Below are 57,671 nucleotides of genomic sequence, written 5' to 3'. Positions count from 1 at the left end.
TCCCGGCGGCATCCGCCACCAGCTGCAGTCCTCCGCCAATCCGCGCGAGGAAGATGCGATCCGCGCGCCGGATACCTGGATGCTGTGCGGCGAGCTGGAATTCATCACCGGCAGCCACAACCCCATCTTCCAGGCGTTGCCCACCTGGTTCGTCATCCGCGCCGCCGAAAGCAGCGCCGGCTTCCGCGAACTGGCGGACATGCTGGCCATCGCCAGCCGCGACCGCGGCTGGGGGCGCCGGCTGATCCAGAACAAGCTGGCCGACTCGCTGTTCACCATGGCGATCTGCGAGTACGTGCGCCGCGCCGCGCAGCCGCAAGGCCTGTTGGCGGCCCTGGCCGATGCGCGCCTCTCGCGCGTACTGGCCGAAGTCCACCGGCAGCCGGGGCAGGAGTGGACGCTGGCCACGATGGCGCAGCTGGCGGGCATGTCGCGCACCGCCTTCGCGGAGCTGTTCACCGCCACGGTGGGCACGCCGCCGATCCAGTACCTGGCGCACTGGCGGGCCACCGAAGCCCGCCGCCTGCTGCGCAACCGGCGCTTCTCGGTGGCTCGGGTGGCCGAGATGCTCGGCTACAGCAGCGAGGCGGCGTTTCGCCGCTTCTTCAAGCGGCTGGAGGGCGTGGGCCCGGGCAAGGTTCGCAACGGGCAGGACGCCGGCTGAACCTGCCGACGTCCGGCACGGTCGCCGCCTCGCGGGCAGCCGGTATGCTGCGCATCTTTCCTGAATTCGCGCCCCGCCCCATGACCGCCCGCCGCCTCCTGCCGCTCGCCGCCTTGTTCGCCCTGCTCGCCGGCTGCGGAGGCAGCGAAGTCGTGCGGCCGACGCCACCGGCCAGCAGCGCCCCGGTCACTTCTTCCCGCCCGGTGGCGCCGGTACGCATCGGCGTGGCGCTGGGCGGCGGCGCGGCCAAGGGCTTCGCGCACATCGGCGTGATCAAGATGCTGGAGGCCAACGGCTTCGAGCCGGTGGTCGTCTCCGGTACGAGCGCCGGCAGTGTCGTCGGCGCGCTGTATGCCAGCGGCATGGATGCCTTCCAGATGCAGGAGAAGGCCGTGGCGCTGGACCAGACCAGCATCCGCGACGTGCGGTTGTTCTCCGGCGGCCTGGTGCAGGGCCAGAAGCTGCAGGACTACGTCAACCAGCAGCTGGACAACAAGTCGATCGAACGGTTGAAGAAGCCCTTCGCCGCGGTGGCCACGCGCCTGGAAGATGGCGAACGCACCGTGTTCGTGCGCGGCAATGCGGGGCAGGCGGTGCGCGCGTCGAGCAGCATCCCGGGCGTGTTCGAGCCGGTGGCCATCGGCCAGTACCACTACGTCGATGGCGGCGTGGTCAGCCCGGTGCCGGTCGATGCGGCGCGCCAGCTCGGCGCGGAGTTCGTCATCGCCGTGGATATTTCCAGCAAGGCCAGCGGCAAGAATCCCGGCGACCTGCTCGGCACGGTTAACCAGTCCATCTCGATCATGGGCCAGCGCCTGGGCGAGGCCGAGCTGAAGCGCGCGGATATCGTGATCCGGCCGAAGGTCAACGATATCGGCGCGGCCGATTTCAACCAGCGCAACGCCGCCATCCTGGAAGGTGAGCGCGCGGCCATGGCGGTGATGCCGCAGATCCGCAGCAAGCTGGCGCAGCTGCGCCAGCAGCGCACCGATGCCGCCGACGCCGCCGTCCGCGAGGCGCAGCAGGCCGCCGAGAAATCCCGCGCGGCGTGCCTGGAGAAGCGTTCGCGCTGGGACAAGATGCGCGGCAACGAGGAAGCCTGCGCGGCGCCGCTGAAGTAAGCGGCCCGCGTCGAAAGCCCACCGCGCGGCGGATGACGCCGCGCGGTGCGCCGGATCAGTACTTCCAGCGCAGGGTGAACGCCACGAAGCGCGGCTCGCCGTAGTTGTTGTAGTCCAGGTTGGCCCAGTACTTCTCGTCGAACGCATTGCGCACGGCGAGCGTGGCGGTCCACTGGTCGGTGATGCGGTAGTTGGCGTTGAAGCTCACCAGCGCGTAGGCGTCCTGCTTCACCGTCACCGGGCCATACACCGGGTTGTCGATGTTGAAGCCCTCCACCTCGCTCTGCCACATCACGTTCGCGCCCAGGCTCAGGCGCTCCCATGCGCCGGGCAGCATCCACTGGGTGGAGAACTGCACCGTGTGGGTCGGGAAGTTCGCGTAGAGCAGGTCGGTGGACGCGCGCGTGACCTTGGCACGGGTATAGCCGGCGTTGACGCGCCAGCCCGGCAGCACGTCGGCGCCGATCTCCGCCTCCCAGCCCTTGCTCTTGGTGCCGTCCACGCCGATGTACGCCGAGCTGCCGTCCGGCAGCGAGCCCTGCGGCACGCTGGTATCGAGCATCGCGTAGTTGTCCTGGCGTGCCTCGAAGATCGCCGCGTTGGTGGTGATTCGGCCCTCCAGGAAGGCGGCCTTCAGGCCGATTTCGCGGTTGCTGCCCTGCACCGGGTCGAGCAGGTTGTCGTTCTTGTCCTTGTAGTTCTGCGGATTGAAGATCTCGGTGTAGCTGGCATAGACCGACACGTCCGGCACGATGTCGTACATCAGGCCCACGTAGGGCGTGACTTCGTCCTTCACCTTGTACGAGCCGGTGGTGGTCGTGTATTCGCCGGCGGTGTTGAAGTTGTGGGTGCGCGTGCTCCAGTTGCTCAGGCGCGCGCCGGCGATCAGCGCCAGCGGGTCGGCCAGGCGCAGACGGGTGGAGGCGTACACGCCGCTCTGCGTGGTGCGCGCCTGGCGCCAGGCGCCGGTGCGCTTGAAGGTCGGCTGGGAGATGTCGCCGTCCCACTGGTACAGGTTGGGGATGTAGTAGCAGCCGCCGAGCGGGCAGGTCGACCAGTCGGACGGGTAGGTGATCGCGATGGTCGGGGTGATGGTTTCCAGGTCTTGCCAGCTGCCGCCCACCACCACGTCGTGCTCGCGGCCGAACGCGGTGAACTTGCCGCTCAGGTAGACGTCCAGCGCATCGCGCGTGTCCTGGGTCTCGCCCTTGTTGGCCTGCAGGTAGACGCCGCTGCCGGTCTCGCGGTCCGGGAAGCCGCTGCCATACACGCGCACGCTGGTGACGTCGCCTCCGGTGCGCGCGTAGTTGACCTTCAGGTTCCAGTGCTCGCAGAAGTGCTGCTCCAGCTGCGCATACGCGGTATGCGTGTCGCGCTGCCAGCGCGTCCAGTTCGGCGCCATGTTGGTGGAACGCGGCAGGTCCGCGTCGCTGCCATCGCTGTAGAAGAACGGCACCGTGCCCCAGGTCGAACCGACCGGGTTGTTGTCCTGCATCTGGTAGCCAACGGTCAGCGTGGTCGAATCGGTGATGTCGCCTTCGAGCACGGCCATCGCCGCGGATTTCTGCTCGTGGTAGCGGTCGTAGTAGTAGTCGCGATCTTCATATGCGGCCACGGCGCGCGCACGGAAGCGGCCGTCGGCGGTCAGCGGCGCGTTGACGTCGGCCTGCATGCGGCGATAGTCCCAGCGGCCGGCGGTGGCCGAGAACGAGGCGTCGAAATCCTTGCCCGGGCGCTTGCGGAACATGTTCACCGTGGCCGACGGCACGCCGGTGCCGCTGAGCAGGCCGTTGGCGCCGCGGATGACCTCGATGCGGTCGTAGAAGGCGGTGTCGTATTCCTGGTTGGTGTTGCCGCTGTAGGTCGGCAGGCCATCGACCTGGAAATCGGTGATCTGGAAGCCGCGCGCGTAGTACAGCGGGCGCTGGGTATCGTAGAAGGAGACATTGACGCCGAGGGTGTTGCGCATGACCTCGTCGATGTCGAACAGCGACTGCTCCTGCAGCTGCTGCACGCCGATCACGCTGATCGACTGCGGCGTCTCGCGCACGCTGATCGGCAGGCGCGTGGTGCTCGACGGGTCGCGCTCCTGGCGCTCGCCGCTGACGGTGACGCGGTCCAGCGTCTTGGCATCGGTGCTGGCGGCCTCCGCCGCTTCGGCGGCCTGGGCCTGCACGGCGGAAAGGACGAGCGCGGCCCCCAGGGCCAGGACGAGCGGACGTCGGGAAGACAGCGGGCGAACAACGGCGACAGACATGGGCGACCTCGGATCGGAGGGGGAATGAGCGATCCGGAAGGCCGCGTGCGCGGCAAGGAACTGGCGGGCCCGCGGGCGGGCGGTGCTGGGCGGCTTTCCGGCTGAGGAGGCTGGCCGGAAGCGGCTGGCGATACGCCCTGACGGGCGCCGAAGGGCCGCAAATGTAGTGGATTCGCCGTGCCCGGGCAAGGTTGAATGGTCAGCGCAAGGGCAGCCCGTGTCGTTCCTTGACCGTGCGCAGCACGAAGCTGGAGTTCACATCGCCCACGCCGGCGGCATTGAGCAGGCGATCGAGCAGGAAGTGCGAGAAGTGTTCCAGGTCGCGCACCACCACGTGCAACAGGTAGTCCATGTCGCCGGTGAGCGCGTGGCAGGTCACCACTTCATCCCAGTCCTGCACGCTGTCGGCGAAGTGGGCCACGCTCTCCTGCCCGTGCTTCTGCAACTGCACGCGCACGAAGGCCTGCAGGCCCAGGCCCAATGCACGCGGATCCAGCCGCGCGCCATAACCGCTGATCACGCCAGCCGCTTCCAGCCGCTGCACCCGGCGCAGGCACGCCGAGGGCGAGAGGTTCACCTGCTGCGCCAGTTCGGAATTCGGCAGGCGGCCCTGCTGCTGCAGGAGGGCCAGCAGGCGCAGGTCCGTGCGGTCCAAGGCGATGGATTCGGACATTTGTTGCCTCGCAACATGGCATGACGCAACAAGATTGCGTCATCCGGCCGGTTCCGTGCAACTTTGCAACCCTGTTGCGCGGCGCTGTGGCTAGGATGGGGAAAACTGCTACCGAGTCCTCCCATGTCCGCCCAGCCCATTGCCCGCCGCGTCGAACACCAGCAGACCGACAAGGGCTACGTGCCGGTCTACACGACCGCCGTGGTCGAGCAGCCGTGGGACACCTACAGCGCCGACGACCACGCCACCTGGGGCACGCTGTACCGTCGCCAGCGCGAGCTGCTGGTCGGCCGCGCCTGCGAAGAATTCCTGCGGGCGCAGGACGAGATGGGCATGGGCGACCACCAGATCCCCCGCTTCGACCAGCTCAACGAAGTGCTGGGTGCGGCGACCGGGTGGACGCTGGTTGGTGTCGAAGGTTTGCTGCCGGAACTGGACTTCTTCGACCACCTCGCCCACCGCCGTTTCCCGGTGACGTGGTGGATCCGCCGCCCGGACCAGATCGACTACATCGCCGAACCCGATCTCTTCCACGACTTGTTCGGCCACGTGCCGCTGCTGATGAACCCGGTGTTCGCCGACTACATGGAAGCGTACGGCCGCGGTGGCGTGAAGGCACATGGCATCGGGCCCGAAGCGCTGCAGAACCTGACCCGGCTGTACTGGTACACGGTGGAGTTCGGGCTGATCGATACCCCGGATGGCCTGCGCATCTATGGTGCAGGCATCGTCTCCTCGAAGGGCGAATCGCTGCATTCGCTGGAATCGGCCGCGCCGAACCGCATCGGCTTCGACCTCGCGCGGATCATGCAGACCCGCTACCGCATCGACACGTTCCAGAAGACCTACTTCGTGATCGACAGCTTCGACCAGCTGATGCAGGCCACCGCGCCCGACTTCACCCCGCTCTATGCGCAGCTGCGGCAGGCGCCGCAGCACGCCGCCGGCAGCGTGCTCGACAGCGACCGGGTGCACCAGCGCGGCACCGGCGAAGGCTGGGCCACCGACGGCGACGTCTGAGCGCGCTCAGCCGAGCGCGCGGTAGCGGAAATCCCGGAATGCGGCCCGCCCGGCGCCGGCCGCGAACAGCCCGACCTTGAGGCTGAGGAAGCCGCCGAACACGTTGTGGTGAAGGCCCGACACTTCCATGCGCGTGCCGTGCAGCCGCCAGGTGCGTCCGCCGTCGAAGGAGTAGTGGAAGGTCACGACGTTTTCGTCGTTGCCGATGCGTACGCGCATCGGGCCGGCGGGACGCGGCGCGCGCGCCCACACCAGCTCCTCGGCGTACTGATAGGTGCGGATCGTGTCGGCGGTGAAACCTAGGCCCACGAAGGCCTTGTGGTTGTAGAACAACAGCAGGCCCGCCTCCGCACCGGCTTCGGGCGCCAGCGTGATTTCCACTTCGTAGGCGCGATCCGGGACACCGCAGGTGAGCGGCGCGCTGTCCACCGGCGAGGTGCCCGCCGCGGCCAACCACAGCGCGCCGTCATGGCGTTGCAGGCGCGCGGCATCGGACGGGCGCGGATCGTGGAAGCCCCATTGCACGCCGAAGCGATCACGCGAGAAATCATCCGACAGCGCCACGCCGTTGGGCCCGCGCTTGCCGCCCGCGGGCTTGGGGAGGGGTTTGGAAAGATCGCCGCCGCGCGCGCGGAACCAGCCATCGGCGGTCCACTCGATCGGCTCCAGCAAGGTCTGCCGGCCCAGCGTGCGCATGCCGTTTTCATAGGCGTGGTAGACCATCCACCAGTCGCCCGCCGGGCCTTCGACCAGCGAGGCGTGCCCGCGTGACCACCACGGCTCATCCACCGATTGCGTGCGCACCAGCGGGTTATGCGGGCAGTGCTCCCACGGCCCATGCACCGAACGCGAGCGCGCGGCGATCACCATATGCCCGGTGACTGGCCCGGCAGTGCCGCCGACCGCCGTGACGAGATAGAACCAGTCGCCGTGCCGAAGCAGTTTCGGGCCTTCAGGTGCGAAGTTCTCGGTGACCCAGTCTTCGGGATAGCGCCAGGGTTGGTAAGCCGGCGCCAGCGCGCCGTCGGTGGAGAGACCATCATCGCTGAGGCGGATGCGGCGGATGCCGTTGACGAAGAGGTAGCGACGGCCGTCTTCGCCGACGATGTGGCCGGGGTCGATGCAGCCGTCGATCTTCAGGTCGATCGGCGCGCTCCACGGGCCACGCATATCGTCGGCCCAGATGACGTAGATCTTCCAGCCCTGGTCGTCCGCGTTCGCCGGCAGCTAGATGTAATAGCGGCTGCCGACCTTGCACAGGTCCACGGCCCAGATCACGCCGATCTGTTCCCGCAGCGCCGGTCCGACCGGCGCCCAGTTGACCAGGTCGGTGGAATGCCAGATCACGATCCCGGGGTAGGACTGGAACGACGAGAACGTCATGTAGTAATCGTCGCCATCCTTGAGGATGGTCGGGTCCGGGTGGTCGCCGGCGACGATGGGATTGAGATAGGTGCCATCGCCGAGATCGGCCTGTCGCTGGCCTTCGATGCCGCGTGCCCAGCGGGGGGCAGGCGGCGTCGCGCGAGATGAGGTCGCGGCGGGCGAGGCGCCCGCTCGGCCAGCCAGCGGCATCGCCACGGCGCCTGCGGCGAGGGCTTTGAACAGGGAGCGTCGGTTCGTGTCGGGCATGGGGGAAGACACCGGCAAAGAATTGCAATCTAGAAGTTTTGTCCGCGCACCGCCAGACGACGGCACGCGGATCCCCTCAGACCGCTACGCTCACGCGCCATAGTTCCGTGTCGATGGCCGACCACTCGATCTTCACCGGCAGGAACTTCTCGATCAGCCGGGCATTGCTGACCAGGTGTTCGCTCGGCGCGGTGGTGGTGAACGTGCCGCCGGCGCCCAACGCCATCGGCAGCAGCAACTGGTCGGCCAAGTGCTCGCCCACGCTTGCGGCACTACGCAGGTAGCGATCCACCTGCGATGCCACTCTATCGGCCACTTTCTCCGCGCTGACACCGCGCTCACCGTAACCGGAGAACACTTCCACATGGTCGCTGCCACGGGCACGCACCAGCACGACGTTCCCCACGCCACCGGCCGAGGTGACGACCTGCACATGGCGCGGATGGACTTCCACGCCCAGGCGCTTGCCCAGCACGCCCAACTCCCGATACGCGATGCCCTGGGACAGGCCGGACACCAGGACGCGCGCTTCCAGCGCGACGTCGGCCGGGCGTTCGGCCCAGCTGGCGTGCGTCAGCGCCGGCGCGGGCATCACGCGGGCGGTCACCACGCCACCCCCGACCGGAAAGAAGCCGTGCTGCTCCAGCGTCACGTCGGCCTCGATGCCAAGGCGACGCAGCGCGGGCAGATAGCTGTCGACAATGAAGTCATGGTTGGGGGCCATCGGGTTGTGCGTGCCCCCCTCGATACGCAAGGTCGAAGGAGCGTCGGCACGCCACAGCGCGGGCAGTACGGTCTGGAGCACCAGCAGCGTCGAGCCGGCACTGCCGATCGCAAACGGGTAGTGCCCTGCCTCGACCTTGCCGGGCAGGAACCGCAGCGAGGTGGATCCCAATGCCGCGCCCTCTACGCAGGCATTACCCACGAAAGTCGCCGCCTGCACCGCGGTGAGGTGCTGGCGCATCAAGCCCGGGCGAGGCCTCGCGCCACGGATGTTGTGCATCGTGAAGCCGATGCCGGTGCACAGGCTCAGGCTCAAGGCACTGCGCAGCAGCTGTCCGCCTCCCTGGGCACCCTCGAGTTCGATCATTTCCATGTGCTGCTCTTCTCCTCGGGCACGCCCCGCAGGGCGTGCCACTCCCCTATCCCTTGACGCACACCACCTGGCGCAACGTATGCACGACCTCCACCAGGTCCTGCTGCGCGGTCATCACCGCCTCGATCGGCTTGTAGGCCGCCGGCGACTCGTCCACCACGTCGGCATCCTTGCGGCATTCGACATGCGCGGTGGCCTGGGCATGCTCTTCCATGCTGATGCGCTTGCGTGCCTCGGTACGGCTCATGACACGTCCCGCGCCGTGGCTGCAGCTATGAAAGCTGTCCGCATTGCCGAGTCCGCGCACGATGAAGCTCTTGGCGCCCATGCTGCCGGGGATGATGCCCAGCTCACCCTTGCGCGCGCTCACGGCGCCCTTTCGGGTCACGAAGACATCCTTGCCGAAATGATGCTCCCGGCTCACGTAGTTGTGATGGCAGTTCACCGCCTCGGCCGCCGCCTCGAACGGCTTGGTGATGACCTGCCTGGCCGCCTCGACGACGTGATGCATCATGATCGCGCGGTTGATCCGGGCATAGCGCTGCGCCCAGTCCACGGCGAACACATAGTCTCCGTAGTGCTCGCTGCCTTCCGGCAGGTAGGCCAGGTCCTGGTCCGGCAGGTTGATCATCCAGCGGCGCATGTCGCGCTTGGCCAGCTCGATGAAGTGGTTGCCGATCGCGTTGCCCACGCCGCGCGAGCCGGAGTGCAGCATGAACCACACCCGCTGCTCCTCGTCCAGGCAGACTTCCACGAAGTGGTTGCCCGTTCCCAGCGTTCCCAGGTGCGCCAGGTGGTTGGTCTTCCTCAGGCGCGGATGACGCTCGCAGATCAGGTCGAAGTCGCGGGCCAGCGTGGACCAGCCATCGATCGCGCGGGCCGGCGGCGTGCCCCAGGCGCCCTTGTCGCGCGGCCCGACCGTGCGGCCGTGTGGCACGGCGCGCTCGATCGCCGCACGCAGCCCGGAGAGGTCGTCCGGCAGGTCGCTCGCGGTCAACGTGGTTCGCGCGGCGATCATGCCGCAGCCGATATCCACGCCCACCGCCGCCGGCACGATGGCCCCGATGGTGGGCACCACCGAGCCCACGGTGGCACCTTTCCCCAGGTGCACGTCGGGCATCACCGCGATCCAGCGATGGATGAAGGGCAGCCGCGCGATGTTGCGCAGCTGCTCGCGCGCCGCGTCTTCCAGCGGGACGCCACGCGTCCACAGCTTGATCGGGGCGGCGCCCTGATCCTGGATCACATCGTAGTTGCGCTCGGTCGTGTTCATGCTCATTCCATTGTCGTCGAATAGGTGCGGTGACAAGAGGGGTGCAACAAAACACACCAGGAACCCTGGCATGCCCCGGGACTCGAACCCGTTCGCCCCGAGGGGCTTTACCCTGTAATTGCACCGGCATTCACCGCGTAGAAACGGTGCCTCGAAAGGCTGGGTAAAACCGGGGACAGCACGACAAGTGATGCGGAACGTCCCGCTCTATCCACTGAGCTACCGCCATGCGGCGGGCGGGATTCGAACCCGCGACCTGGAGCGTCAAAGGCTGTAGTTCCACTGGCATTCGTGTCTGTCCCCGACAAGGGTGGAAGGCGGCGACAACAGTGGCCTGGTGCCGGATTTGAACCGGCTGGATCCATGTAGGCCGGCATTCGCCGCATCCCATGAAGCGTTGTACGTGTCCTCCCGCCCAGCCCGGCTGGCCCCATTGCCAGCCGGGCATTCCTTCTTCAGTTCGTCGCCAGGGCGATCGACTCGATGCGATCGACCCAGCCGTTCGCCTGGCCCGCATGCGCGGCGTAGTCCGCCAGCAGCTGGAACACCGCATCGCTGAAGCCGCCGATGTGCAGCACGTCCTCGAGTTCCACCAACTGGCTGGTCCGGGTCGGCTGCAGGTCGATGCAGACCAGGCGTGCATTCGGGCAACGTTGCTTGAGGACCTGCCACTGGCGCATCGTCTCGGTCCCACCCGCCCGATGCGTGTCGCGCCAGCTCTCGTTGTCCGATACCAGCACCAGCAGGTCGACGTGCGCGCGTTCGCGGTTGAGCATGGCCAGTGGCGCGCTCACGCTGGTCCCGCCACCGCACATCGCCGCCAGCCTGTTGGCCTGCGCCAGCACGCCTTCGTCCCCGGCCAACACGACGTCGCGGACCTCGGTGTCGAACGGCATGACCCGCGCGTCGTGGTTTCCGCGCTTGATGCACGCCGCCAGCAACGCCGCCACATCCACGCAGCGCACCTTGCTTGCCCCTCCGCTGCGCGTACCGGTGACCGGCGAGGACATGGAACCGGACACGTCAACCCCCACCACCACGCGGCCCGGGAGTACGGGCACCTGCGCCGTCGCCACCTCGAGCGCCTCGTCCAGCGCACGCGCAATCGGCGCCGGCAACTGTGCCGTGGCGTTGCGCGCGGCCATCAGCTGATAAGGGAAGACCCGGGCGCGCGCGATCTCCACCGGATCGCGCAGCCGCGCAGCCACCTCCTCAACCATCGCCTCGTCCTCGAAGACTCCCTGGCGCGCCAGCGTGTTCAAGCTCATGCGCAGCGTCTGCCAGGAAACCTGCCGGGCCAGCGCCTGCCAATGCGTCACCCCAAGCTGCATCGAGGTGAAGTACTGAAACGGCATCGGCGGGAGCACGCCTTCCGGCACGCGCTTGAATGCCTCATAGGCTCGCAACAGCGCCGGCAGGGCCTCTTCCCGATACGGCTTGCCAATGACCCAGGCATACAGCGCCTCACGCTCGGCATCCACCGGCTTCGGGTGCACCATGCGGATGACGTCCGCCAATGAAGGCTGGTTGCCGACCGCCGCCTGCACGATCTGGCCCACGGACGCCCGCTCCAGCCATTGGCACACGAGCCGCTTGGGCATGGACCCCAGCGACCGGCGGCCTACCCGTCCACTGCGCAGGATCTGCACGACATTGCGCAGCATGCGGCCGTTGCCGACCACGCGCGGGAAGGCCTGCGAGAACGCCAACGGATCGCGGCTGGCCAAGGTCGACAGCAGCAATGCCGGCATGTCCTTCATGTGGCCGTGCTGGCGGGCATGGATTGCGGTGCGGGCGACGAAGCTCGCATCCACCTGCGCGCACAGCGCCATGACCTGAGCGAACTGCTCCTCTTCATCGGCGTAATAGGTGCCGTTGAGGCAGCCGGTGCACGCATACAGCGCCAACGCAGCACGCGGATCACGCGTATGGGCCAGGCCGCCAGCCTCGTTCACCGTGTCGGCCACCGGTACCTGCCGACGGAACGGAGCAAAAAGCTGGAAGTTCGCCATGGGGTTTCTCCTTGGCGGGAACGGCCCGCCTGCCCTGTACAGAGCAGGTGCCGTGCCAACTTCGACACTCCACGTGTAACCGACTGATATGTAAGTACTTATGCCAAAACGACGGCGCTAGGCAGCTGGGCTTCGGCGAGCTATTCTTCTCTTGATTGATAGGAATTTATATTCATGGATAAGCCGCGTCGCCAGGTCGTGTTCGGATTGCTCGGTACCCAGCTCGACGCAGGCAAGGGGCCCGGTCGCTGGGAGAAATGGCGACCCACCGTCTCACTCGGCATGTATGAGGACTGGGCGGTCGACCGCCTGGAACTCCTGTCCGACGCGCGCCGGCACAAGGCGCTGGCGGAGCAGGTCGAGGAAGACCTGCGCCAGGTGTCGCCGGAAACAACGGTGCACCATCAGGACACCTACCTGGCCGACCCGTGGGATTTCGAAGGCGTCTACGCAACCCTGCACGACTTCGTCTCCGGCTATCGCTTCGTGCCGGAGGAAGAGGACTACTACCTGCATATCACCACCGGCACGCACGTCGCGCAGATCTGCTGGTTCCTGCTCGCGGAAAGCCGGCACTTCCCGGGGCGCCTGCTGCAGACGTCGCCGCCATTGCGCCAGCAGGCCGGGGCAGGTGGCAGCTACTCGATCATTGATCTGGACCTGTCGCGCTATGACCGGATTGCACAGCGCTTCGCCGAGCAGCAGTTGCAGGACCAGGCGCTGCTGAAGAGTGGCATCGCCACGCGTAACGCCGCGTTCAACCGCCTGATCGCGCAGGTGGAGACTGTCGCGACGCGCTCGCGCGCGCCGATCCTGCTGATGGGCCCGACCGGCGCCGGCAAGAGCCACCTCGCCAAGCGCGTATTCGAACTGAAAAAGCTCAAGCACCAGCTTCCGGGCCGCTTCGTCGAGGTGAACTGCGCGACACTTCGCGGCGATGGCGCCATGAGCACCCTGTTCGGGCATACGAAAGGGGCCTATACGGGCGCCGTCTCCGACCGCCCCGGCCTGTTGCGCTCGGCCCACCAGGGGCTGCTGTTCCTGGATGAGATCGGCGAGTTGGGACTGGACGAGCAAGCGATGCTGTTGCGCGCCCTGGAAGAGAAGCGCTTCCTGCCCGTCGGCAGCGACCGCGAAGTGGAAAGCGATTTCCAGCTCATCGCCGGCACGAATCGGGACCTTCAGCAGGCCGTGCAGGCGGGGCGTTTCCGCGACGACCTGCTCGCCCGCCTCAACCTGTGGACCTACCACCTGCCCGGACTGGCGCAACGGCGCGAGGACGTCGAGCCGAACGTGGACTTCGAACTGGAACGCTGGTCTCGGGAGCAGCACCAGCGCGTGATGTTCAACCGCGAGGCGCGGGACCGATACCTCGCGTTCGCCACCGGGCAGGAATCGCGGTGGAGCGGCAATTTCCGCGACCTGAGCGCATCGATCATGCGCATGGCCACCCTGGCGGAGGCTGGCCGCATCCAGACCGCCGGTGTGGATGAGGAAATCGCACGCCTTCGCCGACAATGGCATGAAGCCCCGGCCGGCACCGTGCTCGACACACTGCCGGGGCTGGACATCACCACGCTGGACCGCTTCGACCGGGTACAGCTGGAAGAAGTGGTGCGGGTATGCCAGCGCGCACGCTCGCTGTCCGACGCCGGTCGCGAACTGTTCGCCGTCTCCCGCACCCAGCGCGCCAGCACCAACGATGCGGACCGGCTGCGGAAATATCTCTCGCGATTCGGCCTGGACTGGGCACAGCTGCGCGCGTCGGCGGGGGAAAGCTGAAGCGGCTCAGGGCGCTATATCGATAAAGCAATTGATCGACAACCGCCCATGCAGCGGATCCGGCGGCGGCACCCGCGCATTGTCGATGCTGCCCGAATGCAGCGAATTGCGCCGGTAGACCACCATCCGGTTGAACACCCCCTCCACCTGCCCGACGCGTTCGAACAACGACGTGCCTTCGTCGATGTAACCGCCGGTGGGCGCATCCTGTCCCTGGCTTTCCTGTTCGAGGCGACGGAAGTACGCATCGCGCCGCGCCTCGTCGATGTACTCGTAACCGGTATGCCGGTGGCGATAGAACGCCGTGCCACCCCAGTCGCCATGGAACAGGTAATGCACCGTGGCCAGTCCATCGCCGCGCACCGAATCGATGTGCGGTACGCGCTGCAGGAAGGCGAGCTGGCCCGGCGGCGTGGTCACCAGCGAGTAGTGGCACATCGGGAAGACGAAGCGGCCGTTCGGCAGGCCGAAGTACTCGGTCAGGTACGGCCGTAGCGCGGTGTCCAGGAAGTGTTCGTAGCCCAGCGGCGCGCGTGCCCGGATGCCCGGGAACATCGCGCCCTGCGGCTGGAAGTCGTGGCGGGCGGCCTTGCGCACCAGCCGCTCGGGATCGGCCACGAGCTGGTCGATCACCAGCAACGGCGCGCCTTCCTCGCCGATGCGCGAGGCGCTGATGCGGACCTGCGGATGCAGGCTGACCAGCACGGCGGCCGCCTCAGGCCGTCGCCATCGGCCTGCGGGCGCCCCAGACCTCCGGCGGCGCCTTGCAGTAGCGGTCGATGAAGCCCTGTTGCGAGGGCATCTGCGCGACGGCGCGGTCGATGGGCTGGCGCACTGCGGTGAGCAGGCGCGAAAGGTCCGCATCGGACAACGCGCCCGCCAGCGGGTGCGGCGCGCCCGGCGTGATGCCTTGGCCGAGCAACACGTGCGTCCAGGAATCGACGCGGAACAATTCATCCGTGCCCTGCCAGGCATGGGCGCGCTCGCGCCACGCGCGCAGGCGGATCGCCAGCGATTCGGGCAGCTCCATTTCGCGCGCGGCCTTCCACATCGGTTCGTCGCGCTGCGTGGCGTGGTAGTGCAGGATGATGAAGTCGCGTACGTGCTCCATCTCCTTCTGGCTGACCTCGTTGTACAGCGCGCGCAAGGATTCCTCGCCGCCATTGGACGGGAACAGCTGCAGCAGGCGCACCACGGCCGAAATGGTCAGGTGGATGCTGGTGGATTCGAGTGGCTCGATGAAGCCGCTGGCCAGGCCCAGCGCGATGACATTGTGGTTCCAGGCCTTGAGCCGACGCCCGGAACGGAAAGGCACCAGCCACGGCTCCTTGATCGCCGGCGCGCCCACGTCGCGCAGCAGCTTGGCGCGCGCTTCGTCGTCGGACATGTGGCGGCTGGAGAACACCAGCCCGCAGCCCACGCGGTGCTGCAGGGCGATGTGCCAGCGCCAGCCAGCCTCGTGCGCGATGGCGCGCGTGTACGGCACCGGCGGGCCGACGGACTCGGTCTGCACGGCGACGGCGCGGTCGCTCGGCAGCCACTGGTTCCAGTCTTCGTAGCCGGTGTGTAGGGTCTGCTCGGTGAGCAGGCCGCGGAACCCGGTGCAATCGATGAACAGGTCGCCTTCGATGCGCTGGCCATCTTCCAGCGTCAACGCGGTCACGTCGCCACTGTGCGAATCCTGGTGTACCTGCTGGATCTTGCCTTCGATGCGCACCAGCCCCTGCTTCTCGGCGCGCGCGCGCAGGAAGCGCGCATACAGCCCGGCATCGAAGTGGTACGCGTAGTTGACCTGCGGCTGCGTGCCCAGCGCGAAGCGGTCATCGCGCGAGGCCACGGTTTCCAGGCAGTAGTCGCCCAGCTCAGACTTCATGCCGCGGCGCAGGCTGTCCAGCCAGTAATGGTGGAAGTGGCACACCAGCGTGTTCTGGCCGGTCATGCCGAATGGGTGGATGTAGCGCTCGCCATGGCGGCGCCAGTTCTCGAAGGAGATCGAGAGCTTGAACGTGCCGGCCACCGCGCGCAGGAATTCCTGCTCGTCGATGTTGAGGAAGTGGTGGAACGCGCGGATCGGCGGCACGGTGGATTCGCCCACGCCAACCGTGCCGATCAGCTCGGACTCCACCAGCGTGATCTCCAGCTGGTCGCCGAACTGGTGCGACAGCGCGCAGCCGGCCAGCCAGCCCGCGGTGCCGCCCCCGGCGATCACCACCTTGCGAATGCGCCTGCTGTTGTCCACGCGATTCCCCTCTTGCCTTGTGATGGGCCGACGCGATGCGTCAGCGGTTGAGCCGGGCGATGAGCATGGCGCGCAGCTGCCGCGCCATGTCTTCGTCGATCGGCGCCAGCGCCTGCCGCGCCTGCGGCGGCAGGTGTGCGCCGGCCTGCGTGGCATCGCCGAACACGTAGTAATCGAACATCGCGCGCCACGCCTGCTTCTCGGCTTCCGGGCGATCGCGAAGGGACCACATCGCGTGGTACATCGCCGGCATCGGCGCCGGAATCCACGCGGGCATGCTGCCCCACCAGTAGTTGACCAGCACGTTGAGCGGCTCCAGCCCCTGCACGTGGTGCCACCACATGCTGGGGATGAACAGCGCATCGCCCGGCTCCAGCACCGTGGTCATGCCGTGTTCGAGCGCCTGCGCGAAACGCGGGAAGCGCGCGAGATCCGGCGCGGCCAGGTCCACCATGCTGACCGCCTGCCCGCCCGGGGTGAGCTCCAGCGGACCCGGATACAGATTGGCCACCTGCCCGGGCGGAAACAGCGTGAAGCGACGACGGCCCACCGCGCAGCAGGCGATGTTGTTCGGCACGTCGTGGTGGCAGCTGGCGATGACGCGGTTGCCGATCCAGATGCTCGGCCGCACCTGCAGGCCGTGCGCGGCGAAATCCAGGTCGTTGCCCGCGCGCAGGCCCGGCAGGCTTTCATCGACCAGCAGCGAGGCGAGGTAGTACGTCGGCGGCCGCGGGTCACCCAGGTGCGCGGCGACCTCGTCGAGCACCTGCGAGACGCTGCCACGCCGCACCTCGAAGTTCAGCGCGGTGCAGTCTTCGTTGTAATACGGTCGGCCGCCGATCTCCGGCGGCCCGTACGAATAAGGCACCTGCCGGCCGTTGTCGAAGCCGCGCAGGTAGGCCATCGCCTCGGCGACGCCTTCGTGCGCGGCCTCGACCAACCCCCATCCACGCCCTATGCCCCGCAGGACGACCGGCTCGCCGGCGGCGAGCAGCTCGTCTAGCGGCAGCTGCCCCGGGGTGCAACCGAAGCGCTCGCGGATGGGCGGCAGGCCTTGCATGTCATCAGGCGGACTGGGCAGCCGCCTCGGCCTGGCGCAGGCGATGCTGCTTCTCGCCCATCAGCCGGCGCATGTTGTGCTGCGAGGACAGCAGCAGGAAGGCGCCTTCCAGGTAGCCGGACTGGTTGAGCTTGTGCAGGGCTTCGCCGTCCAGCGCCGCCAGGCGTTCGCGCTCCACGCCGTACAGGCCGGTGAGGTTGACGCCGTTCTTCTCGTCCAGCTGCACATTGATGTTCAGCGGCTGGATCACCCCGGCCTGGTCGAGCGCGGCGAACAGCTGCTTGCCACCTTCGTGGCCGTCGCGGATGCCGCGCAGCACGGTGATGATGTGCTCCAGGTACGGGCTGTTGCCGCCCTGCGGCAGGAACACCGGCTCGCCTTCGGTGAAGCTGACGCGCGGATGGTCCAGGTCGACATGGATCACCGGCACGGTGGTGCGCTGGCCGTCCACGTCCTGCTCCTGGAAGCCGATGGCGAACGGGCCCTTGGCCACGATGCCCGGCAGGTAGGTGGCGTTCCAGCGGTCGCCTTCGAGGAACAGGTTCTCCTGCCCGTCGAAGCCCAGCAGCGCCACCGAGGTGTATTCACCCGTGGCCTCGTCCTTGCGCAGGAACAGCGGGTATTCGCGCTGCATCTCCGCGTACTCGGTCGGGAAGGCCGGCACCAGGCCGACGTTGTCGCCGAATTCGCTGCCAAAGCGCAGCGTCACGCGCAGGTCCTTGTGCGCGACATTGTTCAAGATTTCGTATCGAGCCATTTCTGATCCAACAGCAGGTAGTCGGGATCCGGTGCCGGGGCCCTTCCCCTGCGTGCCGGCCCGGCGAACATTGCAGAAATCCCCCGGGGCGGCAAGGCGCCCGTGGCGGTCTCCCTGACGACAGGGGACCGCCACCGTGGTGGCGATCCCCTGAATGGCAGGCGCCCGTCGCCGGGCGCCGCCGCGACCATCAGAAGTTGTAGCGCACGCCGATGGTGTAGCGCGGGCTCTGGTCGACCAGCTTGATGACCTGCTTGTCCGAGCGGCCGTGCCAACGCACGTCCTCGCCGGTCAGGTTGATCGCCTCGAAGCCGATGGACCAGTTGGTGTTGAACTGGTAGCCCACGCTCAGGTCGAACTGGTCATACGCCTCGACGTAGTACGGGTTGCGGTTGGAACCGTCCATGTTCGCGGCGATCAGGTACTCGTCGCGCCAGTTCCATGCCAGGCGGGCCGACCAACCGTACTTTTCGTACATCAGCATCACGTTGGCGGTGTCGCTGAGGCCGAGCAGCGCGAACTGGTCGCGGTCGATCACGTTGTTGTCGAAGCCGACGTCGCCCTGGACGATGGTGTAGTTGGCGAACACGCCGAAGCCGGTCTGGCCGAAGAAGTACTGGCCACCCAGTTCCCAGCCGTGGATCTTGGCCTTGTTCTGGTTGATCGGCTTGTTGACGTCGAACTCGTACAGCGGATCGTCCGCCTCGCCCACCAGGTCGTACGCGGTTTCCAGCGCCAGGCTCTGCGCCGAGCTGCCGTTGTAGGCAGCCAGGCCACCGGTGGCGGCGTTGCGCAGCATGGTGGTGGCGGCGAACAGCGAGGTGTCGTTGGCCGAGCACGCCGCCGGGTCGTTGCCGGACGCGGTCACCTGCGCGATGCACTGCTGGCTCTGCAGGAACGCCAGCGCCGCCTGTGCATCCGGGCCGGAGGTGGGGTCGCGCAGGCCGTACATCGTCTCGCGCGAGACCGTGTTGCCGATGAAGTTGTTGACCTGCTTGTTCCAGAACGTCACCGAGACGTAGCTGGCGTCGGCGAAGTACCACTCCAGGGCCAGGTCGAGGTTGTCCGATTCCAGCGGATCCAGCGCGGGGTTCTGCGCGTTGCCGGCGGCGCGGGTCGACGGGTTGATCAGGATCGAACCGGTCGGCGTGCCCGGGGTCGGGCCGGCGATCAGGTTGTTGTACGGCGCGCGGGCGATGGTCTGGCCGAACGACGCACGACCCTTCAACTGGTCGGTGAAGCTGATGTCGAAGTCCAGGTTCGGCAACACGTAGCTGTAGCTGTGCTTCTCGGCGAACGGCTGCATGTCGGTGGAGCGCGCGAGCTGGAAGTCGTTGTTGGACTGCCAGACCAGCGCGGTCGGGGTGGCAACCTGCGAAACCGAGGTCAGGTCGGTCTTCTCGTAGCGCACGCCGATGCGGGTGTTGGTCGGCATGCCGCCCAGTTCGCCCTGCAGTTCCAGCTGCATGTACGCGGCGTTGGTCTTTTCCTCGATCGTGTTGTCCGAGCTGAGGTTCTGGTTGCGGCCGGTGCTCACGCCATAGACGTCGGCGGCCCACTGGGCGAGCTGGTCGGCATTGCCGCGCCATGCGCCGGTCGGCGCGCCGGCGGCGCTGTAGTCGTCGAACAAGCCGGTGATGCTGACCGGACGGATCAGGTCCATCAGGCCCGGCGCGGTGCCGGCATCGGTCACGCCCCAGTCGCCGAGCGCAGCGTAGGTGTCGCTGGTCTGGCGCTGCATCGTGGTCTTGGACGAATCGACGCCGAACTGGAAGCGGCCGTTGTCGAAGTCCCAGGTGCCGTCGACGCGGCCTTCCTTAATTTCGGTGACCTGCTTCTGGTAGTAGATGCGCAGGACCTGGGTGCCGATGTTGTTGGCCTGGAAGTCCGGGTTGAGCACGCCGTTGGTGCCGGCGTAGGAGTCGGCGGCGGTCGGGTACCAGGTACGCGCACCGATCGGCAGGCCGGTGTTGAAGTACAGCTCCTGGCCCCACTGGCCGCCGCAGCTCGGGCCGCTGGCGCAGTTGTTGGTGCCGGCGAGGCTGAAGTAGGTGGCGCTGCCACCGGTCAGCGGGTCGTTCGGCAACGACTGCGTCTTCGAATCGTGGCCATCGAAGGTCAGGCGGAAGTTGTCGCTCGCCTGCCAGTCGGCATTGAAGCCGATCGACCCGAGCTTGTACTTCTGCATGTTGCGCTGCTGCTCCATGCCGAAGTCCTTCGAACCGGTCGGCACGTCGCGCAGGTAGATCGGGGTCGCCACCGTCTGGCCGGTGTCGAAGGTGATGTCGGTGATGGAGTTGGCGCGTTGCAGCCAGATACCCTGCTCGCCGCGGTTCTCCTCGATCTCGTTGACCGAGTAGGTGTAATCCAGGCTCAGGGTCAGCGAATCGGTCGGGGCGAACTGCAGCACCGCCTGGCCGTTGGTGCGCTCGCGCTGGAAGTCGGCGAAGGCATAGCGCAGGTCGTTCGGCATGCCGTACAGCTGGCCGATCTCAGGCGCGTTGGTCACCACCGCGTCCGAGCGCAGCCCCGGGTCGGTGCCGGTCCAGCGCTGGATGTTCCAGGTGTTCTCGGTGGCCTGCACCGATCCACCGTGGCGCTTCTGGTAGCTGGCGCTCAGGCCGATGCCCCAGACCTTGTCGGCGCTGGTGTAGCTGAAGATGCCCGACATTTCCGGCGTGATGCTGTTGCCGAACGGCTGCGAGTCGTCCGACATCGCCTTGGCGCCGGCGCTGGCCACGATGCCTTCGTGGTTGAACGGCTTGTCGGTCAGGATGTCGATGGTGGCGCCGATGCCGCCGCTGGGCGAGGTGGCCCGGCTGGTCTTGAACACCTGGATGCCGGTGATCGCTTCGGAGGCGAGCTGCGCGAAGTTGAAGGCGCGCGTACCCACGTCCACGCCGCCGATCGGCACCTGGCCCGGCGCGCCGAACGCGTCGGCGCCCGGGATCTGGCGACCGTTGAGCGTGACGACGTTGAACTGCGGGCCGAAGCCGCGCGCGGTCACCTGCGCGCCTTCACCATCGCGGCGCTCGATCGAGATGCCGGTGATGCGCTGCAGCGACTCGGCCAGGTTGGTGTCCGGGAACTTGCCGATGTCCTCGGCGCTGATCGCGTCGACCACGCCCGCCGAATCGCGGCGGATGTTCATCGACTGGTTGAGGCTGTTGCGGATGCCGGTGACGGTCACCGTATCGAGCGTCTTGGCCTCGTCGCTCTGCGTGGCGGTCTGCGCCTGCGGTGCCTGCGTGGCGGTCTGCGCGTCCTGGGCGAACGCCGGGTTCACCACCAGCACGCCGCCGACGAAGGTGAACATCGCGCGGGATTTCAAAGACTTCAAAGACTTCAACTTGCGACTCATCAGTGTGTCCTCAAGTCAGAATTCGAACGGCCTGCGACCACGGTTCCGGCATACGACACGCATGTCGCCGCGACCGTCTGCAAATGGAAAAAGCACCCTCTCATGTAGCCCCCTACGATCCTTTAGGTTGTCGCCCCCCCCAGGGCAGAACGCGGGCCGTGGCCCACGGCGATGAATCCGGAAACCCGTTCGGGTATCCGCTTACTGCTTACAGCGAAGCCGGTTCCTCAGTGATTCCCCGGCTTTCGAATACCGGTGAAACGGTGGTGCGCACGACGTTATTGCGGTTCCTGGAACCACCCGACCGGGCGGTTAATTGGTAGCGCTATCACTGAACGGCCGTTAAGAAACCATGCATGACAGCGCTTGTCACCGTGCGCTGCAACAAAATTTTTATGTTTGCCGATGACACATCGGAAGCATGGGCATGTAAGCGTTCCCAGCGACTTTTGGTTACGCGGGATACCACCGGTCCATCAGGGTGCTATTGCGCGGAGCGGCTTGCCGGGGACCGCATGCGCGCCTGCAGCCGGAGGGCATCTCGCGTCGCGAATCCGTGCGCGGTGTTGTCGAAGATGACCCAGGAAACGCGATGAGCGCCGGCCGCAGCGCGCGCCTGTTCGGCCAACGATTCGATCGCGGCAGGTCCGTAGGGGCTGTAGTAGATGCGTGGCGCGCCATGCCATCGGAAGTAGGACGTCGAGGGATCGCCGCCCGGCTCACCCGCCGATGGAACGCGCGCCGGATCAGCCGCGGCGCGGGAGATCCGGTACCGCGCCAACAGCGTGTCGGCGGACGGTGTGAACCACGAGGCGTGACGCGGCTCACAAGCCACAGGCACTTCGGCGCGCCGCCGCAGCATGCCGAAGAAGGTCGCGGCCACGCGTGCGTCGAAGGCCTGGCCAGGGGGCAACTGCAGCAACAGGCAACCCAGGCGATCCCCCAGGCCGGCCACCTGCCCCAGGAACCGGTCCAGGGCCGGCCCCGCACCCCGCAGCGCGCGCTCGTGCGAGATTTCCTGCGGAAGCTTGACCGAAAACCGGAAGCCCGTCGGCACGCTTTCCGCCCAGCGAGCGTAAGTGGCGGTTTGATGCGGCCGGTAGAAGGAAGAGTTGATCTCCACCGCATCGAAGCGCGTCGCGTACCGCGCTAGCACCGAGCCGCCTTCGCCGAACTCCCCGGCATACGCCCGCGGAATGGCCCAGGCCGCGGTGCCGATCCTGATGCGCGCGCGTTCGTTGCCCATGCCGGCTCCCGGTGACATGACGCCATCGTGCGCAACCGGCGTGATGGGACGGCGAAGCCTCGGGTGTCCCGGCGGGATGGGGCGGCGAGGGCTTGCAGGCGCGCCATGCGACCGGCATCGGCGTATGGAAGGTTGTCGCTACGGGCTCCTGGAACGTGTCGCCCTTCCGTGCGATGTGTTCGCTTTTCGGTTGCACGTGGGCCATCGGCCCTCTATTTGTTGCACTCAAGTCCGGCAACAGGTGTATCGAGGCGATGCGTGAGCGTTCTACGGCGCGGTCTTAGGCGGGCTGGCTGGCTGGGCCATTGCCTACCAACGGGCGAATTAGCGCGAGATATGCGTATTCGTGACCCGCGAGGCAGAAGGTCGGGACGGGGAAGATGGCAGGATATCGCCCTCCCCGCCGGCGTCCCGCCATCACCCCACGCGCTGGGCAGCCCGCACGGCCGTCGCAACCGGAAGACTGCTGAGCCGCCATCAGGACATCAAGCGTCAAGGCTCCCTGGGGTACGACACCATCAACACCAATGGCGCATCACCTGCCTGCTGGATCGCATGCGTGCTCCCCGCCCGTGTCAGCAAGGCATCGCCGGGGCCAACGTCGTATTGCTTGCCATCCAGCGCATAGAGGCCTCGCCCGCTGATGACGTAATAGATCTCGTCCTTGTGGTGCTGGTGCAGGCCGATGCCCGCGCCCGCTTGCAGCACGCGCTTGCGCAGCACGAAAGACAGCGCCGGTTCGTCGGCGAAGAACGAGTAAGCGGTGGTACGGCCCGGCCCGCCATGCGGGCCGGGTTGGTCGCGCGCGATATCCGCCTCGTGGACGATGCGCGAGGGATAGGCCTGCGCGGCGCGATCCGCCGCCGCGGTGGCGGGTGCACCACAATCGATATCGCGCTTGAGTTGCGGCTTGAGGCTGGGCTCCAGGTCCACCCAGTCACGCACGACCAGGCACGCCACGGCGGTCGCGCCCGCGGTACTGAAGTGGGTGCCGTCCGCCTTTCCCTGCGCGGGGACGAAAAGGAAATACGGCTTGGCGGCCTGTTCGCCCAGCGCGCGGATCCAGTCGCTGCTGCTGGCATTGAGGTCGATCAGCGCCACCTGGCGCTGCGCTGCGAGCTGCTTCACGGACTGGGTATACAAGCCGTGCGTATCGAGCAGCGAGCCGAAGTCGTAGATCAGCCTGGCCACCGGCGTAATCAGGATCGGCGTGGCGCCATGCGTCTGCGCGACATCCACATAGCGGGACAGGTACTGCGGGTACGCCAGCGCGGGATCGTCGTAGCGGGTGGCGTCTTCGCGCTTGGCGTCGTTATGGCCGAACTGGATGAGCAGCACGTCGCCGCGACGCAGCTCGCGGTCGATGGCCTCCAGCCGGCCCTCCTCGATGAAGCTGCGGGCGCTGCGGCCCCCCTTCGCATGGTTGCGCACTTCCCATTGCGCCGGGTCGAACCAGCCCTGCAGCATCTGCCCCCAGCCGGCCTGCGGCGCGCGCTCGGGCCCGTACTCGGCGGCGGTGGAGTCGCCTGCGATGAAGATGCGCCTGGGCGTATCGGCCGCGGAGGCCGTCAGGCAGGCGCCCAGCAGCAGCGCGAGCAGCAGCGTGCGGCCAGCAAGTCGTGCGCTCATCCCGTGCCTCCGTATGCCGCTATGCAGGAACCGCTACCGCGGCACGGCGGGAGAGAAGCGCCGGCAACGGCAGCGGCGGGAAAGACGGCGGGCGCGCATCCATGCGATGCGCGCCCGGGGCGGATCAGCGTGCCAGCCAGCCGCCGTCGACCGGCAACACGGCGCCGTTGACGTAGTCCGAAGCGCTGGAGGCCAGGAACACCGCCGCGCCGCCCAGGTCGGCCGGCGAACCCCAGCGGCCCGCCGGGATGCGGTCGAGGATCGCCTTGCTGCGGTCTTCGTCGGCGCGCAGCTGCGCGGTGTTGTCGGTGGACATGTAGCCCGGCGCGATCGCGTTGACGTTGATGTTGCGGCTGGCCCATTCGTTGGCGAGCAGGCGGGTGATGCCGGCGATGCCGCTCTTGCTGGCCGTGTACGACGGCACGCGGATGCCGCCCTGGAACGACAGCATCGAGGCGATGTTGATGATCTTGCCGCCGCCGTTGGCGATGAAGTGGCGGCCCACGGCCTGGCTCATGAAGAACGCGGACTTGATGTTGACGTTCATCACGTCATCCCAGTCCTTCTCGCTGAACTCCACCGCGTCCGCGCGACGGATCAGGCCGGCGTTGTTGACCAGGATGTCGATGCGGCCCAGGCCGGCGATCGCTTCATCGACGACGCGCTGGATCGGCTCGACGGTGATCAGGTTCGCCTCGATGTTGAGGAAGCGGCGGCCCAGGGCCTTCACCTTCTCCTCGGTATCGGTGGCATGGACGATGCCGGCGCCGGCGATATCCGCGCCCGCGGCGGCCAGCGCCAGGGCGATGCCCTGGCCCAGGCCGGTGTTGGCGCCGGTGACCAGCGCGACCTTGCCTTCCAGACTGAACGGGTTGTGGCTCATTGCGTGCTCCCCTCGTAAGCGTGTGCGGTTACTTGAGCTGGCAGATGTCCAGCACGTGCATGTCGGTGTAATCCAGGTTCTCGCCGCCCATCGCCCAGATGAAGGCGTAGTTGGAGGTACCGGCGCCCATGTGGATCGACCACGGCGGCGACACCACGGCCTCGCCGTTCTGGATGACGATGTGGCGCTGCGCTTCCGGCTCGCCCATGAAGTGGTAGACGCGGTCCTTCTCGCCGAGGTCGAAGTAGAAATAGACCTCGCTGCGGCGGTCGTGCAGGTGCGGCGGCATGGTGTTCCAGACGCTGCCCGGCTTGAGGATGGTCAGGCCCAGCAAGAGCTGCGATGACGGGCAGGTCGCCGGCACGATGTACTGGTAGATCGTGCGCTCGTTGCTGGTTTCCAGCGCGCCACGCTCCAGCGGCACGGCGTCCTTGATGGAGATGTGCTTGGTCTCGAAGCGCGCATGCGCCGGGGTCGAGGCCAGGTAGAACTTCGCCGGGGTGGCGGCGTCGTTCGAGGCGAAGGTCACCTCGGCGCTGCCCATCGGCACGTACAGGCCGTCCTTGGGCGCCAGCGTGTAGGCGGTGCCGTCCACCGTCACGGTGCCGGTGCCGGCGCCGACGTTGATCACGCCCAGCTCGCGGCGTTCCAGGAACGGATGGCCCGCGGCGGACGCCGGCTCGGTCTGCTTGGGCAGCGACACCGCCTGCTTCACCGGCGCGGCGCCGCCGATCACGAAGCGCTCGTAGTGCGTGTACTTCAGGACGACCGCTTCGTCGGCGAACAGGCCGTCCAGCAGGTAGAGGTCGCGCAGTTCGTCATTGCTGACGCCCTGGATCGCCTGCGGGTGGGTGGCGTAAACGGTCTTGGCGTACATGGCGTCTCCGGTGGCGGCGAGGCGTCATGGCCTCGCGTCGAGTGGGTGCGGAGGCATTCTAGCCATCCTGACCACCGGTGTCATTCCGCAGTGCAAGATGACCGCCGGAGCGTGGATAGCCATGCGGCATCGCCTAAAGGAGGCCGAAGTCGCACGGAGCCAGCCCGTGCCCTGGGTTCCGTCGATTACCTGGCTCAATGCGGTGGGCCATGTCCGCCCACCTGTGACTCACGCAGCCACTGGAGACCCCGCTGAGCCTGCGGCCTCAATCTTCCGGCGGCTGGCAGGAGTCGCGCACGATCAGGTGCGGCCGCACGCTGGCGGTCGGCAGCGTGGGCTGGTTCTCCGGCTGGATCAGCATCGCCGCGGCGGTGCGGCCGGTGTCGCGGGTATGCCGGCGCACCGAGGTCAGCGAGGGCCACAGGCGCGAGGCCAGCGAGCTGTCGTCATAGCCGATGACCGACAGCTGGCGCGGGATGTTGATGCCCGCGCGCAGGGCCACCTTGTAGATGCCGGCCGCCATTTCGTCGTTGCCGGTGAAGATCGCGGTCGGCCGCTTTTTGGACAGCAGCAGCTTCTCGGCCGCCGCCACGCCCGATTCGAACGTGTAGCCCGCTTCCACCACCCGCTCCGGCGGCAGCTCGATGCCGCGTCGACGCAGTGCGCCGAGGAATCCGCTGGTGCGCTCGATGGACGAACGATAGTTGCTCGGGCCGGTGACCAGCGCGATGTCGCGGTGGCCCAGCGAAAGCAGGTAGTCGGCTGCTTCGGCCGCGCCTTCCGCATCGTGGGTGATGACGGTTTGCGAAGTCTCGTCCAGCGCCACGGAGGCGATGCGCGTGTAGCGGCAGCCGATCTCGGCCAGCATGTCGGCCAATGCCTGGTCTTCCGAAGCACGCGGCACCAGGATCACGCCGTGCAGCTTCTGCTGCTGCACGAAGCGGCGCACGCCTTCGATGTAGCCGGGGCTGCGCGTATCGCAGGGATGCACCACCAGCTCGTAGCTGGAACCGCGCAGCGCATCCAGCGCGCCGTACTGCATGTCCACGATGTACTGCGCGGTGGGGTTGTCGTAGACCATGCCGATCAGGAACGAACGGCGGAAGGCCAGGCCGCGTGCGAGCGGGTCGGGCGCATAGCCCACCTCGCGCATCAGCGCCTCGACCTTCTCGCGCGTGTCCTGCCGCACCAGTGGCGAGTTGTTGATGATGCGCGAGACGGTCTTCTTGGACACCCCGGAGAGCCGGGCGATATCGTTGATGGTCGCCACCTTGCCCTTGGGCAGGCCGACGACGGCTTCTTCGGCTTTCTTGCGCGGCATGACGGCGGATCGTAGGAAGTGGGGGGATTCTAGCGGGTTGCCCCGGCACTGGCCGGTACCGGGCGGTTCCGCGCCCTGGGCCGGACCCAGCCCAAGACCCGGGCCCGCGTGGAAAGTTCCATCGCCCCGGCCCGGCTCAGTCCAGCGCCCGGTAGCGGAAGTCCACGAAACGCACCTGGCCGTCGCCGGCGGCGTACAGCGCCGGCTTGAGCGCGAGGAACTTGCCGGCCACGTTGTGGTGGTAGCCGGAGACCTCCATCTGCACCGGGTACTTGGTCCAGGCCTGGCCATCGCGGCTGGTGTGGATCGTCACGATGTGGCGGTCGTTGCGCACGCGGATCCACAGCTCGCCCCCGGGGCCGGCGGCGAGCTGCTTGGGGCGCTCCTCGCCATAGCGGTGCAGGATGAAGTCCTTGCCGTTGCTGCCCACGCCGGCATACAGGCGGTCGCTGTAGAACAGCAAGGCCCCGCCGATCGCGCCGGGGTCGATGTGCATGTGCACTTCGAACTCGTAGGCCGGGTCGGTAGCGATGGCGGTCAGCGGCGAGCTGTCGCGCGGCGCCTGGCCCTTGCCGCGCACGGCCAGGCCGTCCTTTCCGAAGGTCAGGCGCCGGTACTCGTCCGGCGCGGGATCGTAGAAGGACCACTGCGGTCCCAGCCGCTGTCCGTCGAAACCATCCGACAACGGCAGGCCATGCGGCAGCGCCTGCCCGCTCGGCTTGCGCAGCGGCTGGCCGAGGTCGCCGCCCTTGGCGACGAACCAGCCGTCGGCCGTCCATTCGATCGGCTCCAGCAGCGCCTGCCGGCCGAGCGTCCAGAAGCCGTTCTCGTAGCCGTGGTAGAGCATCCACCAGCGACCATCCGTGCCTTCCACCAGCGTGGCGTGGCCGCGTGACCACCACGGCTCGCTGGCCGACTTCGTCCGCGTGATCGGGTTGTTCGGCGCGTTCTCCCAGGGCCCATGGATCGAGCGCGAGCGCGCGGTGATGACCATGTGCCCGGTCGGCGGGCCGGCGGTGCCGCCGACCGCGGTGGTCATGTAGTACCAGCCGCCATGCCGGGTGATCTTCGGCCCTTCCTGCGCATAGGCCTCCACGTCCCAGCTTTCGGGATACTTCCAGCCGTCATAGACGTGCTTCGGCGTGCCCACCACCTTCAAGCCGTCGTCGGACAGCTGCACGTAGTCGCCACCACTGAGGAACAGGTAGCGCTTGCCGTCCTCGCCCACCGCATGGCCGGGGTCGATGTACTTGCCCAGGCCCAGGTCGATCGGTTCGCTCCACGGCCCTCGGATGTCATCGGCCCACACGACGAAGTTGCTGCGCGTGCCGGTCTCTCCGCGCCGGGCGGGGAAATAGATGTAGTAGCGCCCCTTGTGCTTGACCAGGTCCGGCGCCCAGATCGCGCCGACATTGGTGGTGATGGCATGGCCGAGCGGCTGCCAGTTCACCAGGTCGCGCGAATGCCACACCGGCAGGCCGGGGTAGGCATCGAAGGAAGAAAGGGTGAGGTAGTAGTCCTCGCCATCCTTCAGCACGGAAGGGTCGGGATGGTCGCCAGCCAGCACGGGGTTGAGGTACGTGCCGTCGCCCAGGTCGGCGATGCGCTGGTGTTCGATGCCGCGCTGCCAACCCGCCGCCTGCGCGGAGCCGCACAGCAGCGCCGCGATCCAGAGCCATGCAAAACCCTTGTGCATCCGACTGCCCTCCCGTGTGGCGACACCGCGCCTGGAAACCCTCACCCCGCCCGCAGCATCGCCGGCAACCACAGCGACAGCTGCGGGAAGAACGCCACGGTCAACAACACGCCCAGCGCCGCCAGCCAGAACGGCCAGATCGTGCGCATGCTGTCGGTGATGCTGATCTTGCCGATGGCCGTACCGATGAACAGCACCGAGCCCACTGGCGGCGTCACCAGGCCGATGCCGCCGGCCAGCACCATCACCAGCGCGAAGTGGATCGGGTCCACGCCATAGGCCTTCACCACCGGCAGGAAGATCGGCGTGCAGATCAGGATCTTCGGCGCCAGGTCCATGAACATGCCCAGCACCAGCAGGATCACCACGATCATCAGCAGCACCATGCGCTGGCTGTGGGCGAAGGACTGCAGGAAGTTGACCGCGGCGGTCGGCACCTGCAGGTAGGCCAGCAGCCAGCCGAACACGGCGGCGGTGGCGATCACGAACAGGATCACGCCGGTGGTGCGCGCGGCATGGGTGACGGCGGCGAAGAACTCGCCCCACTTCAGCTGCCGGTACAGCAGCGCGGTCACCAGCAAGGCATACACCACGGCGATCGCCGCGCTCTCCACCGCGGTGAAGATGCCCGCGCGGATGCCCACGAAGATCAGCAGCACCAAACCCAGGCCCGGCAATGCGCCGACCAGCCGCAGCAGCACCGCGCGCCAGCCCGGGAACGGCTCGGTGCCGTAGCCGCGATGGCGCGCCACCAGGTAGCCGGTGACCATCATCGCCACGGTCATCAGCAGCGCGGGCACGATGCCGGCGGCGAACAGGTCGGCAATCGAGATGCCGCCACCGGCCGCCGCCGAGAACAGGATCAGGTTGTGCGAAGGCGGCACCAGCAGCGCGACCAGCGCGGCGGTGATGCTGACGTTCACCGCGTAGTCGCGGTCGTAACCGCGCTGCACCATCTGCGGGATCATCGTGCCGCCGACCGCCGAGACGTCGGCAATCGCAGAACCCGACACGCCGCCGAAGAACAGCGAGGACAGCACGCTCACCTGGCCCAGGCCGCCGCGCAGGCGCCCCACCAGCGAAGCGGCCAGCGCGATCAGACGCTCGGAGATGCCACCGCGCAGCATCAGTTCACCGGCAAAGATGAACAACGGAATGGCGATCAACGACGCCGAGCCCGAGCCGGCGGAGATCTGCTGCACCAGCACCACGCTGGGCAGGTCGAGATACAGCAGCGTGGCCAGCGCCGCCACGGCCAATGCATAGGCGACGGGCACGCCGATGGCCATCAGCAGCACGAACAGGCCCAACAGGATCGCGATACCCATGGCTCAGGACTCCCCTTCGATCGACAGCGGATGCACCGCGCGCCACACCCGGTACAGCGCGAACACCGCCATCAGCGCGCCGCCGACGGCCAGCGGCAGGTAGTTGATGCTCTGCGGCATGCGCGCGCCGGCCATCTTGATGTCCAGGCCATCGAGCAGCAGCACGCTGCTCCACCCCGCCAGCACCGCGCCGATCGCCGCCATCACCAATGCACGCAACGCTTCCAGCGCGCGCCGCCCGGCCGGCGGGAAGCGCTCGGCGAGCAGGAAGAATCCGAAGTGGCGGTTGGTGTGCACGCCCGCGGCCGCGCCCAGGCTCATCGCCGTGCTCAGCAGCAGCAGGGTGACCGGCTCGGTCCAGCTCGGCGAATCGTTGAGCACGTAGCGGGTGAACACCTGCCAGCCCTGCACGACCACCAGCCCGAGCAATGCGCCGGCGGCGGTCCAGATGGCCAGGTCGGCCAGGCGGTCCAGCGCACGCTGTACCGGCGGAAGACTGCGGGAATAGGAAGAATCGGTCATCGCCTGCCTCACGCCAGTGCGCGGATGCGTTTGACCAGCGCCTCGATCTCCGGGCGCCGGTGGTATTCGGCCAGCAGCGGGGCGGCCGCCTGGCGGAACGCCGGCATGTCCACGTCGTTGAACTGGATGCCATGCTTGGCCACGTCCTGGCGCGCGGCGGCTTCGGAGGTGTCCCACAGCTCGCGCATCACCGGTACCGATGCGCGGGCGAGCCGCACCAGGCGTTCGCGGTCGGCCGGCGCCAGCGCCTCGAAACTCGCGCGCGACATGACCAGGATGTCCGGCGCGTAGGAATGTTCGCTCTGCGACCAGTAGCGCGCGGCCTCGAAATGGCGGCTCGACTGGAAGCTGCGCATGTTGTTCTCCGCGCCGTCGATCATGTGCGTCTCCATCGCCGAGAACGTTTCGCCCAGCGACATCGGCGTCGGGTTGGCCCCGAGCAGGCGCATCAGCTGGATGAAGATGTCCGAGTTGGCGACGCGCAGCTTCAGGCCGTGCAGGTCGGCCGGCGAGACGATCGGATGCTTGGTGTTGTAGAAGCAGCGCGCGCCCGAATCGTAGATCGCCAGGCCGACGAGCCCGCGGGCCTCGAAGCCGCGCAGTACCGCTTCGCCCACGTCGCCATCCAGCGCGCGGCGCAGGTGCGCCACCGAATCGAACGTATACGGCAGGCACAGCGCCTGGGTCAGCGGGAAGGCGTTGTTGAGCGCGCCCGAATAGACCCGGGTGATGTCGATGGCGCCGAAGCGCGCCATGTCGATCGCCTCGGCCTCGCGGCCCAGTTGCCCGGAGTGGTACAGGCGCAGCTTCAGGCGGCCCTGCGTTTCCTTCTCGAGCTGCTGGCCGATCCAGCGCACCGCTTCCACCGTCGGGTAATCCGAGACGTGGACGTCGGTGGCGGTGAGCAGCTGCCCGCCCGGCACCTGGGTGATGGCCCGCGCCGCGCCCAAGGGCGCGGCGAACGCGGCGCCCAGGCCGGCGCCGATGAAACCTCTACGTGTGATCATCCGCGCCCTCCCGCGCTCAGTTCACTGGGTGGGTGCACGTTACCCGGCGGCGATGGCCCTGCAACGGATCTCGCCGAAGCCTTCGAAGCGGATGGTCGCCTGCTGGCCGACCGCGATGTCATGGATGCCGGTGGCGTTGCCGGTGGCGATCAGGTCGCCCCGCTTGAGCGGCCGGCCGCGCCGGGCCGAACGACCCAGCGCGAACGCATAGGCCGTGCGCAGGCCCCCGGGCAGCAGCGTGGCGCCCCCGGTGCCGACGAGCTGGCCGTCGATGAATGTCTCGGCCTTCAGCGCAGCCTCGTCGCGGGCGCGCCAGTCGGCGATCTCCGGGCCCAGGATCAGCCCGTTGTTGTTGCCGAAGTCCGAAATCACCACGCGCGGGCCGAGCTGGTTGATCGTGGCCAGCGGGCTGCTGGCGATCTCCACGCCGATGAACAGGCGCGCCGGCAGGGCCGCGGCCTCCTCGGGCGTCCAGTGCAGCTTGTCGGCCGGCGCGTCTTCCTCCAGACGCAGCACGTACTCGGCCTCGACCGCCCCGAAGCCCCCGACGTAGATCGGGAATTCGTCGATGCCACCGGTGGCATTCCAGAGCGCACGCGACCAGATCGGGCCCAGCAGGCGGTCGTCCCCGGACGCATCACGGCGCTCGGCGGCGATGTAGCCGACCTTCCAGCCGACCACGCGGTCGGGCCAGCGGGCAATGGCCAGGTCCTGTACGTCATAGGCAGTCACCAGGTCCGGCGGGATCTGGCCCGGGAAATCCGGCAACGAACGGCCATGCTGGCGGGCCTCGACAAAGGATTGGGCGATCGCGGACAACGCCTGCGAATCCTGCTGGCCTGCTTGTGGGCTCAAGGGTGACCTCCGGGTGGAAACGATGTTGCACTGCCCATCGACAGTGGCACGGAACGATGTATATGGTAAACCGGTGTCATGGGCAATGTGCACTGCGGCAAAACCGCAAGGCCTTGTCCCGCCAAGCCTTGGGAGGGGCCGATGCACCGTCGTCTTGTCGTATCCGCGCGCCCAGCGCGCCGTTTGATTCCGTGCCTGGCGAGCCTGTGGCTCATCGCCTGGCTGGCCCCCGCGCACGCGGCGGAACCCCCGGCATGGCCCACCACGGAGACCGCCGCCGAGCAGGCGGGCCGCATCCCCCTGTGGCCCGGCGACGGGCTCGCGCCGGGCGACCGAGCACTGACCCAGCCGCAGCGCACGCTGGAGCGCAGCACCGACCCGGCCTTGCCGGATCGCTTCGTTGACCACGTCAACCGGCCCTATCTGGTGGTGCAGCGCCCGGCGCACCCCAACGGTGCCGCGCTGCTGGTGATCCCCGGCGGCGGCTACGCACGCATCGTGCTGGACAAGGAAGGCTCGGCGCTGGTGCCGTCGTTCGTCGAGCAAGGCGGCGTGACGCTGTTCGTGCTGCGCTATCGCCTGCCCGGCGAAGGGCATGCGGACGGCGCCGACGCACCGCTGGCCGATGCGCAACGCGCCTTGCGGTTGATTCGCGCACGGGCCAACGAATGGGGCGTCGATCCACACCGGATCGGCGTGATGGGCTTTTCCGCCGGCGGCCACCTGGCCGCCAGCCTCGGCACGCGCTACGACGAGACGCTGCATGCAGCGCGCGATGCCATCGACCGCGTGCCGGCGCGCCCCGATTTCCAGCTGCTGGTCTACCCGGTGATCGACATGACCGGCATCGCCACGCACGCCGGCTCGCGCCAGCAGTTGCTGGGCGATGCGCCGCAAGCCGATCGCATGCAGCAGTATTCGCCGCAGCGGCACGTCACCGCCGCCACGCCGCCCACGTTCCTGGTGCACGCCCAGGACGACACCGTCGTGCCGGTGGAAAACAGCCTGCTGTTCTACGGCGCCTTGCGCGCGGCCGGCATCCCGGCGGAGATGCACCTGTTCCCGCGCGGCGGCCACGGCTTCGGAATCCGTGGCACCGCCGGCCTCACCGCGGCCGCCTGGCCGCGGCTGGCGCTGGCGTGGATCGACGCGCAACGCGAGGTGTCGCCATGAGCACGACCGATTCCGGGCGCCGTGATTTCCTGCGGGCCACGGCGGGCACGATGCTCGCCAGCGCGCTGCCCGCATGGGCCAGCGCAGCTTCCATCGATGCGAGCGAATCCCCGCTGGCGCGCGTGCGCGGCGGGCAGCTGCGCGGCTATCGCGAGCGCGGCGTCGCCGTCTTCAAAGGCATTCCTTACGGCGCGGACACCACGCACCAACGCTTCCTGCCGCCGCGCATCGAACTGCCCTGGCAAGGCGTGCGCGATGCACTCGCCTACGGCCCGGCTTCCCCGCAACCGAAAGCCGACGAAGCCTCCAGCGAGGATTGCCTGCGCCTCAACGTCTGGACGCCCGGCCTGCGCGACGGCCGCAAGCGGCCGATCCTGTTCTATATCCACGGCGGCGCGTACAACAACGGCTCCGGCAGCAGCCCGCTGTACGACGGCACGAACCTGTGCCGGCGCGGCGACGTGGTGGTGGTGACCGTCAATCATCGGCTCAACGCTTTCGGCTACCTGTACCTCGCGCCGTTCGGCGCGCCCGACCTCGCCGATGCCGGCAACGTCGGGCAGCTGGACCTGGTGCAGGCGCTGCAATGGGTCCACGCGCATGCGGCCGAGTTCGGCGGCGACGCCGGCAATGTCACCGTATTCGGGCAATCGGGCGGCGGCGCGAAGATCGCCACGCTGATGGCGATGCCCGCCGCGCGCGGCCTGTTCCACCGTGCGTGGACGATGAGCGGGCAGCAGGTCACCGCCTGCGGACCCCGCGCCGCGGCCCAACGCGCGGCGATGGTGCTGGATGCACTGAAGCTCACGCCCGCGCAGGTCGATCGCGTGCGTACGCTGCCGGCGGCCGACCTGATCGCCGCCGCGCAGGTGCGCGACCCCTCGCGTGCCGAGGACACCGCGCTGTATCTCGGCCCCGTGCTCGATTCACGCAGCCTGCCGCGGCATCCGTTCTGGCCGGATGCGCCCGCGCAGTCGGCCGGCATTCCGCTGGTGATCGGCAACACGCACGACGAAACGCGCGCCTTCCTCGGCCACGACGCGAAGAATTTCGCCCTCACCTGGGAGGAACTGCCGGCCCGGCTGGAGAAGCAGCAGTACGTGGATCTCTCGCCGCAGGTCGTCATCGCCGAGTACCGCCGGCTGTATCCGCAGTACACGCCGTCGGATGTCTTCTTCGCCGCCACCACCGCCGGCCGCTCGTGGCGCGGCGCGGTGGAGGAACTGGAAGCGCGTGCGCGCCAGCCATCGCCCACCTGGGCCTACCAGCTCGACTGGGCCTCGCCGTTGCAACCGCAACTGGGCGCGTACCACACGCTCGACATCCCGCTGGTGTTCGACAACATCGACCGCGCCGAGGCGCGTACCGGACAGGGCGAGGAGGCGAAGGCGATGGCCGCGCGAATGAGCGAGGCGCTGCTGGCCTTCGCGCGCCACGGCGACCCGAACCACGCCGGCCTGCCCCGCTGGGAGCGTTATGACCTCGCGCGCCGGCAGACCCTGCTGTTCGACCGCACGCCCTCGCTGGCGGATGATCCACGCGGCGGGGAACGGCGCTTCTACGCGCAAGTTCCCTTCATCCAGCGCGGTACTTTCTGACGAATCCCGCCGGCATGGCCCCGCTGTAGGCCACCACGCCGGCTTGCCACCATCGTTCCGTACTCCATGCAGGACAGGACGATGGAAGGTTATTCACCCGCGTGTTACTGGTTCCGCGCCACGCGCTTCCCGGTGCTTCCCGATGAGGATCTGGATACCAGCCCCGGCATCTACGGTCGCGTGCTGGCGCACTGGCTGCGCGATGGCCTCGTCGCGGCCGGATACCGCGGTGCCCGCCTGTATCCCACGCCATGGGGGTGGTGCATCGTGGTCAGCCGCCACCCGCAATGCCTGTGGGTCGGCTGTGGTGGCGTGCTGATGGAGGAGGACGGCCCCGCCCCCGAGGTGGTGCGCGCAGATACCGTGCTGTGGCACTGCCATGCCGCATGCGAACGCCCCGCGTGGTGGCGGCTGGGCTGGCGCCGGCAGGACACCGACGCCGTGTTGCGGGAGCTGGATCTGCTGTTGCGCCGCCTGTTGCTGGAGGAGCCGGAGATCCAGCAGGTCGAGCCCCCGCCCTAGCGTCGCCAGGGCCGGGGTGGCCTCACTCTGCAGCGGGCGCTGCCTGCAGCGACCACACGCTGTTGGCCTCGCCCTGCAATGCGCGGCGACGCACGCCACGCGCCAGCGCCGCGTAAACCCAGGCCAGCAGCAGCGCGCACAGGTCCACCACGAGCACGAGCCCATCGGACCAGGGCGCGAGGAAGCCCTGCGGGCCGACCAGGCCCGCCACCGGCACCAGCACGGTCAGTGCAGCGCAGAGCCACAGCAGTTCGACCGCGCCGCGCGCCGCGGGCCGCACCCCGGCCCACAGCAACGAGAGGCCGAACACGGCGTAGTAGATGGCAGGCTCGTGGCCTTCCGGCAGCAGGCGCGCGGCGATGAACAACGCCGACACGCCCGCCACGCACCCCAGGCACACGCCGAGGGTGATCCGTGCCATCACCTGGGTCCGGCGCGGCTGCACGACCTGCCGGCGCTTGCGGCGCGCCTCGATCCACAGCAGGTTGCCGCTATAGAACAGGAATGCGCCGCCGAGGCCCAGCAGGAAATACAGCCACTGCACCGGTGCGCCGGCGAAATCGCCGAAGTGCAGCGTCTGCAGGCCGCGCAGCGAAGCCATCCCGGGCGACATGTTCGCCGGCTCGACCACGCGCAGCACCTTCCCCGTCGCGCCCTCCATGGCCACGCCTGCGAGCCGGTTGAGCTTGCGCTGCTCCATGTGGCCATAGACTTCGATGCGCGCGTTCGCATCGCCGAAGTCGTGGTACGAGACGCTATCCGCCGCAAGCCCCGGCATGGCGGCCTGCGCGTGCGCCATCAGTTCGGCCACCGAACGGGTCGGCGCGGCCACGTTGGCCGGCGCCACGTGCGCGGCCAGTTCGAAGTCCGACTCCAGCACCTGCATCAGCTTGCCGTTGAACACCAGGAACTGGAACGGCGCCAGCAGCAGGACGCCCAGCGTGAGCACCGCACCGGACCAGGCAAAGATCACGTGGAACGGCAGCGAGAGCATGCCGATCACGTTGTGCGCGTCCTGCCACCAGCGCTTGACGTTGCGGCCCCAGCGCAGCGCGAACAGGTCCTTCAGGAACACCGGCGCGTAGATCACCACGCCGCTGACCAGCGCAAGCCCGTAGAGGATGCACACCACGCCGAACAGGTAGGTGCCGAACGTGCGCGGCAGGCCCGCTGTGAAATGCAGGTCGTAGACGAAATCCACGAAGCCGCTGCGCTGCGGCAGTTCGCGCAACGCGCCATCGGCGTCCAGGCGGAAGTGGTGGGCCACGTTGCCGGCCGCGCCTTGCTCGTACCAGTACAGCGCCGGCTCCGGGCCATGCTCGCCGGGCAGCATCAGGTAGAACGCCTCGGCCGCCTTCGGGTGCGTGGCCACCACCTTGTCCACCAGCGCCTGCGCCGCCTGCAACGGCGGCACGTCGGTACTTGCGGCGGGCGTGGCGCGCGCGTTCTGCCAGCCGGTCAGCTCGTGCGAGAACACGGTGATCGCGCCGGCGTAGAAGGCGATGAACAACGCCATGCCGGCGACCAGGCCGACCCAGGTGTGCACCGAGAGGAAACTGCGCAGGGTCGCAACCTTCATGGCGTCAGCTCCGTCCAGCCCAACATCTTCACCACGTACACCAGCACGAAACCCAGGGCGGTCAGGCCGCCCAGCCACAGCCAGGCCCGCAGCCCGCTGCGACACACGAACGCGAATGCCATCGCGCCAATCCACACCGGGAAGGCGAGCAGCAGCCACGGCAGCGTGTTGACCGCCAACGACCCCGGCCACAGCAGCGCGGCCAGGCCCACCCAGGCGGTGGCGAACGGCAAGCCCAGCAACGCGGCGGCGAGCGATTTACCCCACATGGCGACGCTCCCGGCGCAGGCGGCGCGCCACGTCGATCCACGGCAGCGCGACGGCCACCAGCATGAAGGCGGTCAGCGCGGAGAACACGCCTGCCCAGGTGCCGAGCGCGAGCATCGCCACGGCCAGCGCGGCCACTGCCAATGCCCAGGCCAGGGCGCGCACCCGCGAAGGCCGCGCGCGCGCCGCCAGCCACAGCTGCTGGTGCGCGGTGGCGAGATAGAAAGCCAGCGCCGAAGCGGCGGCCAGTGGCAGGTACAGCCAGTTCATGGGCAGGGCTCCTGGGTCATGCGGGGGCGGCTTACCAGTTCGCCTGGAAGCCGATGCCGACGCTGCGCGGCGCGCCGAGGATCGCGACGGGGTCGTCGGACCAGCGGTACTGCACGTACTTCACGTCGAACAGGTTGTTGGCGAAGATCCACGCGCTCCAGTCCAGCGTCTCGTAGCCGAAGCGGCCGTTGACCAGCGTGCGCGAAGCCAGCTGGGTCGGCGCGGCGCCCACGTCGGTGTAGACCTTGTCGCGGTAGTTGGCATTGAGGTTGGCGACCCAGTACTCGGCGAAGCGGAAATTGCCGCCCACCGCCGCCGTCCAATGCGGGGCGTAGGCGAATTCCTGGCCCGAATAGTCGGTGATCTGCGCATCCATCACCGTCTGGAACTCGTCGTAGCGGGTACGCGAATAGCCCACCGAGCCATACCAGTCGAACCCGGGGTTCACCCGGTGGCTGGCTTCCACCTCGAAGCCGTACAGGTGCGCGCGCCCGGCGTTGACGGTGTTGTAGTCGTAATCGTTGAGGCCGAAGTAGGCGATGACCTGCTTGTCCTTCCAGTCCACGTAGTACGCATTGGCGTTGAGCGTGAAGCGGCCGTCCAGCCACTGCGAACGCAGCGAGCCTTCGTAGTTCCAGGTGTATTCCGGGTCGTAGGCCACGGTCTGGCTGCGCGCGATGTTGAAGCTCGAACCGCCGGAACGGTAGCCGCGCTGCACGACGAAGCTGGCCGACAGGTCCGGCGTCCACTCGTAGCGCATGCCCCCCTTGGGCAGGAAGGCGGTGAAGTCGCGCGTGCTTTGCGGCACGCTGCCGGCCGCCGAATCGACCAGCCCGGCCACGCCCTGGTTGATGGCCGCCACCGCCAGGTAGAGCGGCGTGCCCGGCGCGCCGAACGCGGCCGGGTTGGGATACTGGCCCACGAACGTGGCCTGCGTGTCCGAGGCCAGTTCATAGCGCTGGCGGTCGTAGCGGAAGCCGCCGATCAGCGAGAAGCCGCCGGCGACCTGGAAGCTGCCGTCGGCGAACAGCGCGCGGTTTTCCGAGCGCGTGGGCGTGGTGCTGGCGTAGTCGACCGGGATGACCGGCAGCACCTGCGCGTAGGCATCGGCGATCTGCGTGGCGGCGGCGGCCGGGAAGCCGGCGCCCTGCAGCAACGCGCTGATCGTGCCGACCGGCGTGTTGACGTTGGTGCGGCTGCTGGCGTCGTTGCGGTCGTCGTGGCGCGAGTAGTACAGGCCGACCAGCCCGTCCAGGCGCTCGCCGTCGTAGTTCGCGCGCACTTCCTGCGAGAAGGTGCGGTTGAGCACGTCCTGCTGGCCGTAACTGATGGGATCGGCCGTGCGGTCGCCGTCGTAGCCGCGCAGCGTATGCACCTTGTTCCAGGCCGTGGCCGCTGACAGCGACCACGCATCGTTGATGGCGTAGTCGATCTCCAGGTTGGCGACGTCGGCATCGGTGCGGCCCCGGTCCGGGTAGTCCGCCGTGCTGATGCGCCGCTCGCGCCAGTCCGGCACGTCGCTGCGCACGTAGTTGAACTGGTAGGGGCCGGTGCGCTGCGCCTGGGTGTAGCCCAGCCGCACCAGCAGGCCCTCGATCGCCTTCGGCGTCCACAGCAGCTTGGCGCGGTACTGGGTGGTCTCGAGCGAGTCGTCCGGCGCCTCGCGCGTCACGTTCCAGTTATAGCCGTCGAAGCTGCGATGTTCGGCCGCCACGCGAAACGCCAGCTCGTCCTCCAGCAGCGGGCCGCCGAAGGCAAAGGCGAGGTTGCGGTCCGAGGGGTCGGATGCCAGCACGCGCGCCTTGCCTTCCCAGTCCATGGTCGGGTCGGCGGTGCGCAGCACGATGGCGCCGGCCAGCGCGTTCTCGCCCTGGATGGTGGACTGCGGGCCGCGCAGGATTTCCACCTGCGACAGATCCCACAGGTTGGTCGGGCCGGAACTGATCACGCTCTGCGGCAGGGCGGCGCCGTCGAGGTAGATGGTCGCCAGCGGCGCGGCGCCGCCGCCGTCGGTATCGCGGATGCCACGGATGGTGAAGCCGGCATCGCCGTAGGTCTGCGCGACGTTGGCGGTGCGGTTGAACACTTCGTAGAGCGTCTGCAGGTTTTCCTGCTCGATCCGCACCGAGGTGGTGACCGCGACGCTGGTGGGGGTGTCCTGCAGCGAGCGCTGCGACTTCTCGCCGGTGACGACGATGCGGTCGAGCGTGGTGGCGTCGGCCGGCGGCGGCGCTTCGGCGGCCAGCGCGGGCAGGGACAGCAACGAGGAAATGGCCACGGCCAGGGCCGTGCGGGCAACGCGCATGCGAACTTCTCCGACAGTCGGTAGAAGGGCGTGGCGTAGGCTGGCCCGAAGGGTTCCGCCCTCCCCGGGCGGCATCGGCGCGCAATCTAGCAGGCCGCGCGCGACGACGCCACGGCCTGCCCTTTCCCGCAGTCGAACCACCTCCCGCGGGCGCGGCCTCCGCCGCGACCCGGCAGGCCCGCTACATCGCCGGCACGGCTACCTCATTGTTGGTGCGCGTCACTTCCCCGCCCTGCCCCTCCAGCGAGAGCCGCACCCTCGCACCGCGCAGGTCGGCACCGGCCGGCACCCTCAGTCGAACGTCCTGCGTCTTCGGCAGCAGGTCACGCGGCGCCGGCAGCGCGCCGAACGCGGCACGCGCCAGCTCGCGCCCGCGCGCATCCACCAGCACCGCGGTGCCGGCGGGTGCATCCGCATGGCCGAGGCTGTGCACGGTCGCCACCAGCGCATCGCCTTCGCGGCGCAAATCGCCGCGGCCGATGCCGATGTCGGCGCGCAGCTCGACCGGGTCGGTCGCCTGCACCAGCTCGAATTCCATCACCGTCGCGCCGCGGGCGAACGCCACTTCGGTCGACGTGCTGCGCGCGAAGTCGAACTCGCGCACCTGCGCCTTGCCGTCGATGGCGTCATCGCCATCGCGGTCCACGCCGCTGCGCATCCGCCAGTGGCCGGCGGTGACGTTCCATCCGGTCATCAACGCCCGCTGCGGTTTGCCGCTGCCGTTCCAGGCGATCACCTTGAAGCGGTCCGGCCGCGGCTGCGGCAGCAACAGCGCGACCTGCACGGCGGCCTCCGGGTCGTCGAAGCGCCAGCTCACCGTGTTGCCCGGATAAGTCTGGTTGCGCTTGAGCGCCACGCCGCCGAGGCGGGCACGCTGCAGGTTCACCGTGGGCGACTCGACGCGGTCCGACCACCAGTGGCCTTCGGTGTTCATGTAGAAGTTCTGCAGCTTCTCGCGGGTCTCGCTGCGATACAGCGTTTCCAGGTAGCGCTTGTCGCCGCTGTTTTCCCAGGCGACGTAATGCGCGAAGTCGGGCACGGTGTCCGGCTTGTCGGCCAGCGTGGCGAGCTCGGCACCCCAGCTGGCACGCTTGCCCAGGGCATCGAGGAAGTTCTCGTTGAGCAGCGACAGGCCATCGGGCCCGGCGCGGCGCACGCGGTAATCCAGCGGCTGCAGGTAGCGCGCCTCACCCCCGGAGAACCGCCACGCCGCCCAGAAGGTATGCAGCACGTCCGGGCCGCCGCTGCCGTCGAACAGTTCGCCGCCGCGCGTGGCGCCGGTCGCCCAGTTGATCTCGTTGGGCAGCGCCCACTGGCCCTTGTCGGTCTGGTATGCGTGGGCGAGATAGCCATCGGCCAGGCCGGTGACGATGCGCCGGCTGTCGGCATCGGCGTTGTAGACGCCCAGCAGCATCGCCGGGTGCAGGATCGGGAACGAATACGGCTTCTGCCACTGCCAGTTCGGTTCGCGATACACCTTGCGCCCGCCGAACCAGTTGCTGGCGAACAGCAGGTGACCCTGCGGATTGACCTGGATGATGCGGTCGAACGCCTTCACCGTCGCCATCAGCCGCTCGACCGTCAGCGGGTCGCCCCAGTTGAGGTAGAGCATCTGGCTGTTGAGGTTGATGCCTTCCTCGTAGCTGTGCAGCTCGTCGGTCTCGATGGTGGACAGGCCATCGGTGAACATGCCGTTGCGGTAGTTCGCGTCCGACAGCGCGGTCATCGAGGCATTGAGGGCGTCCGGGTCCACGCCCATCAGCGCCATGCCCGGCCATTGCTGGGTCAGGTCGGTGTCGTCGGAGATGCCGCCGCCGAAATCGCCATAAGGCACCTGGCGCTGGTCGATCCACCAATGGATGTAGCGGCGCGTGGTCTTCAGGTTTTCCAGCTGCCAGAACGCCCAGGCCGGCGTGCCCTTCGGCACCTCGGGCAACGCCACCGGCAGCGGCGACTGGTTGCCGTAGCTGATGTCGTTCCAGTATTCGCGGCCCAGCGCGTGCTCCGGGTCCACGCGCAGCAGGTCGCTGATGTCGCGATGCAGGCGGCGATACAGCAGCTGGCGCTGCGAGGTGGTGTGTTCCTCGACGAGGAAGCCCCAGTTGTCCTTGACCTGGTTGAAGCGGTCGGCGACGTGCTCCGCCTTCGCCGCCTCGCGCGGCTTGAACACCAGACGCACGCCCATGCCGTCGAGCGCGCGGCCGTTGAAGCCCGATGCCGCCGAGGCGATGTCGATCATCAGGCTGTCGTCGGTGAGCAGGCGGTCGCGCAGGTCCAGCCACAGCGTGCGCGCCTGCTTCGGGCGCACCGAGACCGACACGTCGATCATGTCGCGCGCCGGCCACAGCGGATCCTTCACCCGGATGTTGAGCGGGATCAGGCCATCGGGGCCCGCCAGCAGGTCGAGCGCCGGGATATCCAGCGCGATGCCGTCCAGCCCGTCGTGCATGTTCTCCCAGCCATAGGCCCAGCTGCGCATCAGCGGCTGGTCGGACGGCGGCTGGCCGAGCGTGGAAGGCACCAGCACGTGCACCAGCGGGCGCTGCGCGACGGCACTCGGTTCGCTGCGCTTGCGCGCGGGCGCCTTGGCCGGCAGCGCGACCACGGTGTCGCGCTCCGCGGCCGGGTGGCGCCCGGCGATGTACTGGCGCAGCGGGGCGAGGTTGTCGTAATCCGGGGCGATATCGCTGCGCACGGTGTAACGCAGGGTGACGCTGCCACTGGGCACTTCGCCCGCGCCCACGTCATAGGCCCAGATTTCCTGGATCGGCGTTTCCTGCGCGGTGTTGGTGAAGCGCAGCGTGCCGCCGCGACGGGCGGCGAAGCTGTCCACGCTGCGCACCACGCCCCGCGGGCGCTGGAACAGCGGCTGCGCGGCCTGGCCGGGCGCGGTGTAGTCGGCCTGCCCGTAGGCAGCGCCGCGGATCTCGATGCGATTGAAGGGTTCGTCCGGCAGCGTCAGGGTCAGCGCCTTGCCGCCGTCGACATATACGTTCCAGTCCGGCAGCTGGAAGTAGTCGTTGCGGCCCGGCAGGCGCGAGCGGTTGTAGACGCCCGGCCAGGTGGTCTCGGCGATGCCGTCGGTGGCCTTCCACATCCAGGCCTTCATGTCGCGCGCATCGGCGAACTCGACCTTGCGGATGCGGGTGACGGCATCGTCCAGCACCGGCGGTGCGGCATGGTCGAAGCCATAACGATGCAACCACGCCTGGCGCTGCCCCTCCTCGTCCTGCGCGGTGGCCGCGGGCTCGCGCGCCTGCGCCAGCGCCGCGATGCCGGCGGCATCGAGCATGCGGTCGTAGACGCGGATCTCGTCGAAGTCGCTGCCACGCAGGAAGTTGTAGCGGCTCTGCACCTGGTGCGGGGACATCACCCGCCCGGCCAGGCCGAACTGGTCGAGCGCCGCATCGTAGTCCGCCGTGGTCTCCACGCGCTCGACTTCGCGCCCATCCACGAAGAGCCGCACGCCGCGGGTTTCATCCCAGCCGAAGGCGATATGCGTCCAGTCACTGGGGGCCGGCAGCGTGGGCATGCGGAACGACACCCGCGTGCGCGCGAGGTTGGCATCGGTGACGAAGGCATCGAAGCCGTGGCCGTTCCAGTCGATGCGCAGCCAGGCCATGTCCCAGCTGGTGTGGTCGGCGTAGCCGACGCGGAAGATCACGAACGGCGCCTCGCCCACGGCGTAGCGCGAGCGCCAGAAGAAGGAGAGCGTGCCGCGCGCGGCGTAGAGATTCCCGGGCGCGTTCCAGGACAGCACGCCGTCGTCAGCCCACTCGATCGCGTCGCCCTTCACGCCGGTCGGGACGCGTTTGACCTTGTCGCGGAAGTTGGGCACCGCATCGCCGGCGGCGACGTCGGCATTGAAGCCCTGGTCGGCCGAGACGCGGAACAGCAGCTGCGGGTCGGCGGCGAAAGCCGACAGCGGAAACGCCGCGGCGAGGCAGGCAAGCAGCACGGCGCGCGGCGCCGGCAGGCGGGTACGGAACGAAGCAAGGCAGGCCATCAACACGCTATCCCCGGGCAATGGATCCAGGCCGGGCTCCACGAGCGCGGCCGGCGCGGTCCCGCGCCACCGCGGCCAATGAAGCCGCGAAAGCGGGCCAAGCTAACGATCCCGCCGCCAGGCGACATCCTGCACCGCACCATCAAAAGCCGCATCCCCGGCCTGGGCCGGGGATGCGGGGTCACTCACGTCAGAACTTGTAGCGAACGCCCAGCATCACCTGCCGGCCGAACTCGCTGTACTGCAGCGGCAGCTTCCATTCCGAGCCGACCCACTCGTCGGAGGCCTCGTTGGTCAGGTTGATGCCTTCCAGGGTGAACTGCAGGTGGTCGTCGACCTTGTAGCTCAACGAGGCATCCACCGTGTTCACCGCGGTCATGCCGTGCACGTCGAAGCCCGCTTCCGTCGCCGGCACCTGGGTCAGGTAGTCGTCGCGGTGGGTGTACGAGACGCGGCCGCTGATCTTCTCGCCTTCATAGAACAGCGTGCCGTTGTACGAGTTCTTCGACAAGCCGGTCAGGTCGGTTTCCAGCGAGTTGGCACCGGTGGTGGTCAGGTACTGGATCTTCGAATCGACGTAGGTGTAGTTCACCTGCACGCCGAAGTTCGACCACTTGCCCGGCAGGAAGCTGAAGGGCTGCGTGTAGTTGAACTCGGCACCCTTCAGGTCGCCGCCGGGGGTGTTGAGCGGCACGCTGAAGGTGAAGTCGTCGGTGGCCGCCGCGCCGGTGCCCTCGAGCAGGCTCACCGGCAGGCCGCTGGCCGAGTACGGCATCACGGTGCGGGCGGTCTGCACGAAGCTCTCGATGTCCTTGTAGAACAGCGCCAGGCCGAGCATCGAGCCTTCGTCGAAGTACCACTCGAAGCCCAGGTCGGCGGTCTTGGCGCGGATCGGGTTGAGGTTCGGATTGCCGCCGCTGACGGTGCGCGCACCGCCGGAGACGTTGACCGTCACGCCCGGGGTCAGGCTGCCCAGGCCCGGACGCGACATCACCTTCGCCGCGCCGAAGCGGATCAGGAAGTCCGGGGTGATGTTGGCGACCAGGTTCATCGACGGCAGGAAGTCGTTGTACTCGCGATCCACCGTGGTGTTCACCAGCGCCGAGCCGATCGTCGCGTAGCCGGTCGAGGACTGCTTGGTCTTGACGTAGCGCCCGCCGATGTTGCCGCTGAAGGGCACGTTGCCGATGTCGAAGCCGAAGTCGCCCATCAGCCAGAAGCCGGTGTCCTTCTCTTCCACGCTGCGGGTGTTCACCGCACGCTCGGCCAGGGCGAAGGTGCCGCTGTTGCTGTAGATGTCCAGCGCGTCGGCGATGGCGTCCAGGTTCGGGATCACCCAGGTGCCCGGGTTGCCGGTGATGCCGCCGAGGCTGGCCAGCTCGGTGTACTCGACCGGCACGATCTTGTTGCCGGTGGAGAAGTTCGGCACCGACACTTCCGACGCACGGCGCAGCTCTCGGGTCTTGAAGGTGTAGTCCTTGTACTGCACGCCGCCCTTCAGGGTGAAGGCCGAGGCCATGTTCCAGGTGAAGTCGAGGTCGGCGATGTCGTAGTCGTTGTCGACGTACTGCGGACGCAGGCGGATTTCGGCCAGCGTCCAGCCGGTGCCGTCGGTCGGGTCGATGCCATAGTCGAACACCGGCGAGCGGCTGTTGCCCCGGTAGTCGTAGCTGTAGCCGTCGACGTTGAGCTTGTCCATGATGATCGTGGTCTGGATCGGGTTCTCGTGCTTGGAGCTCGAGGTGCCGACCTGGCCGTTGATCTTGAAGATGTCGCTGAAGCGATGCTCACCGGCGAGCGAGAGCTGCTTGAAGGTGGTGTTCCACTCGTCGTAGCGGTGCTCGGTGCGGATATCGACGTTGTCGAACTGGCCGTACAGCAGCGCGCCGGTGTTCGGGTCGATGTAACCGTCGTTGACGATCATCTCCGGCTTGCCGCCCTGCGAGGCGCCGCGCGAGAAGGAGATCGCCTCGATGTACTTCTCGGTGCGCTTGGCATCGATCTTGGAGTACATGCCGTCGAGGGTGAACTCGGTGTTGTCGCCCGGCTTCCACTGCAGCGAGCCGGTGAGGCCGGTGCGCTTCTGCTCGTGTTCCATCAGCGTGTAGCGCGGGAAGCGCGGGCTCCACACGGTGGCGCTGCGGGCTTCCTGGAACGGCGAGGCCGGGTTGAAGCCGTTGTTGGCGGTGCCGCCGGCCCAGCGGCCGGAGTTGCTGCCTTCTTCCAGCAGCTGGCGCTCGGAATAGGCGAAGGAGAACAGCGCGCCGAACGTGCCATCGGCCCAGGTATTGGCGATCAGGCCGGCGACGCGCGGGTCGGCCTTCTCGGCCATGTCGTTGTAGGCGGCTTGCGCGCTGCCGGCCATGGTGAAGCCGTCATAGTCGAACGGATGCGCGGTGCGCAGGTCGACGGTCGCGCCGAGCGAGCCTTCTTCCACGTCGGCCGAGGCGGTCTTGCGCACGATCAGCTGGGTGAACAGGTCCGAGGCGAAGACGTTGAAGTCGAAGCCACGCGAACGGTTCGAGCCGCCGGACTGGTCCGAGCCGCCGACGGTGGTCAGCGCCTCCATGCCGTTGATGCGCACGCGGGTGAAATCCGGGCCCAGGCCACGCACCGAGATGTTGCGGCCTTCGCCGGCGTCGCGGGTGATGACCACGCCCGGGATGCGCTGCAGCGATTCGGCCAGGTTGGTGTCCGGGAAGTTGGCGATATCCTCGGCCACGATGGCGTCGACCATGCCGGTCTCGCCGCGCTTGATGTCCAGCGCCTTCTCAACCGAGGCGCGGTAGCCGGTGACGGTCACGGTATCCAGGTCGACGGCGCCCTGGGCCTGCTCGGCACCGATCGCCTCCTGCGCCTGGTGGCCGGTCGGATCCGGCTGTTCGGCGGACTGGGCGAACGCGTTGCCCGCCTGCAGGGCGAGGCCGATCGAAAGCGCGAGCAAGGTAACCGGTGTCTTCCGGCTCGAAATACGAGATTGCATGTCCTCCCCTCCCAAGGGTCCATGAACTACGTGGTCTTTCTGCGTTGTGTTCCAGCGCATGACACCGCTGGTCAAAAAGACGTTAGCAGCTGTTTCACAGCGTCACATCTTGCAGCGCAGCAAGGTTTGCGACGTTTCCGTAGTCAATACGGGCAGGTTCTGGCGCATTGTTGCGCCAACGGTGCTCAAAGCCGCCCCAACCGTGACGCTGGCACCCGATTTCGCCGACCCCCTAGAATGACACCGATGGTCAGTTTCACACTGGACCCCGTTGCCCCATCCGCCCCAAGGAAAGCCGTATGCGCCGTACCCGCGTGGTCTGTTTCGGAGAACTGTTGTTGCGCCTGGGCGCCCCGGGCCGGGAGCTGCTGCTGCAGTCGCCCCGGCTGGACGTGCACATCGGCGGCGCGGAAGCCAATGTCGCGGTGTCGCTGGCGCACTTCGGACACGAGGTGGCCATGCTCGGCACGGTGGCCGATAACCCGCTGGGGGCCGCGGCCACCGGCGAACTGCGCCGGCACGGCGTGGACACCGCCGGCGTGCGCGCGGTGCCCGGCCGCATGGGCCTGTACTTCCTCACGACCGGCGCGGGCCATCGCGCCAGCGAAGTCGTCTACGACCGCGCAGATTCGGCCTTCGCGCTGGCCACGCCGCACGATTACGACTGGAACGCGCTGCTCGCCGGCGCCGATTGGCTGCACCTGTCCGGCGTGAGCCCCGCGCTCGGCCCGGACGCGGCGCAGGCCACGATCGACGCGGCGCGGCGCGCGCGCGAACTCGGCGTGCGCGTCTCCTTCGACGGCAATTTCCGCCCGAAGCTGTGGCAGCGCTGGCAGGGCGACGCCGCCGGCGTGTTGCGCGAGCTGTTCGCCTGCGCGGACATCGTGTTTGCCGACTATCGCGACATCGGCGTGGTGCTCGGCGGCGAGTTCCCCCAGGAAGACGTGCGCGAGCGCGTGCGCGCCGCGGCGGCGATGGCGTTCGAGGCGTTCCCGCAGCTGCGCTGGATGGCGTGCACGCAGCGCGCCACGCTCAGCGTGGACCACCACAGCCTGGGCGCGATGCTGCTGGGCCGCGATGGCACCGAGGCGCTGGCGCCGGCCGAATCGGTGACGGGGATCGTCGATCGCATCGGCGGCGGCGATGCATTCGCCGCGGGCGTGCTGCACGGCCTGATCGACGGGCAAGGCGCGGAGGCGGCGGTGCGCTTCGGGCTGGCCGCGGCGTGCTTGAAGCACACGATCCCCGGCGACTTCAATCCGGTGTCGGTGGCCGAGGTGGAGGCGCTGATCGGCGAGGGGCGGTTCGACGTGCGGCGCTGAGCGCAGCCGCTCAGATCACCCGCAGCGTGATCGCCTTCAATACCGCGCGCGTGCGGTCGCGCGTGCCGAGCTTGTCGAGGATGTTGGACACGTAGTTCTTCACCGTGCCCTCGGCCAGGAACAGCGTGCGCGCGATTTCCTTGTTCGAGTAGCCACCGGCCAGCAGCCGCAGGATCGCCACCTCGCGCTCGCCGAAGGTGTCGGTGGGCGGCGCTTCGTCGCGATAGCGGTAGCGCGCGCGCACCGGGTCGGTGCTCACCGGCTGCAGCAACGTCTCGCCTGCCGCCACCCGCGCGATGGCCTCGCGCAGGTCTTCCGGCGCGGCGTCCTTGAGCAGGAAGCCCTGCGCGCCGGCTTCGCGCGCCCGCAGCAGCAGGTCGGCATCGTCGAAGGTGGTCAGCAGCAGCACCGGTACCTCGTCGCCGCGCGCGCGCAGGGCGCGCAGGGCCTCGATGCCATCCAGCCCGGGCATGCGGATATCGCTCAGCACCACGTCCACGCTGCCGGGCTGCAGCTGGTCGAGCAGCGACTGGCCGTCGTCGGCCTCGATCGCCACGACCAGCCCCTGGTCCTGCAGCAACGCGCGCAGGCCCGCGCGCACGAGGATCTGGTCGTCGGCCAAGGCGAGGCGAAGCGGCGGAGAAGTCATGTCGGCAGTTTCGCACTCAGGCGCAGTCCGCCGCGAGTGCCACGCCCCAGTTCCAGTTGGCCTTGCAGCGCGGCCACCCGCTCGCGCATGCCGGCGATGCCGTTGCCCTCGCACAGGCGGGCCGGCGCGGCGCCGTCGTCCTCGATGTCCACGCAGAGCATGTCGTCGCGTTGCGAAAGATGCAGGCGCACGTGGTCGGCATCGGCGTGGCGCGCGGCATTGGTGAGCGATTCCTGCGCCAGCCGCAGCACGGTCTCGGCCACGTGGGTATCGCGGATGCGCACCTGCGGATCGATGTGCACGGCCAGGGCCGGGCGCGGGAACGGCGCGGCCAGGGCGCGCAACGCGGTTTCCAGGTTCATGCCGGGGTCGTCGCGCATCGAGCGCACGACGTTGCGGATGTCGCCCAGCAGTTCGGCCGAGAGCTGTTCGGCCAGCGCCAGTTCGGCATGCCCGGCCAACGCGGGGTCGGCGGCGAGCCGGCGCAGGTTGAGGCGCATGGCGGTCAGCTTGTGGCCGGCCACGTCGTGCAGTTCGCGCGACAGCCGCAGGCGCTCGGCGTCGCGGGCGCTGTCGGCCAACAGGGCACGGGTGGCGAGCAGGTCGGCATTGACGTGCATCAGCGCGTCACGCGTGCGACCGGCTTCCATCGCGTAGTAGGTGGTCAGCGCGGCGAAGGCCTGGAAACCGCCGTACAGCGAGACGACCAGCCACGGCTTGAAGTCGTCCAGCCGCAGGAGCATCAGGTACATCGCGATGTCCATCGCCAGCGCCAGGCCCCACACCGCCAGGCGCGGCCAGCGGCGCGCGGCCATCGCCACCACGATCACCGTCAGCACGGGCGCAGTGCCGGTGCGGATCTCCATCCACACCAGCACCATCGCGATGCACGCCTGCACGAGCAGCAGTGCATGGTCCACGCGCCGCGGCACGTCGCCCTGCACGATGAAGCCCAGCACGAAGGCGCCCCAGGCGATCCAGCGCCAGGGCCCGTACGGCGATTCGGTCAGGGTGAACGACAGCGCGATGGCGCCCAGCGTCAGCAGGCCGGCCAGGCTGAGGGGCTTGAGCAGTTCGCGCAGGAAGGCGGGCATGGGGCGATGCTGGCAGCCCGCGCCACGCCGCGGCAATGGGGCGGCCCGAGAAAGTGACTTCCGGCAGGTCGCTTCGATGACCACCGGCTCCTGACGGGCACGCGCGCCGCGCGGAGACTGGCCACATCCCCAGAGGAGGCCGTCCCATGATCGCCATCACCGCCCACGCCGCGCCCGTGCAGCCGCAGCTGCTGTTCCTCGCCCTCAACCTGGCCTGGGCCGCGAATGAAATCTGGCTGGGCCTGCGCCGCCGCGCCGCCGATGGCGGTGGCCGCGACGCCGGCACGCTCGGCCTGCTGTGGCGCCTGCTGATGCTGGGCATCGCCGCCGCCGTGGCCGTCACGATCTCCGGCCACGGCCACCTGCCCGCCGAATGGCAGGCGCCGATGCGCTGGGCCGGCTGCGCGCTGATCGGCGGCGGGCTGGCACTGCGCATGTGGTCGATCCACGTGCTCGCACGCTTCTTCACCGTGGATGTCAGCGTGCAGCAGGGCCACGAACTCGTCCGCCACGGGCCCTACCGCTGGGTGCGCCACCCTTCCTACACCGGCGCGCTGCTGTGCTTCCTGGGCCTGGGCGTCGGCCTGGCCAACGTGTTCGCGCTGCCGCTGCTGTGCGTGCCGGTGTACTGGGCTTTCCGCCGCCGTATCCAGGTCGAGGAAGCGGCCCTGCGCGAGGCCTTCCCGCAGGCCTATCCGGCCTACGCCGCGCAGACGGGCCGCCTGCTGCCGACGCGATTGGTCTGACCAGATATCCCGATCGAAACACCGCGTTTGCTTGATCTCGTGCGGCCTGGGGCGCCTAATGTCGCCCCATGGCTGCCTCAACTACAGAACCGGTCAGACCAGATGCAGCAGAGGCCGACCGGCTCTCCGACCGCACCGCGGCGCAGCTGCGCCGCCTGATCGCCGAACGCGACCTGCAACCCGGCCAGCGCCTGCCGGCCGAGCGCGCCCTGAGCCTTGAACTGGGGGTCTCGCGCAGCGTCGTGCGCGAGGCGATCCAGCAGCTGGCCAGCCTCGGCCTGCTGGCCACGCGGGCCGGGGGCGGCACTTACGTGCAGGCACCTTCCGGCGCGACGGCTTCGGTCGTCGAACCGCTCTTCGACGCCGGCACGGTGCTGCAAGCCGACCCGGCCTATCGCTTCGACGTGCTGGAAACCCGCCACGCCCTCGAAGGCGCCACCGCCTGGCACGCGGCCCTGCGCGCCACCGACGAGGACCGCGCCCGCATCGGCGCCGCGTTCGATGCGATGACCGATGCGCATGCGCGCGAGGACGCCGCCGCCGAAGCGCAGGCGGACGCACGCTTCCACCTGGCCATCGCCGAGGCCTCGCACAACCTCGTGCTGGTGCAGGTGATGCGCGGGCTGTTCACCCTCCTGCAGACCAACATCTCGCAGAGCCGCCAGGCGCTGTATCGCGACCCGCGCACCGGCCCGGCGCTGGCCCGGCAGCACCAGGCACTGCGCGACGCCATCCTCGCCGGCGACGCGCCCGCCGCGCGCGATGCCGCCGAACGCCATCTCGCCTTCGTCCACGACGCGCTGCGCGCGCTCGAAGACAACGCCGCGCGACGCGACCGCGCCTCGCGCCTCCCCTCCCCTGCCCTTCGCACTCCATGATCATTTCCGCCTCCACCGATTACCGCGCCGCGGCGCAGTCACGCCTGCCGCCTTTCCTGTTCCATTACATCGACGGCGGCGCGTACGCCGAACGCACGCTGCGTCGCAACGTGGAAGACCTCGCCGACATCGCCCTGCGCCAGCGCGTACTGCAGGACATGAGCGGCGTGAGCCTGGAGACCGAGCTGTTCGGCGAGCGCCTCGCGCTGCCGGTGGCGCTGGCGCCGGTCGGCCTGACCGGCATGTATGCCCGCCGCGGCGAGGTCCAGGCCGCCCGGGCCGCGGCGCGCAAGGGCGTGCCGTTCACGCTTTCCACGGTGTCGGTGTGCCCGATCGAGGAAGTCGCGCCCGCCATCGAGCGGCCGATGTGGTTCCAGCTCTACGTGCTGCGCGACCGCGGTTTCATGCGCAATGCGCTGGAACGCGCGCGCGCGGCCGGCGTCACCACGCTGGTGTTCACCGTCGACATGCCCACGCCGGGCGCGCGCTACCGCGACGCGCACTCGGGCATGAGCGGGCCGAATGCGTCGCTGCGGCGCATGCTGCAGGCCGTCACCCATCCGCGCTGGGCATGGGACGTGGGCCTGCGCGGCCGTCCGCACGACCTCGGCAACATCTCCACCTATCGCGGCCATCCCACCGGGCTGGCCGATTACATCGGCTGGCTCGGCAGCAACTTCGACCATTCGATCTCGTGGAAGGACCTGGCGTGGATCCGCGAGTTCTGGCAGGGCCCGATGGTCATCAAGGGCATCCTCGACGCGGACGACGCGCGCGAAGCGGTGCGCTTCGGCGCGGACGGCATCGTCGTCTCCAACCATGGCGGGCGGCAGCTCGACGGCGTACCGTCCACGGCACGCGCCCTGCCGGCCATCGCCGATGCGGTGCAGGGCGATCTGCGCATCCTGGCCGACTCGGGTATCCGCAACGGGCTGGATGTCGTGCGTATGCTGGCACTGGGCGCCGATGGCGTGCTGCTGGGCCGCGCGTTCGTCTACGCGCTGGCCGCGGCGGGCGAAGCCGGCGTGGCGAACCTGCTGGACCTGATCGAGAAGGAGATGCGCGTGGCGATGATCCTCACCGGTGCCAAGTCGATTGCCGACATCAACCGCCAGCTGCTGGTGCGGGACGCCTGAGATGGACGGCGCAGCTTCCGCGCATGACGTCCTGGCGCGGCTGCGCGCCATCGCCGGCGCCGCCCACGTAGTGACTGGCGAGCGCGCCACGCGCCGCTATCGCAAGGGCTACCGCTTCGGCGATGGCCCGGTGCTGGCGGTGGTGCGGCCGGGCAGCCTGGTGGAGATGTGGCAGGTGCTGCAGGCCTGCGTGACGGCGCGCTGCATCGTGATCCTGCAGGCGGCCAACACCGGCCTGACCGGCGGCTCCACGCCCGATGGCGACGGCTACGACCGCCCGGTGGTGATGATCAGCACGCAGCGGCTGCGCGGCATCCGGCTGATCCGCGACGGCCGCCAGGTGGTATGCCTGCCGGGCGCGACGCTGGACCAGCTCGAACAGGCGCTCGCGCCGCTGCATCGCGAACCTCACTCGGTGATCGGGTCGTCGTGCATCGGTGCCTCGGTCATGGGCGGCGTATGCAACAACTCCGGCGGCGCACTGGTACGGCGCGGGCCGGCGTATACGGAACTGGCGCTCTACGCGCAGTTGGGCGAAGACGGCCAGCTGCAGCTGGTGAACCACCTCGGCATCGCGCTGGGCGAGGCGCCGGAGGAGATCCTGCGCCGGCTGGACGCGGGTGAGTACGTCGAGCGCGACATCGTCGACGACCCCACGCGCGCGGCCTCGGACGCGCACTACGGCCAGCATGTGCGCGAGGTGGACGCCACTACCCCGGCGCGCTTCAACGCCGACCCGGTGCGGCTGTTCGAAGCCTCGGGTTCGGCCGGCAGGCTGGCGGTGTTCGCGGTGCGACTCGATACGTTCCCGCGCGAGGACAGCACGGTGTTCTACCTGGGCACCAACGCGCCGGACGACCTCACCGCGGTACGCCGCTACCTGCTCACGCAGTTCGACACCCTGCCCATCGCCGGCGAGTACCTGCACCGCGACGCGTTCGATATCGGCGAGAAGTACGGCAAGGACAGCTTCCTGCTGATCGAGCACCTCGGCACCGCGCGCGTGCCGAAGGCGTTCGCGCTGAAGAGCCGCGTCGATGGCTGGTGCGAGGCGATCGGCCTGCCGGGCGCGGCGGACCGGCTGATCCAGGCCGTGATGGGGCTGCTGCCTCGCCACCTGCCCCAGCGCATGTACGACTTCCGCGACCGCTACGAACACCACCTGCTGTTGCGCGTGGGCCGCGCGGAAGTGCCGCAGGTCGAACTGTTCCTCAAGCAGCATTTCAATGCCAGCACGAGCGGCAGCTTCTTCCGCTGCGACGAGGACGAGGCGCGCAAGGCCTTCCTGCATCGCTTCGCGGTGGCCGGCGCGGCCGTGCGGTATCGGCAGGCGCATCGCGACACGGTGGAAGACATCGTCGCGCTGGACGTGGCGCTGCGCCGCAACGATGCGCAGTGGGTGGAAGCGCTGCCGGCGGACATCGAGGCGACGCTGCTGCACAAGCTCTACTACGGCCACTTCCTGTGCCACGTGTTCCACCAGGACTACATCGTGCGCAAGGGCCACGACCCGCTGGCAATCGAGCATGCGATGTGGGCCGGGCTGGACCGGCGTGGCGCCGAGTATCCGGCCGAACACAACGTCGGCCACCTGTATCGCGCCAAGCCGGCGCTGGAAGCGCATTACCGCCAGCTGGACCCGTGCAACGCGTTCAACCCGGGCATCGGGCAAACCAACCGGCGCGAAGGCTGGGCCGAACCGCCGGCGTGAGGCCGGCGGGGTGAATCAACTGCGTCGCTTGCGCGGCGCGGCGCGGCGCCCCGGACTCGACGGCGTGGCCGTGGCCGGCGTGCGCGCCTGGTAGAGGCGTTCCAGCCAGCACAGGTGGTCGGCATAGGCGAGGAAATGGCGCAGGTATTCCGGGCTGCTCGCGCGCATGTGCGCCATCGCGCGGTGCACGAGCACGCCGGAGTTGAGCGGGCCGGCGTCTTCCGGTTGCGGCGCCAGCGACTGGCGCAGGCGGCGCTCGCCCAGCAGCTCGCCCCATAGTTGGCGGAACTCGTTCAACGCGGGCAGCTGCGGCAGGCCTTCGGCATCGTCGGTGCCCTGTGCGCGGCGCGCGGCGGCCATGCGACCGAGCAAGGGCGCGAGCGGTCCACCGACGGAGGCGTGGGCGCGTGCGTCGCCCGTGCGGGAATCGGCCTGCGCGAGATCCGATGCATACGCGTCCATCAGCACCGCGACGCGCGCCTGCAGCGCGTCACGCGCCACGCCCTCGTGCCGCGACACGCGCAAGGCCATCGCTTCGATGAAGCGGAAGCGCGGCGGGTCGAAGCCATCCGCGCCCACTTCGCGCCATTGCGCCAGCCGCGCCTGCGTCGCGTCGTGCTCAGTGTGCACGCGGGGCCGCCGTCGGTTTGCCTTGCCGCGGCACCGGCGCCAGCTCCACGCGGCGATTGCGCGCGCGGCCTTCCTCGCTGGTATTGGAATCCACCGGCTGCTGCGCGCCGAACGCGGCGGCGAACACGGAAGACGCCGGCACGCCCTCGTCGATCAGCGCACGCGTCACCGTCAGCGCGCGCTCGGCCGACAGCGCCCAGTTGTCGGCGAAGCGGCGGTTGCCCTCGTGCACCTGGCCATCGTCGGTGAAGCCGCTGACCATCAGGATCTCGTCGCGCCCCTGCAGGTAGGTCTTCAGCGGCGCCGCCAGGCTGCGCAGTACCTCGCGTCCCTCCGGCTGCAGCTGGTCGGAATTCAGCGCGAACAGCACGTTGCCGCGGATGCCGATGCGGCCATCGACGAACGTCACCCGGCCCGCCGCCAACGGCGCGGCCAACGCCTGCTCCAGCGCCTTGCGCTGCTGCGCCTCGTGCTGGCGCTGGCGCATTTCCTCGTCCAGCCGGCTGGAGAGCTGCTGCTGCACGGCGATCACGCCGACCAGGATCAGCACGAACGCCCCGAGCAGCACCGACATCAAGTCGCCGAAGGCCGCCCATACCGGGGCGGTGCCGCCCTCCTCGGCCTCGAACTCGACGCTCATGCCGCCGCCGCGCCGGTCGCCTGACGCAGCTCTTCCACGATCTGGCGCTGCGCCAGCATGCTCAGGTCCACCACTTCGCGCGCCTGCGCGACGTAATAGGCCAACTGTTCGTCACTGCGCGCCAGCGATTGCACCAGCGCCTGCTCGATGCCCTGCAGGCGTTCGGCCAGCGCTTCGTTGACCGCGGCGAACGACTGCAGCGTGCCACCGAAGGCATCGCCGAGGCTGGCCACTTCCGTCGCGCCCACGGCCAGCTGCGCGGCGGCGGCGTCCAGGCGCTCGCCTTCGGCTTCGACGCGTTCGGCGAAGCGGCTGCCGACGCGGTCGAGCAGGTCGGCAGAGGTGGCGACCAGCGCGTCGATGGCCGCGCGCTGTTCGGTGGAGGCGTGGTTGACCGCCGCCAGCAGCGTGTCGAGCGTGGCCAGCATCTGGCTGCGCTCGGCGAGCATGTCGTTGTCGCGCGCCATGCTTTCCGACAGCGTCTGCCGCAGGCCGGCGATGACTTCGGCGGCGGCCTGCGGCGCGGCCGCGGCGGTCTGCACCAGGCGCGCGACCTCCTCGATGGTCGCGCTGGCCTGCGCCTGCGTGGCCGTGGCCAACGCCTCGCCGGTGCGCTGCAGGGCGTCGCAGGCATCGCGCTGGCGCTGCGCGGCTTCCGTGCCGGCCTGCAGCCAGTCTTCGCGCAAGGTGGTGCCGGCGGCGGTGAGCGTGTCGCGCCACTGGGCCAGGCGCTGTTCGTCGCGCGCGGCCAGTTCCGCCTGCAGCCGTGCATGCGATTCGCCCGCGCGATCCACCCACGCGTCGGCATGTCGCTGTAGCGCGTCGGCCGCGGCGGACAGCGCCTGCGATTGCGCGTCGGTGAGCGCGGTGTTCGCGGCTTCCTGGCGCGAGAGGGCCTGCGCCCACGCATCGTGCATGCCCTGCGTGGCGGTTTCCATCCGCGCGGACACGCCGTCGACCACGCCGGCACCGCGCTGCGCGAAGTCCTCGTTGAAGCGCGACAGCGCGCCATCGAGCGTCGTCGCCAGCGCGGCGTTGGCCTGCCGCTGTTCGTCGATGGCCTGCGTCCACGCCGAAGCGGCGGCGGTGCTGGAAGCGGTCAACCCCGCGGACAATGCATCGAAATGCTGCTGCGCCGCCTCCGCCACGCGCGCATGGGTGTTGGCCCCTTCGCGCGCCAGACCCGCCATCGTGGCGTCCACCACCGGCTGCAGGCCCGCCCCGATGGCCAGCGCGCCTTCGGCCACCGCGGTGCGCAGCGCGCGTTCCAGCGTGGCGGAGAGTTCGACCTGCGCGGCCTGTGCCTTGCGCTGGAAATCGGCCTGCTGCGCCTGCTGGCGCTCGCTGTCGGCCGCCGCGCGCTGCTCCAGGCTGCCGGCCATCGCCTGCAGCCGTTCGACCAGCACCGGCATCAGCGCGGCCTGCGCCTGCAGCAGCTGGAAAGTCTGGTGGCGCTCGTGCGCGCGCGAATGCACCTGCAGCGAGGTGGCGATGCTCGCATCGAGCTGTTCGACGGCCTGCACGCGCTCGCGGCGGCACAGCGCCGAGAGCAGCCCCAGCATCGCCGAGCTGGCGACACCGGCGATGGAGGTGCCGAACGCAAAGCCCAGGCCCTTCACCGGGGCGGCGAGCGAATCGCGGATCGACTGCAGGTCGGCGGCGCTTTCCAGCGCGAAGCCGGTACCGCGCAGCGTGGCCATCATGCCCAGCAGCGTGCCGAGCATGCCCAGCAGCACCAGCAGGCCGACCAGGTACGGCGTCATGCCGGGCGCGGGCAAGGGCACGCGCTCGCCTTCGATGCGCAGGCGCACCGGCACACGCAGCGAGGACGGCAGGCGCGCGAGCCATGCG

The 57,671-nt window shown here is 68.7% G+C and carries 43 protein-coding genes and 2 pseudogenes (1 of these 45 running past the window's edge); 13 read left to right on the top strand and 32 right to left on the bottom strand.

Going from position 1 to position 57,671, the window contains the following annotated elements; translation table 11 throughout:
• Both ARC20_RS02735 and ARC20_RS02730 read left to right on the top strand, forming a co-directional pair.
• A protein-coding gene (locus ARC20_RS02735) for an AraC family transcriptional regulator (RefSeq protein ID WP_057643952.1) crosses the window boundary here: on the top strand, positions 1 to 664 show its 3' portion. Its footprint begins 239 nt before the window's first position; the window shows 664 of its 903 coding nt (coding positions 240-903); its start codon lies beyond the left edge, outside the window; the stop codon is at positions 662 to 664.
• A gap of 80 nt (positions 665 to 744) precedes the next feature.
• Positions 745 to 1,645 (top strand): annotated as a pseudogene (locus tag ARC20_RS02730) (patatin-like phospholipase family protein); the annotation flags it as partial.
• Positions 1,646 to 1,840: 195 nt separating this feature from the next.
• Here the strand turns inward: ARC20_RS02730 and ARC20_RS02725 are convergent.
• Both ARC20_RS02725 and ARC20_RS02720 read right to left on the bottom strand, forming a co-directional pair.
• Complete coding sequence (locus tag ARC20_RS02725) at positions 1,841 to 4,042, bottom strand: TonB-dependent siderophore receptor (RefSeq protein WP_057643944.1); 2,202 nt, start codon at positions 4,040 to 4,042, stop codon at positions 1,841 to 1,843.
• Positions 4,043 to 4,241: 199 nt separating this feature from the next.
• A complete protein-coding gene (locus ARC20_RS02720) occupies positions 4,242 to 4,715 on the bottom strand; it encodes an Lrp/AsnC family transcriptional regulator (RefSeq protein ID WP_057643940.1) in 474 nt (157 codons plus the stop codon).
• 123 nt (positions 4,716 to 4,838) lie between these two features.
• On the opposite strand from ARC20_RS02720, the gene phhA reads away from it, so the two are divergent.
• Positions 4,839 to 5,735 (top strand): phenylalanine 4-monooxygenase, encoded by an 897-nt coding sequence (phhA, locus tag ARC20_RS02715; RefSeq protein WP_057643938.1) that lies wholly within the window; start codon positions 4,839 to 4,841, stop codon positions 5,733 to 5,735.
• Between the two features lie 6 nt (positions 5,736 to 5,741).
• On the opposite strand, the pseudogene ARC20_RS02710 reads toward phhA, so the two are convergent.
• The 4 genes and pseudogenes from ARC20_RS02710 to ARC20_RS02695 all read right to left on the bottom strand — a co-directional run bounded on the left by ARC20_RS02710 (position 5,742) and on the right by ARC20_RS02695 (position 11,748).
• Positions 5,742 to 7,367: pseudogene (locus tag ARC20_RS02710) on the bottom strand (family 43 glycosylhydrolase).
• A 76-nt stretch (positions 7,368 to 7,443) separates the two neighbouring features.
• Positions 7,444 to 8,463 (bottom strand): RNA 3'-terminal phosphate cyclase, encoded by a 1,020-nt coding sequence (gene rtcA, locus ARC20_RS02705; protein WP_057643935.1) that lies wholly within the window; start codon positions 8,461 to 8,463, stop codon positions 7,444 to 7,446.
• 46 nt (positions 8,464 to 8,509) lie between these two features.
• On the bottom strand, positions 8,510 to 9,736 hold the full coding sequence (locus ARC20_RS02700) for an RtcB family protein (RefSeq protein ID WP_057643931.1): 1,227 nt from the start codon (positions 9,734 to 9,736) through the stop codon (positions 8,510 to 8,512).
• Positions 9,737 to 10,191: 455 nt separating this feature from the next.
• A complete protein-coding gene (locus ARC20_RS02695) occupies positions 10,192 to 11,748 on the bottom strand; it encodes an RNA-binding protein (RefSeq protein WP_057643928.1) in 1,557 nt (518 codons plus the stop codon).
• 174 nt (positions 11,749 to 11,922) lie between these two features.
• On the opposite strand from ARC20_RS02695, the gene rtcR reads away from it, so the two are divergent.
• The gene (rtcR, locus tag ARC20_RS02690) at positions 11,923 to 13,530 is read left to right on the top strand and encodes an RNA repair transcriptional activator RtcR (RefSeq protein WP_057643925.1); all 1,608 of its coding nucleotides are present in this window, start codon (positions 11,923 to 11,925) and stop codon (positions 13,528 to 13,530) included.
• Positions 13,531 to 13,536: 6 nt separating this feature from the next.
• Here the strand turns inward: rtcR and ARC20_RS02685 are convergent, their stop codons facing one another.
• The 15 genes from ARC20_RS02685 to ARC20_RS02615 form a co-directional block, all read right to left on the bottom strand.
• Positions 13,537 to 14,235: a DUF6445 family protein gene (locus ARC20_RS02685; RefSeq protein WP_057643920.1), complete on the bottom strand. Its 699-nt coding sequence runs from the start codon at positions 14,233 to 14,235 to the stop codon at positions 13,537 to 13,539.
• A 10-nt stretch (positions 14,236 to 14,245) separates the two neighbouring features.
• Complete coding sequence (locus ARC20_RS02680; RefSeq protein ID WP_057643918.1) at positions 14,246 to 15,769, bottom strand: tryptophan halogenase family protein; 1,524 nt, start codon at positions 15,767 to 15,769, stop codon at positions 14,246 to 14,248.
• Positions 15,770 to 15,809: 40 nt separating this feature from the next.
• On the bottom strand, positions 15,810 to 16,829 hold the full coding sequence (locus ARC20_RS02675) for a cupin-like domain-containing protein (protein ID WP_057643914.1): 1,020 nt from the start codon (positions 16,827 to 16,829) through the stop codon (positions 15,810 to 15,812).
• Between the two features lie 4 nt (positions 16,830 to 16,833).
• Entirely contained in the window at positions 16,834 to 17,586 is a 753-nt protein-coding gene (locus tag ARC20_RS02670; protein ID WP_057643911.1) for a SapC family protein, read from the bottom strand.
• A gap of 190 nt (positions 17,587 to 17,776) precedes the next feature.
• Entirely contained in the window at positions 17,777 to 20,947 is a 3,171-nt protein-coding gene (locus ARC20_RS02665) for a TonB-dependent receptor (RefSeq protein WP_057643907.1), read from the bottom strand.
• 484 nt (positions 20,948 to 21,431) lie between these two features.
• Positions 21,432 to 22,193, bottom strand: a complete 762-nt coding sequence (locus ARC20_RS02660) for a DUF72 domain-containing protein (RefSeq protein WP_057643904.1) — start codon at positions 22,191 to 22,193, stop codon at positions 21,432 to 21,434.
• 492 nt (positions 22,194 to 22,685) lie between these two features.
• Complete coding sequence (locus ARC20_RS02655) at positions 22,686 to 23,822, bottom strand: cupin domain-containing protein (RefSeq protein WP_057643902.1); 1,137 nt, start codon at positions 23,820 to 23,822, stop codon at positions 22,686 to 22,688.
• 124 nt (positions 23,823 to 23,946) lie between these two features.
• Positions 23,947 to 24,705 (bottom strand): 2-dehydro-3-deoxy-D-gluconate 5-dehydrogenase KduD, encoded by a 759-nt coding sequence (kduD, locus tag ARC20_RS02650; protein WP_057643900.1) that lies wholly within the window; start codon positions 24,703 to 24,705, stop codon positions 23,947 to 23,949.
• A 28-nt stretch (positions 24,706 to 24,733) separates the two neighbouring features.
• Positions 24,734 to 25,582 carry a 5-dehydro-4-deoxy-D-glucuronate isomerase gene (kduI, locus tag ARC20_RS02645; protein ID WP_057643897.1) on the bottom strand — a complete coding sequence of 283 codons (849 nt, stop codon included), beginning with the start codon at positions 25,580 to 25,582 and terminating at the stop codon, positions 24,734 to 24,736.
• Positions 25,583 to 25,847: 265 nt separating this feature from the next.
• Positions 25,848 to 26,903: a LacI family DNA-binding transcriptional regulator gene (locus ARC20_RS02640; protein WP_057643894.1), complete on the bottom strand. Its 1,056-nt coding sequence runs from the start codon at positions 26,901 to 26,903 to the stop codon at positions 25,848 to 25,850.
• A gap of 136 nt (positions 26,904 to 27,039) precedes the next feature.
• Positions 27,040 to 28,599 (bottom strand): family 43 glycosylhydrolase, encoded by a 1,560-nt coding sequence (locus ARC20_RS02635; RefSeq protein ID WP_057643892.1) that lies wholly within the window; start codon positions 28,597 to 28,599, stop codon positions 27,040 to 27,042.
• A 41-nt stretch (positions 28,600 to 28,640) separates the two neighbouring features.
• Positions 28,641 to 29,927 (bottom strand): TRAP transporter large permease, encoded by a 1,287-nt coding sequence (locus ARC20_RS02630; RefSeq protein WP_057643889.1) that lies wholly within the window; start codon positions 29,925 to 29,927, stop codon positions 28,641 to 28,643.
• Positions 29,928 to 29,930: 3 nt separating this feature from the next.
• Positions 29,931 to 30,449: a TRAP transporter small permease gene (locus ARC20_RS02625; RefSeq protein WP_057643886.1), complete on the bottom strand. Its 519-nt coding sequence runs from the start codon at positions 30,447 to 30,449 to the stop codon at positions 29,931 to 29,933.
• A gap of 8 nt (positions 30,450 to 30,457) precedes the next feature.
• On the bottom strand, positions 30,458 to 31,456 hold the full coding sequence (locus tag ARC20_RS02620; protein ID WP_057643881.1) for a TRAP transporter substrate-binding protein: 999 nt from the start codon (positions 31,454 to 31,456) through the stop codon (positions 30,458 to 30,460).
• Positions 31,457 to 31,495: 39 nt separating this feature from the next.
• Entirely contained in the window at positions 31,496 to 32,311 is an 816-nt protein-coding gene (locus ARC20_RS02615; protein ID WP_108143304.1) for a 2-keto-4-pentenoate hydratase, read from the bottom strand.
• Positions 32,312 to 32,452: 141 nt separating this feature from the next.
• On the opposite strand from ARC20_RS02615, the gene ARC20_RS02610 reads away from it, so the two are divergent.
• The 3 genes from ARC20_RS02610 to ARC20_RS02600 all read left to right on the top strand — a co-directional run bounded on the left by ARC20_RS02610 (position 32,453) and on the right by ARC20_RS02600 (position 35,604).
• On the top strand, positions 32,453 to 33,484 hold the full coding sequence (locus tag ARC20_RS02610) for an alpha/beta hydrolase (protein ID WP_057643879.1): 1,032 nt from the start codon (positions 32,453 to 32,455) through the stop codon (positions 33,482 to 33,484).
• Positions 33,481 to 35,082: a carboxylesterase/lipase family protein gene (locus ARC20_RS02605; protein ID WP_057643876.1), complete on the top strand. Its 1,602-nt coding sequence runs from the start codon at positions 33,481 to 33,483 to the stop codon at positions 35,080 to 35,082. The genes ARC20_RS02610 and ARC20_RS02605 overlap by 4 nt, the downstream gene beginning before the upstream one ends.
• Positions 35,083 to 35,163: 81 nt before the next feature.
• Complete coding sequence (locus ARC20_RS02600) at positions 35,164 to 35,604, top strand: hypothetical protein (RefSeq protein WP_057643872.1); 441 nt, start codon at positions 35,164 to 35,166, stop codon at positions 35,602 to 35,604.
• A 22-nt stretch (positions 35,605 to 35,626) separates the two neighbouring features.
• Here the strand turns inward: ARC20_RS02600 and ARC20_RS02595 are convergent, their stop codons facing one another.
• The 6 genes from ARC20_RS02595 to ARC20_RS02570 all read right to left on the bottom strand — a co-directional run bounded on the left by ARC20_RS02595 (position 35,627) and on the right by ARC20_RS02570 (position 47,014).
• Entirely contained in the window at positions 35,627 to 37,183 is a 1,557-nt protein-coding gene (locus ARC20_RS02595) for a PepSY-associated TM helix domain-containing protein (RefSeq protein ID WP_057643869.1), read from the bottom strand.
• The gene (locus ARC20_RS02590) at positions 37,180 to 37,452 is read right to left on the bottom strand and encodes a hypothetical protein (RefSeq protein ID WP_057643866.1); all 273 of its coding nucleotides are present in this window, start codon (positions 37,450 to 37,452) and stop codon (positions 37,180 to 37,182) included. Before ARC20_RS02590 ends, ARC20_RS02595 begins: the two co-directional genes overlap by 4 nt.
• Positions 37,442 to 37,720 carry a hypothetical protein gene (locus tag ARC20_RS02585; protein ID WP_057643864.1) on the bottom strand — a complete coding sequence of 93 codons (279 nt, stop codon included), beginning with the start codon at positions 37,718 to 37,720 and terminating at the stop codon, positions 37,442 to 37,444. Before ARC20_RS02585 ends, ARC20_RS02590 begins: the two co-directional genes overlap by 11 nt.
• Positions 37,721 to 37,751: 31 nt before the next feature.
• Positions 37,752 to 40,025, bottom strand: coding sequence for a TonB-dependent receptor (locus ARC20_RS02580; protein WP_057643860.1), 2,274 nt, complete (start codon positions 40,023 to 40,025; stop codon positions 37,752 to 37,754).
• Positions 40,026 to 40,206: 181 nt separating this feature from the next.
• Positions 40,207 to 43,980 carry a LamG-like jellyroll fold domain-containing protein gene (locus ARC20_RS02575; RefSeq protein ID WP_425480270.1) on the bottom strand — a complete coding sequence of 1,258 codons (3,774 nt, stop codon included), beginning with the start codon at positions 43,978 to 43,980 and terminating at the stop codon, positions 40,207 to 40,209.
• A gap of 241 nt (positions 43,981 to 44,221) precedes the next feature.
• Positions 44,222 to 47,014, bottom strand: coding sequence for a TonB-dependent receptor (locus tag ARC20_RS02570; protein ID WP_057643857.1), 2,793 nt, complete (start codon positions 47,012 to 47,014; stop codon positions 44,222 to 44,224).
• Between the two features lie 58 nt (positions 47,015 to 47,072).
• On the opposite strand from ARC20_RS02570, the gene ARC20_RS18730 reads away from it, so the two are divergent.
• Together ARC20_RS18730 and ARC20_RS02565 are read left to right on the top strand one after the other, a co-directional pair.
• Complete coding sequence (locus ARC20_RS18730) at positions 47,073 to 47,255, top strand: hypothetical protein (RefSeq protein ID WP_237642493.1); 183 nt, start codon at positions 47,073 to 47,075, stop codon at positions 47,253 to 47,255.
• A gap of 58 nt (positions 47,256 to 47,313) precedes the next feature.
• Positions 47,314 to 48,336 (top strand): sugar kinase, encoded by a 1,023-nt coding sequence (locus ARC20_RS02565; protein ID WP_057643854.1) that lies wholly within the window; start codon positions 47,314 to 47,316, stop codon positions 48,334 to 48,336.
• Between the two features lie 10 nt (positions 48,337 to 48,346).
• Here the strand turns inward: ARC20_RS02565 and ARC20_RS02560 are convergent, their stop codons facing one another.
• Positions 48,347 to 48,985, bottom strand: a complete 639-nt coding sequence (locus tag ARC20_RS02560) for a response regulator (RefSeq protein WP_057643850.1) — start codon at positions 48,983 to 48,985, stop codon at positions 48,347 to 48,349.
• On the bottom strand, positions 48,982 to 50,079 hold the full coding sequence (locus ARC20_RS02555) for a sensor histidine kinase (RefSeq protein ID WP_057643846.1): 1,098 nt from the start codon (positions 50,077 to 50,079) through the stop codon (positions 48,982 to 48,984). The genes ARC20_RS02560 and ARC20_RS02555 overlap by 4 nt, the downstream gene beginning before the upstream one ends.
• A 176-nt stretch (positions 50,080 to 50,255) precedes the next feature.
• On the opposite strand from ARC20_RS02555, the gene ARC20_RS02550 reads away from it, so the two are divergent.
• The 4 genes from ARC20_RS02550 to dld all read left to right on the top strand — a co-directional run bounded on the left by ARC20_RS02550 (position 50,256) and on the right by dld (position 54,550).
• Positions 50,256 to 50,825, top strand: a complete 570-nt coding sequence (locus ARC20_RS02550; RefSeq protein WP_425478451.1) for a methyltransferase family protein — start codon at positions 50,256 to 50,258, stop codon at positions 50,823 to 50,825.
• A gap of 68 nt (positions 50,826 to 50,893) precedes the next feature.
• The gene (gene lldR / locus ARC20_RS02545) at positions 50,894 to 51,703 is read left to right on the top strand and encodes a transcriptional regulator LldR (RefSeq protein ID WP_057643840.1); all 810 of its coding nucleotides are present in this window, start codon (positions 50,894 to 50,896) and stop codon (positions 51,701 to 51,703) included.
• Positions 51,700 to 52,839, top strand: a complete 1,140-nt coding sequence (lldD, locus tag ARC20_RS02540; RefSeq protein WP_057643837.1) for an FMN-dependent L-lactate dehydrogenase LldD — start codon at positions 51,700 to 51,702, stop codon at positions 52,837 to 52,839. The genes lldR and lldD overlap by 4 nt, the downstream gene beginning before the upstream one ends.
• Before the next feature lies 1 nt (position 52,840).
• The gene (gene dld / locus ARC20_RS02535) at positions 52,841 to 54,550 is read left to right on the top strand and encodes a D-lactate dehydrogenase (RefSeq protein WP_057643833.1); all 1,710 of its coding nucleotides are present in this window, start codon (positions 52,841 to 52,843) and stop codon (positions 54,548 to 54,550) included.
• Positions 54,551 to 54,565: 15 nt separating this feature from the next.
• On the opposite strand, the gene ARC20_RS02530 is transcribed toward dld, so the two are convergent.
• The 3 genes from ARC20_RS02530 to ARC20_RS02520 form a co-directional block, all read right to left on the bottom strand.
• Positions 54,566 to 55,180 (bottom strand): DUF2894 domain-containing protein, encoded by a 615-nt coding sequence (locus ARC20_RS02530; RefSeq protein ID WP_057643829.1) that lies wholly within the window; start codon positions 55,178 to 55,180, stop codon positions 54,566 to 54,568.
• Positions 55,170 to 55,820 carry an OmpA family protein gene (locus tag ARC20_RS02525; RefSeq protein WP_057643826.1) on the bottom strand — a complete coding sequence of 217 codons (651 nt, stop codon included), beginning with the start codon at positions 55,818 to 55,820 and terminating at the stop codon, positions 55,170 to 55,172. Before ARC20_RS02525 ends, ARC20_RS02530 begins: the two co-directional genes overlap by 11 nt.
• Positions 55,817 to 57,671 (bottom strand): DUF802 domain-containing protein (locus ARC20_RS02520; protein ID WP_057643824.1); only part of this gene is annotated, 1,855 nt, incomplete at its 5' end. The genes ARC20_RS02525 and ARC20_RS02520, both read right to left, overlap by 4 nt.

The sequence above is a fragment of the Stenotrophomonas panacihumi genome (assembly GCF_001431645.1).
Classification (GTDB): Bacteria; Pseudomonadota; Gammaproteobacteria; order Xanthomonadales; family Xanthomonadaceae; genus Stenotrophomonas_A; species Stenotrophomonas_A panacihumi.
The sequence above is the reverse complement of the archived record's forward strand: the minus strand, read 5'-3'. Positions and strand labels throughout refer to the sequence as shown.

Coding starts and splice junctions, on each gene's coding strand:
- ARC20_RS02725 (WP_057643944.1), bottom strand. CDS start 4,042: ATGTCTGTCGCCGTTGTTCGCCCGCTGTCTTCCCGACGTCCGCTCGTC.
- ARC20_RS02720 (WP_057643940.1), bottom strand. CDS start 4,715: ATGTCCGAATCCATCGCCTTGGACCGCACGGACCTGCGCCTGCTGGCC.
- phhA (WP_057643938.1), top strand. CDS start 4,839: ATGTCCGCCCAGCCCATTGCCCGCCGCGTCGAACACCAGCAGACCGAC.
- rtcA (WP_057643935.1), bottom strand. CDS start 8,463: ATGGAAATGATCGAACTCGAGGGTGCCCAGGGAGGCGGACAGCTGCTG.
- ARC20_RS02700 (WP_057643931.1), bottom strand. CDS start 9,736: ATGAACACGACCGAGCGCAACTACGATGTGATCCAGGATCAGGGCGCC.
- ARC20_RS02695 (WP_057643928.1), bottom strand. CDS start 11,748: ATGGCGAACTTCCAGCTTTTTGCTCCGTTCCGTCGGCAGGTACCGGTG.
- rtcR (WP_057643925.1), top strand. CDS start 11,923: ATGGATAAGCCGCGTCGCCAGGTCGTGTTCGGATTGCTCGGTACCCAG.
- ARC20_RS02675 (WP_057643914.1), bottom strand. CDS start 16,829: ATGCAAGGCCTGCCGCCCATCCGCGAGCGCTTCGGTTGCACCCCGGGG.
- ARC20_RS02670 (WP_057643911.1), bottom strand. CDS start 17,586: ATGGCTCGATACGAAATCTTGAACAATGTCGCGCACAAGGACCTGCGC.
- ARC20_RS02665 (WP_057643907.1), bottom strand. CDS start 20,947: ATGAGTCGCAAGTTGAAGTCTTTGAAGTCTTTGAAATCCCGCGCGATG.
- ARC20_RS02660 (WP_057643904.1), bottom strand. CDS start 22,193: ATGGGCAACGAACGCGCGCGCATCAGGATCGGCACCGCGGCCTGGGCC.
- ARC20_RS02655 (WP_057643902.1), bottom strand. CDS start 23,822: ATGAGCGCACGACTTGCTGGCCGCACGCTGCTGCTCGCGCTGCTGCTG.
- kduD (WP_057643900.1), bottom strand. CDS start 24,705: ATGAGCCACAACCCGTTCAGTCTGGAAGGCAAGGTCGCGCTGGTCACC.
- kduI (WP_057643897.1), bottom strand. CDS start 25,582: ATGTACGCCAAGACCGTTTACGCCACCCACCCGCAGGCGATCCAGGGC.
- ARC20_RS02640 (WP_057643894.1), bottom strand. CDS start 26,903: ATGCCGCGCAAGAAAGCCGAAGAAGCCGTCGTCGGCCTGCCCAAGGGC.
- ARC20_RS02635 (WP_057643892.1), bottom strand. CDS start 28,599: ATGCACAAGGGTTTTGCATGGCTCTGGATCGCGGCGCTGCTGTGCGGC.
- ARC20_RS02630 (WP_057643889.1), bottom strand. CDS start 29,927: ATGGGTATCGCGATCCTGTTGGGCCTGTTCGTGCTGCTGATGGCCATC.
- ARC20_RS02625 (WP_057643886.1), bottom strand. CDS start 30,449: ATGACCGATTCTTCCTATTCCCGCAGTCTTCCGCCGGTACAGCGTGCG.
- ARC20_RS02620 (WP_057643881.1), bottom strand. CDS start 31,456: ATGATCACACGTAGAGGTTTCATCGGCGCCGGCCTGGGCGCCGCGTTC.
- ARC20_RS02610 (WP_057643879.1), top strand. CDS start 32,453: ATGCACCGTCGTCTTGTCGTATCCGCGCGCCCAGCGCGCCGTTTGATT.
- ARC20_RS02605 (WP_057643876.1), top strand. CDS start 33,481: ATGAGCACGACCGATTCCGGGCGCCGTGATTTCCTGCGGGCCACGGCG.
- ARC20_RS02600 (WP_057643872.1), top strand. CDS start 35,164: ATGGAAGGTTATTCACCCGCGTGTTACTGGTTCCGCGCCACGCGCTTC.
- ARC20_RS02595 (WP_057643869.1), bottom strand. CDS start 37,183: ATGAAGGTTGCGACCCTGCGCAGTTTCCTCTCGGTGCACACCTGGGTC.
- ARC20_RS02590 (WP_057643866.1), bottom strand. CDS start 37,452: ATGTGGGGTAAATCGCTCGCCGCCGCGTTGCTGGGCTTGCCGTTCGCC.
- ARC20_RS02585 (WP_057643864.1), bottom strand. CDS start 37,720: ATGAACTGGCTGTACCTGCCACTGGCCGCCGCTTCGGCGCTGGCTTTC.
- ARC20_RS02580 (WP_057643860.1), bottom strand. CDS start 40,025: ATGCGCGTTGCCCGCACGGCCCTGGCCGTGGCCATTTCCTCGTTGCTG.
- ARC20_RS02570 (WP_057643857.1), bottom strand. CDS start 47,014: ATGCAATCTCGTATTTCGAGCCGGAAGACACCGGTTACCTTGCTCGCG.
- ARC20_RS18730 (WP_237642493.1), top strand. CDS start 47,073: ATGACACCGCTGGTCAAAAAGACGTTAGCAGCTGTTTCACAGCGTCAC.
- ARC20_RS02565 (WP_057643854.1), top strand. CDS start 47,314: ATGCGCCGTACCCGCGTGGTCTGTTTCGGAGAACTGTTGTTGCGCCTG.
- ARC20_RS02560 (WP_057643850.1), bottom strand. CDS start 48,985: ATGACTTCTCCGCCGCTTCGCCTCGCCTTGGCCGACGACCAGATCCTC.
- ARC20_RS02555 (WP_057643846.1), bottom strand. CDS start 50,079: ATGCCCGCCTTCCTGCGCGAACTGCTCAAGCCCCTCAGCCTGGCCGGC.
- lldR (WP_057643840.1), top strand. CDS start 50,894: ATGGCTGCCTCAACTACAGAACCGGTCAGACCAGATGCAGCAGAGGCC.
- lldD (WP_057643837.1), top strand. CDS start 51,700: ATGATCATTTCCGCCTCCACCGATTACCGCGCCGCGGCGCAGTCACGC.
- dld (WP_057643833.1), top strand. CDS start 52,841: ATGGACGGCGCAGCTTCCGCGCATGACGTCCTGGCGCGGCTGCGCGCC.
- ARC20_RS02525 (WP_057643826.1), bottom strand. CDS start 55,820: ATGAGCGTCGAGTTCGAGGCCGAGGAGGGCGGCACCGCCCCGGTATGG.